46 protein-coding genes and 2 tRNA genes (1 of these 48 running past the window's edge) are annotated in these 57,671 nt (G+C 57.1%); 23 read left to right on the forward strand and 25 right to left on the reverse strand.

The genetic code is table 11. From position 1 onward, the window contains the following. The first annotated feature begins 3 nt into the window (after positions 1-3). Both FIV46_RS13510 and FIV46_RS13515 read left to right on the forward strand, forming a co-directional pair. The gene (locus FIV46_RS13510; protein ID WP_139941541.1) at positions 4-1,287 is read left to right on the forward strand and encodes an adenosylmethionine--8-amino-7-oxononanoate transaminase; all 1,284 of its coding nucleotides are present in this window, start codon (positions 4-6) and stop codon (positions 1,285-1,287) included. A gap of 24 nt (positions 1,288-1,311) precedes the next feature. Then, positions 1,312-3,093, forward strand: coding sequence for an aminopeptidase P family protein (locus tag FIV46_RS13515; protein WP_139941474.1), 1,782 nt, complete (start codon positions 1,312-1,314; stop codon positions 3,091-3,093). 9 nt (positions 3,094-3,102) lie between these two features. On the opposite strand, the gene FIV46_RS13520 is transcribed toward FIV46_RS13515, so the two are convergent. Next, a complete protein-coding gene (locus tag FIV46_RS13520; protein ID WP_139941475.1) occupies positions 3,103-4,002 on the reverse strand; it encodes a LysR family transcriptional regulator in 900 nt (299 codons plus the stop codon). A 142-nt stretch (positions 4,003-4,144) separates the two neighbouring features. Here FIV46_RS13520 and FIV46_RS13525 point away from each other — a divergent pair, with 142 nt between their 5' ends. From FIV46_RS13525 to mmsB, 4 genes are read left to right on the forward strand one after another with little or no spacing between them, the layout of a single operon-like run. Then, the gene (locus FIV46_RS13525) at positions 4,145-5,641 is read left to right on the forward strand and encodes a CoA-acylating methylmalonate-semialdehyde dehydrogenase (protein ID WP_139941476.1); all 1,497 of its coding nucleotides are present in this window, start codon (positions 4,145-4,147) and stop codon (positions 5,639-5,641) included. A 33-nt stretch (positions 5,642-5,674) separates the two neighbouring features. After that, positions 5,675-6,817 carry an isobutyryl-CoA dehydrogenase gene (locus tag FIV46_RS13530; RefSeq protein ID WP_139941477.1) on the forward strand — a complete coding sequence of 381 codons (1,143 nt, stop codon included), beginning with the start codon at positions 5,675-5,677 and terminating at the stop codon, positions 6,815-6,817. A gap of 10 nt (positions 6,818-6,827) precedes the next feature. Further along, complete coding sequence (locus tag FIV46_RS13535) at positions 6,828-7,886, forward strand: enoyl-CoA hydratase/isomerase family protein (protein WP_139941478.1); 1,059 nt, start codon at positions 6,828-6,830, stop codon at positions 7,884-7,886. Between the two features lie 27 nt (positions 7,887-7,913). Beyond that, positions 7,914-8,807 carry a 3-hydroxyisobutyrate dehydrogenase gene (gene mmsB / locus FIV46_RS13540; RefSeq protein WP_139941479.1) on the forward strand — a complete coding sequence of 298 codons (894 nt, stop codon included), beginning with the start codon at positions 7,914-7,916 and terminating at the stop codon, positions 8,805-8,807. 4 nt (positions 8,808-8,811) lie between these two features. Here mmsB and FIV46_RS13545 read toward each other — a convergent pair whose 3' ends face one another. Then, positions 8,812-9,126 (reverse strand): 2Fe-2S iron-sulfur cluster-binding protein, encoded by a 315-nt coding sequence (locus tag FIV46_RS13545; protein WP_139941480.1) that lies wholly within the window; start codon positions 9,124-9,126, stop codon positions 8,812-8,814. 63 nt (positions 9,127-9,189) lie between these two features. Then, complete coding sequence (locus FIV46_RS13550) at positions 9,190-9,675, reverse strand: Lrp/AsnC ligand binding domain-containing protein (protein WP_139941481.1); 486 nt, start codon at positions 9,673-9,675, stop codon at positions 9,190-9,192. An 823-nt stretch (positions 9,676-10,498) separates the two neighbouring features. On the opposite strand from FIV46_RS13550, the gene FIV46_RS13555 reads away from it, so the two are divergent. Then, positions 10,499-11,878, forward strand: a complete 1,380-nt coding sequence (locus FIV46_RS13555) for an L-serine ammonia-lyase (RefSeq protein WP_139941482.1) — start codon at positions 10,499-10,501, stop codon at positions 11,876-11,878. 131 nt (positions 11,879-12,009) lie between these two features. Next, positions 12,010-15,189: a bifunctional proline dehydrogenase/L-glutamate gamma-semialdehyde dehydrogenase PutA gene (putA, locus tag FIV46_RS13560; protein ID WP_139941483.1), complete on the forward strand. Its 3,180-nt coding sequence runs from the start codon at positions 12,010-12,012 to the stop codon at positions 15,187-15,189. A 73-nt stretch (positions 15,190-15,262) separates the two neighbouring features. Here putA and FIV46_RS13565 read toward each other — a convergent pair whose 3' ends face one another. Beyond that, the gene (locus FIV46_RS13565) at positions 15,263-18,229 is read right to left on the reverse strand and encodes a TonB-dependent receptor plug domain-containing protein (RefSeq protein ID WP_139941484.1); all 2,967 of its coding nucleotides are present in this window, start codon (positions 18,227-18,229) and stop codon (positions 15,263-15,265) included. A 114-nt stretch (positions 18,230-18,343) separates the two neighbouring features. On the opposite strand from FIV46_RS13565, the gene FIV46_RS13570 reads away from it, so the two are divergent. Next, entirely contained in the window at positions 18,344-19,960 is a 1,617-nt protein-coding gene (locus tag FIV46_RS13570; protein ID WP_139941485.1) for a tetratricopeptide repeat-containing sulfotransferase family protein, read from the forward strand. A 52-nt stretch (positions 19,961-20,012) separates the two neighbouring features. On the opposite strand, the gene FIV46_RS13575 is transcribed toward FIV46_RS13570, so the two are convergent. Continuing rightward, a complete protein-coding gene (locus FIV46_RS13575; RefSeq protein ID WP_139941486.1) occupies positions 20,013-22,916 on the reverse strand; it encodes a TonB-dependent receptor plug domain-containing protein in 2,904 nt (967 codons plus the stop codon). Between the two features lie 920 nt (positions 22,917-23,836). Between FIV46_RS13575 and FIV46_RS13580 the strand changes: the two genes are divergently transcribed. From FIV46_RS13580 to FIV46_RS13600, 5 genes are all read left to right on the forward strand, one after another. Beyond that, positions 23,837-24,331, forward strand: coding sequence for an EF-hand domain-containing protein (locus FIV46_RS13580; RefSeq protein WP_181163243.1), 495 nt, complete (start codon positions 23,837-23,839; stop codon positions 24,329-24,331). 137 nt (positions 24,332-24,468) lie between these two features. Then, positions 24,469-26,505 carry an ATP-binding protein gene (locus FIV46_RS13585; RefSeq protein ID WP_139941488.1) on the forward strand — a complete coding sequence of 679 codons (2,037 nt, stop codon included), beginning with the start codon at positions 24,469-24,471 and terminating at the stop codon, positions 26,503-26,505. Positions 26,506-26,618: 113 nt separating this feature from the next. Then, on the forward strand, positions 26,619-27,188 hold the full coding sequence (locus FIV46_RS13590; RefSeq protein ID WP_219846127.1) for a lipocalin family protein: 570 nt from the start codon (positions 26,619-26,621) through the stop codon (positions 27,186-27,188). Between the two features lie 263 nt (positions 27,189-27,451). After that, positions 27,452-28,798 (forward strand): DEAD/DEAH box helicase, encoded by a 1,347-nt coding sequence (locus FIV46_RS13595; protein ID WP_139941489.1) that lies wholly within the window; start codon positions 27,452-27,454, stop codon positions 28,796-28,798. Between the two features lie 78 nt (positions 28,799-28,876). Beyond that, on the forward strand, positions 28,877-29,086 hold the full coding sequence (locus FIV46_RS13600; protein ID WP_139941490.1) for a cold-shock protein: 210 nt from the start codon (positions 28,877-28,879) through the stop codon (positions 29,084-29,086). A gap of 82 nt (positions 29,087-29,168) precedes the next feature. Here the strand turns inward: FIV46_RS13600 and FIV46_RS13605 are convergent, their stop codons facing one another. The 4 genes from FIV46_RS13605 to FIV46_RS13620 all read right to left on the reverse strand — a co-directional run bounded on the left by FIV46_RS13605 (position 29,169) and on the right by FIV46_RS13620 (position 33,535). Next, positions 29,169-30,275, reverse strand: coding sequence for an amidohydrolase family protein (locus tag FIV46_RS13605; protein ID WP_139941491.1), 1,107 nt, complete (start codon positions 30,273-30,275; stop codon positions 29,169-29,171). 96 nt (positions 30,276-30,371) lie between these two features. Beyond that, positions 30,372-30,947 carry a hypothetical protein gene (locus tag FIV46_RS13610; RefSeq protein ID WP_139941492.1) on the reverse strand — a complete coding sequence of 192 codons (576 nt, stop codon included), beginning with the start codon at positions 30,945-30,947 and terminating at the stop codon, positions 30,372-30,374. A 238-nt stretch (positions 30,948-31,185) separates the two neighbouring features. Beyond that, positions 31,186-32,208, reverse strand: coding sequence for a TerB family tellurite resistance protein (locus tag FIV46_RS13615; RefSeq protein ID WP_139941493.1), 1,023 nt, complete (start codon positions 32,206-32,208; stop codon positions 31,186-31,188). A 208-nt stretch (positions 32,209-32,416) separates the two neighbouring features. Next, complete coding sequence (locus tag FIV46_RS13620) at positions 32,417-33,535, reverse strand: c-type cytochrome (protein WP_139941494.1); 1,119 nt, start codon at positions 33,533-33,535, stop codon at positions 32,417-32,419. Between the two features lie 135 nt (positions 33,536-33,670). On the opposite strand from FIV46_RS13620, the gene FIV46_RS13625 reads away from it, so the two are divergent. Then, a complete protein-coding gene (locus FIV46_RS13625) occupies positions 33,671-34,153 on the forward strand; it encodes a cupin domain-containing protein (protein WP_139941495.1) in 483 nt (160 codons plus the stop codon). Between the two features lie 53 nt (positions 34,154-34,206). Then, a complete protein-coding gene (locus tag FIV46_RS13630; protein ID WP_139941496.1) occupies positions 34,207-34,563 on the forward strand; it encodes a YigZ family protein in 357 nt (118 codons plus the stop codon). Positions 34,564-34,751: 188 nt separating this feature from the next. On the opposite strand, the gene FIV46_RS13635 is transcribed toward FIV46_RS13630, so the two are convergent. From FIV46_RS13635 to FIV46_RS18120, 13 genes are all read right to left on the reverse strand, one after another. Beyond that, positions 34,752-34,826, reverse strand: a tRNA-Phe gene (locus FIV46_RS13635). 142 nt (positions 34,827-34,968) lie between these two features. Next, complete coding sequence (gene yacG / locus FIV46_RS13640) at positions 34,969-35,160, reverse strand: DNA gyrase inhibitor YacG (RefSeq protein WP_139941497.1); 192 nt, start codon at positions 35,158-35,160, stop codon at positions 34,969-34,971. Further along, positions 35,157-36,572: a ribonuclease E/G gene (locus FIV46_RS13645; protein ID WP_139941498.1), complete on the reverse strand. Its 1,416-nt coding sequence runs from the start codon at positions 36,570-36,572 to the stop codon at positions 35,157-35,159. The genes yacG and FIV46_RS13645 overlap by 4 nt, the downstream gene beginning before the upstream one ends. Further along, positions 36,569-37,171: a Maf family protein gene (locus FIV46_RS13650; RefSeq protein ID WP_139941499.1), complete on the reverse strand. Its 603-nt coding sequence runs from the start codon at positions 37,169-37,171 to the stop codon at positions 36,569-36,571. The genes FIV46_RS13645 and FIV46_RS13650 overlap by 4 nt, the downstream gene beginning before the upstream one ends. 82 nt (positions 37,172-37,253) lie before the next feature. Further along, positions 37,254-37,472 (reverse strand): translation initiation factor IF-1, encoded by a 219-nt coding sequence (gene infA, locus FIV46_RS13655; RefSeq protein ID WP_139941500.1) that lies wholly within the window; start codon positions 37,470-37,472, stop codon positions 37,254-37,256. Between the two features lie 150 nt (positions 37,473-37,622). Then, positions 37,623-38,120, reverse strand: coding sequence for an arsenate reductase ArsC (locus tag FIV46_RS13660; RefSeq protein ID WP_139941501.1), 498 nt, complete (start codon positions 38,118-38,120; stop codon positions 37,623-37,625). 5 nt (positions 38,121-38,125) lie between these two features. Continuing rightward, entirely contained in the window at positions 38,126-38,617 is a 492-nt protein-coding gene (locus tag FIV46_RS13665; protein ID WP_139941502.1) for a UPF0262 family protein, read from the reverse strand. A 16-nt stretch (positions 38,618-38,633) separates the two neighbouring features. Beyond that, on the reverse strand, positions 38,634-39,932 hold the full coding sequence (hisD, locus tag FIV46_RS13670; protein ID WP_139941503.1) for a histidinol dehydrogenase: 1,299 nt from the start codon (positions 39,930-39,932) through the stop codon (positions 38,634-38,636). Next, entirely contained in the window at positions 39,922-40,599 is a 678-nt protein-coding gene (hisG, locus tag FIV46_RS13675) for an ATP phosphoribosyltransferase (protein ID WP_139941504.1), read from the reverse strand. The genes hisD and hisG overlap by 11 nt, the downstream gene beginning before the upstream one ends. 136 nt (positions 40,600-40,735) lie before the next feature. Continuing rightward, positions 40,736-41,233, reverse strand: coding sequence for a DUF2948 family protein (locus FIV46_RS13680; RefSeq protein ID WP_139941505.1), 498 nt, complete (start codon positions 41,231-41,233; stop codon positions 40,736-40,738). Positions 41,234-41,257: 24 nt separating this feature from the next. Continuing rightward, positions 41,258-42,556 (reverse strand): UDP-N-acetylglucosamine 1-carboxyvinyltransferase, encoded by a 1,299-nt coding sequence (murA, locus tag FIV46_RS13685; RefSeq protein ID WP_139941506.1) that lies wholly within the window; start codon positions 42,554-42,556, stop codon positions 41,258-41,260. Between the two features lie 8 nt (positions 42,557-42,564). Next, positions 42,565-43,119 carry a dCTP deaminase gene (dcd, locus tag FIV46_RS13690; protein WP_139941507.1) on the reverse strand — a complete coding sequence of 185 codons (555 nt, stop codon included), beginning with the start codon at positions 43,117-43,119 and terminating at the stop codon, positions 42,565-42,567. Between the two features lie 67 nt (positions 43,120-43,186). Continuing rightward, entirely contained in the window at positions 43,187-43,324 is a 138-nt protein-coding gene (locus FIV46_RS18120) for a hypothetical protein (RefSeq protein ID WP_181163244.1), read from the reverse strand. Between the two features lie 210 nt (positions 43,325-43,534). Here FIV46_RS18120 and FIV46_RS13695 point away from each other — a divergent pair. Beyond that, positions 43,535-43,609: transfer RNA gene (locus tag FIV46_RS13695), tRNA-Thr, on the forward strand. A 178-nt stretch (positions 43,610-43,787) separates the two neighbouring features. Here the strand turns inward: FIV46_RS13695 and FIV46_RS13700 are convergent. Both FIV46_RS13700 and FIV46_RS13705 read right to left on the reverse strand, forming a co-directional pair. Further along, complete coding sequence (locus tag FIV46_RS13700; protein ID WP_139941508.1) at positions 43,788-46,097, reverse strand: TonB-dependent receptor; 2,310 nt, start codon at positions 46,095-46,097, stop codon at positions 43,788-43,790. Positions 46,098-46,309: 212 nt separating this feature from the next. Next, complete coding sequence (locus FIV46_RS13705) at positions 46,310-47,329, reverse strand: AraC family transcriptional regulator (RefSeq protein WP_139941509.1); 1,020 nt, start codon at positions 47,327-47,329, stop codon at positions 46,310-46,312. Positions 47,330-47,512: 183 nt separating this feature from the next. On the opposite strand from FIV46_RS13705, the gene FIV46_RS13710 reads away from it, so the two are divergent. Further along, on the forward strand, positions 47,513-48,265 hold the full coding sequence (locus tag FIV46_RS13710) for an SDR family NAD(P)-dependent oxidoreductase (RefSeq protein ID WP_139941510.1): 753 nt from the start codon (positions 47,513-47,515) through the stop codon (positions 48,263-48,265). A gap of 41 nt (positions 48,266-48,306) precedes the next feature. On the opposite strand, the gene FIV46_RS13715 is transcribed toward FIV46_RS13710, so the two are convergent. Then, the gene (locus FIV46_RS13715) at positions 48,307-49,821 is read right to left on the reverse strand and encodes a methyl-accepting chemotaxis protein (RefSeq protein WP_219846129.1); all 1,515 of its coding nucleotides are present in this window, start codon (positions 49,819-49,821) and stop codon (positions 48,307-48,309) included. A 380-nt stretch (positions 49,822-50,201) separates the two neighbouring features. Here FIV46_RS13715 and FIV46_RS13720 point away from each other — a divergent pair, with 380 nt between their 5' ends. The 5 genes from FIV46_RS13720 to FIV46_RS13740 all read left to right on the forward strand — a co-directional run. Next, complete coding sequence (locus FIV46_RS13720; RefSeq protein ID WP_139941512.1) at positions 50,202-52,088, forward strand: putative nucleotidyltransferase substrate binding domain-containing protein; 1,887 nt, start codon at positions 50,202-50,204, stop codon at positions 52,086-52,088. Next, positions 52,088-52,774: an exonuclease domain-containing protein gene (locus FIV46_RS13725; protein WP_139941513.1), complete on the forward strand. Its 687-nt coding sequence runs from the start codon at positions 52,088-52,090 to the stop codon at positions 52,772-52,774. Before FIV46_RS13720 ends, FIV46_RS13725 begins: the two co-directional genes overlap by 1 nt. A gap of 106 nt (positions 52,775-52,880) precedes the next feature. Further along, positions 52,881-53,171: a DUF4212 domain-containing protein gene (locus FIV46_RS13730; RefSeq protein ID WP_139941514.1), complete on the forward strand. Its 291-nt coding sequence runs from the start codon at positions 52,881-52,883 to the stop codon at positions 53,169-53,171. A 12-nt stretch (positions 53,172-53,183) separates the two neighbouring features. Then, complete coding sequence (locus FIV46_RS13735) at positions 53,184-54,959, forward strand: sodium:solute symporter family protein (protein WP_139941515.1); 1,776 nt, start codon at positions 53,184-53,186, stop codon at positions 54,957-54,959. 143 nt (positions 54,960-55,102) lie between these two features. Next, positions 55,103-57,671, forward strand: partial view of a hybrid sensor histidine kinase/response regulator gene (locus FIV46_RS13740; protein WP_139941516.1) — the 5' portion only. Its footprint extends 1,250 nt past the window's final position; only the first 2,569 of its 3,819 coding nucleotides appear in the window; its start codon is at positions 55,103-55,105; its stop codon lies beyond the right edge, outside the window.

The raw sequence follows: 57,671 nt of genomic DNA on the forward strand, positions 1-57,671 counted from the left end.
GAGCTGAGCGCGGATCTTCCGGAATGGTACCGGGAAGGCTATGACAATATCTGGCTGCCCTATACCCAGATGAAAACGGCGCCGGATGCCTTGCCGGTGGTCGGCACCGACGGGGTTTACCTGGAGCTGGCCGACGGCCGCAGGCTTCTTGACGGCATCGCCAGCTGGTGGACCGCCTGCCACGGCTATAACCATCCCGGCATGAAAGAGAAAATGAAGGCGCAGATCGACCGGATGTCCCATGTGATGCTGGGCGGCCTGGTCCATGAGGGGGCGCTTGACCTGTCGCGGCGGCTGGCAGGGCTTCTGCCCGGCGACCTTAATCACGTCTTTTTTTCCGAATCCGGATCGGTCTCCGTGGAAATCGCCCTGAAGATGGCGGTGCAGTTCTGGCTCAACCAGGGTATCGAAGGCCGGGCCCGCTTTGTCGGGTTCAAGGCCGGCTATCACGGGGATACCTCTGCCGCCATGTCGGTGGGCGACAGCGACGACGGCATGCACAAGGCGTTCGGCGGCTACCTGCAGCAGCAGTATATCCGCGCCCTGCCGGAAACAGCGGAGGACCTGGCCGAGCTGGAGCAGTTCCTTTGTGAAAACCGGAACAGCATCGCCGGGGTGATTATGGAGCCGCTGATCCAGGGCGCGGGAGGCATGAAGTTTCACGAGGCGGAAATTCTCAAAGGCATTGCCGAGGCCTGTCATAAAGCCGATGTGCTGTTCATCCTCGACGAGATTTTTACCGGCTTCGGCCGCACCGGCACCATGTTTGCCTGTGAGCAGGCGGAGGTGGTGCCTGACATTATCTGTCTCGGCAAGGCGCTGACCGCCGGCACCGTGGCCATGGCGGCGACGGTGGCGACCGACCGGGTGTATGAGGCCTTTCTGTCCGATGACCCGGATAAGGCCTTCATGCATGGCCCCACCTATATGGCCAACCCGCTGGCCTGTGCCGCCGCCAATGCCTCGCTGGACATTTTCGAGGAAGAACCGGTGCTGGACCGGGTGAAAAAGATCGAGGGCCATCTGACCCAGAGCTTTGCCCAGTTCCGGGACAAGCCCGGGGTGGTGGATGTGCGGGTCAAGGGGGCGGTGGCGGTGATCCAGCTGGAAAAGATCGAGGATACCGCCAAAATGCGTGAGGAATTCGTCCGGGAAGGCGTCTGGGTCCGGCCTCTGGGCGATGTCATTTACGTCACGCCGGCCCTCAGTATCGAGCCGGCACAGATCTCGGCATTGACAGAAGCCATCGACAATGTTCTTAATAGAAATTCTTGGAATAGCTTCTGACCTTCGAATTGGGGACAGTGTTGTATGACAAAAGGGCGTTTACTGGCTCTCAGACAGCAGTTGCGTGATCTGGGGCTCCAGGGGTTTGTCGTCCCTCACGCGGACGAACACCAGAATGAATATACACCGGCCAATGCGGAACGGCTGGCCTGGCTGACCGGTTTTACCGGTTCGGCGGGACAAGCGGCGCTTACCATGTCTGAAGGGGCCATCTTTGTCGATGGCCGCTACACGCTGCAGGTGCGCCAGCAAACCGACAAACGCCAGTTTGCGCCTCTGGACCTTTTTGAGGACAAGATCGAAGACTGGCTGGCGGAACGGGTGAAAAAGGGGGATCGAATCGGCTATGATCCCTGGCTCCATACCCGGGAGTGGATCGGCAAGGTTTCTGATAAGCTGTCGGAAAAAGGGGCAGAACTCCTGCCCGTGGACGAAAATCCCATCGACCAGGTCTGGCAGGGCCGACCGGCGGATTCCGATGCGCCTGCGGTTTCCCATCCCACCGAATATTCCGGCGAAGAGTCCCGGCACAAGCGGGAAAGGATCGCGGCGGACACAAAGACCAAAGGTGCCGATGCCGTGGTCCTGACAATGCTCGACTCTATTGCCTGGCTGTTTAATATCCGCGGTAGCGATGTGGCGCATACCCCGCTGGTCTCCAGCTATGCCATTCTGTTTGCGGACGGGTCGGCCACGCTTTTCATTGATCCCGGCAAAGTGGACGAAGATCTGAAAGGCTTTCTCGGCAAGCAGGTGAAACTGGCGGACAAGTCAGATTTTATCGACCACCTGAAAAAACTGAAACAGAAAAAGGTTTGTGTCGATCCCAAGCGCACACACGCTGCTGTCTTTGAAATTCTGGAAAAAGCGGGTGCCAAACTTATTCCCGCCGATGATCCCTGCGTTCTGCCCAAGGCGATGAAAAATGAGGCGGAGATCACGGGGACCCGCAATGCCCACAACCGGGATGCCATCGCCGTCTGCAAGTTCCTGGCCTGGCTCGACGAAATGGGACCAAAGGGCGAGATCGACGAAATAGATGCCGAGGAAAAGCTTCTGTCTTTCCGCCAGGAGCAGCCTTTGTTTAAAGATACCAGTTTCGGCACCATCTCCGGGGCCGGGCCCAACGGGGCGATCGTCCACTACCGGGCGACGGAACAGAGCCGGCGCAAGCTTGAGCCTGACATGCTGTATCTGGTGGATAGCGGCGGCCAGTATCTGGACGGCACCACGGATATTACCCGGACAGTGATTATCGGCACGCCGACGGAGGAGCAGAAAGACCGCTTCACCCGGGTCCTGAAGGGGCATATCGCTCTGGCCCAGGCCAGGTTCCCCCATGGCCGCTCCGGCGCTCACCTGGACAGCCTGGCCCGCAAGCCGTTGTGGGATGTGGGGCTGGATTACAATCATGGCACCGGCCACGGCGTCGGCAGCTACCTGGGCGTCCATGAAGGCCCGCAGAGCATTTCCCGGCTTGGCTTCAATGTGCCCCTGGAGCCGGGTATGATCCTGTCCAACGAGCCCGGCTATTACAAGGAAGGCGAATATGGCATCCGGATCGAAAATCTCGTGCTGGTGCGGGAACGAAAATTCGAAGAAGAAGAGCAGCCCATGCTCAGTTTCGAAACCCTGACCCATGTGCCGATCGACAAGCGGCTGGTCAACGCCTATATGATGACAACGCCCGAAATCACCTGGTTCAATATCTATCACGCCCAGGTCCGGGAAATTGTCGGTCCCCATCTGTCCGGCAAGGAAAAGGACTGGCTGATGAAAGCGACCGAATCCCTGGTGGTCCTGTAGAGTGATCCTCTAGCTTTCCCTGCCGAGCATCAGCGATTGTTTGTCCCGGAACAGGTCGGTGAGGAAGCCGCAGACCGCATCGATCCGGGCGACCTTGCGCAGGTCTTCATGCACCATCAGCCAGTATTGCCGCTCGACAAAGATCTGTTCCGGCAGAACAGGCGTCAGCCCGGCCTTGTCCCCGACCATGAAGCAATGGACCATGGCAAGACCGACGCCACTGAGCGCGGCCCGGTATTGCGCCATCACATTGGTGCTGCGGAATATGATATGAGGGCTGCGGAAAAGTTCTTCCATGAAACGGAGCTCCGGCATCTGGATCAGGTCATCGATATAACCGATGAAGTCATGACCGGCGAGGTCGTCAGCCGTCTCTATCGGCGGATGGTTCGCCAGGTAGGATGGCGCGCCATAAAGCCTGAGCCGGTAATCGCCAAGCTTCCACGCCACCAGCCGGCCTGATGAGGGGCGCGCCAGGGTGATGGCAATGTCGGCTTCCCGTTTCGAAAGGCTGGTCTGCCGGGTTTCGGCCACCAGCTCCAGTTCAATATCCGGATATTTCTGCCGGAACTGGTCCATGTTGGGGGCGATCACGTTGATGCCGACCGCTTCCGGTGCGGCAAGGCGCACGGTGCCCGAAAAACTGGCGTCTTTGCCGGAAATGCTCTGATACAGGCTGGTGGACTGGGCCTCCATCTGTTCGGCCAAAGGCAGCAGCCGCAGACCCGCGTCGGTCAGCTGGTAGCCCCGCGGGGATTTATCGAACAGCCGGGCGTTGAGCGCCTCTTCCAGTGCCGTGATCCGGCGGCTGACGGTGGTATGATCCACATGCAGGCGGCGGGCCGCTTCCACCAGCTTGCCGCGCCGGGAAAGTTCGAGAAAAAACTTGAGATCGTTCCAGTTATACATGCCTGATCCATTGTGCAAAAATGCAGAACAAGTGTGAATAATATAATATGGATATGCAAAATTGTCGCTATTAAAATCCCCTGGTCAATGAATAAAGGAAACTGCCGCCAAGGCAGGGTGGCTTTCAATCTGGAGAGACAGAATGGTCAAGGAATATACGCATTATATCAATGGTGAACATGTAGCCGGCAAAAGCGGCCGGTTCCAGGATGTTTTCAACCCCAGCACGGGCGAAGTTTCCGCCAAAACACCGCTGGCGACAACGGCCGAAGTGGAAGAGGCCATCGCCGCTGCTCAGGCGGCGTTTCCGGAATGGTCCGCCACCTCCATCGTCCAGCGTTCCCGCATCATGACCCGCTTTACCCAGCTGTTGTATGAAAAACAGCCGGAGCTGGCCGAACTGGTGTCCCGGGAACACGGTAAGGTGATCGAGGACGCCATGGGGTCCGTGCTGCGCGGTATTGAAGTGGCCGAGTTCGCCTGCGGCATCCCGCACCTGCAAAAGGGCGAGTTCTCGGACAATGCGTCCCGCGAGATCGACATTTTCAGCATGCGCAAGCCGCTGGGCGTTGTCGCCGGGATCACCCCGTTCAACTTCCCGGCCATGATCCCGCTGTGGATGGCCTGCATGGCCATGGTCACCGGCAACACGGTGGTCCTCAAGCCGTCCGAAAAAGACCCGGGCTGCCCGATGCGCCTGGCCGAGCTTTGGGTCGAGGCCGGCGGCCCCAAAGGCGTGCTCAATGTGGTCAACGGCGACAAGGAAGCGGTCGATTGCCTGCTCACCGACGAGCGGATCAAGGCGGTGAGCTTTGTCGGTTCAACCGCCATCGCCAAATATGTCTACGCAACGGCGACCGCCCACGGCAAACGCTGCCAGGCCATGGGCGGGGCCAAGAACCATATGCTGATCATGCCCGATGCGGACCTGGAAAATGTGGCCAACGCCCTGATGGGGGCTGCCTATGGCTCTGCCGGGGAGCGCTGTATGGCCATCTCCGTCGGCGTCTGTGTCGGCGATGAAGTGGCCGACCGGCTGGTGGAAATGCTGAAACCGCGGGTGGAGGCGCTGAAAATCGGCCCGAGCCTGGAGCGTGATCTGGAAATGGGGCCGCTGGTGACCGCTGAACATCGCCAGAAAGTAATGAACTATATCCAGATGGGCGTCGAAGAAGGCGCCGAGCTGGTGGTGGACGGCCGCGGGTTCTCGGTCCCCGGACATGACAACGGTTTCTTCCTTGGCGGCAGCCTGTTTGACCGGGTCAAGCCGGACATGAAATCCTACAAGGATGAGATTTTCGGCCCCGTGCTGCAGCTGGTGCGTGTGCAAAGCTTCGAGGAAGGCATGGCGCTGGCAAGCGACCATGAATATGGCAACGGCACCTCAATCTTTACCCACAATGGTGCGGCCGCCCGCACCTATGCCGACAAAGTTGAAGTGGGTATGGTCGGCATCAACGTGCCGATCCCGGTGCCGCTGGCCTTCCACAGCTTCGGCGGCTGGAAACAGTCTGCGTTTGGCGACCATAACCAGTTCGGCATGGAAGCGGTACGCTTCTATACCAAGGTGAAAACCATCACCTCGCGCTGGCCGAGCAGCATCATCGAGACAGATTTTTCTATTCCAACCCTGAAATAATCGTCTAGACTCAGCAAAAAGAGGGATTGCAAAATGGACTTTTATTTTACAGAAGAACAGCGGGCCATGCAGGATATGGCCCGTGACTTTGCGGAAAATGAACTGGCGCCCTTTGCGGCGGAGTGGGACCGGGATCACCATTTCCCGGTCGACAAGCTGCGCAAGGCGGCGGAACTCGGCCTGGCGGGGATTTACACCCGCGAAGATGTGGGCGGATCCGAACTCACCCGGCTCGATGCCGCCATCATTTTCGAGGAACTGTCCAAGGGCTGCACCTCCACGGCGGCCTACCTCACCATTCACAATATGGTGACCTGGATGATCGACAGCTTCGGCTCCGAGGAAACCCGGCAGAAATACTGCCCGCGCCTCACCACCATGGAACTGGTCGGCAGCTACTGCCTGACCGAGCCGGGCGCTGGCTCAGACGCGGCCTCGCTCAAGACCAAGGCGGTGCGCGATGGTGACCATTACGTGCTCAACGGCTCCAAGGCGTTCATTTCCGGCGGCGGTTTTTCCGATGTTTACGTGGTCATGGTGCGCACTGGCGAGGAAGGCCCCAAAGGCATCAGCGCCATTGTCGTCGAAAAAGGCACCGAAGGCCTGAGCTTTGGCGCCCGGGAACGCAAAATGGGCTGGAACAGCCAGCCGACGGCCATGGTCATGTTCGACAACTGCCGGGTGCCGGCGGAAAACCTGCTTGGCCGGGAAGGCGAAGGCTTCAAATTCGCCATGAAGGGCCTGGACGGCGGTCGTCTCAATATCGGCGCCTGTTCGCTCGGCGCGGCGCAGGCCTGCCTCGACCTGAGCCTCACCTACATGGGTGACCGCAAACAGTTTGGCCGTTCTCTGGACAGCTTCCAGGCGTTGCAGTTCCGCATTGCCGACATGGCGACCGAGCTGGAAGCGGCCCGCTTGCTTTTGCACAAGGCGGCGCAGAAGGTGACGGAAGGGGCGCATGATGCGACCAAGTTTGCCGCCATGGCCAAGCGCCTGGCAACTGACACCGGCTTCAAGGTGGTCAACGAGGCCCTGCAGCTGCATGGCGGCTATGGCTACCTCAACGATTATCCGCTGGAACGCTTCCTGCGGGACGTGCGGGTGCACCAGATCCTGGAAGGCACCAATGAGGTGATGCGCCTGATCATTTCCCGCCAGCTGATGGCGGAACGATAGGAGAGTGGGGATGACGACGGACGCGGAAATCCTGTTTGAGGTCAAGGGCCGCATCGGCTGTGTTCTCCTCAATCGGCCCAGGGCGCTCAATGCGCTCAGCACCGACATGTGCGCCAAAATGGAGGCGCAGCTGGCCGAATGGGCGGAAGACGACGCCATTGCCGCCGTGCTGGTGGAAGGCGCCGGGGACAAGGCCTTCTGCGCCGGCGGGGACGTGCGCACCCTGGCGGAAAACGGGCCCGATCACAGCGGCCCGGCGGAAGCCTTTTTCGCCACCGAATACCGGATGAACGCCCGCATCTTCCATTTCCCCAAGCCCTATATCTCTTTCCTCGACGGCATTACCATGGGCGGCGGGGTCGGCATTTCCGTGCATGGTTCGCACCGTATTGTCGGCGACAAGACATTGTTTGCCATGCCCGAAACCGGAATCGGCCTGATTCCTGATGTGGGCGGCAGCTACTTCCTGCCCCGCCTGCCGGGCAGGCTGGGGGTTTACCTCGGTCTGACCGGGGCGCGGCTCAAGGCGGCCGATTGTCTTTATACCGGCATCGGGACGGCCTATGTGCCGTCCGACCGGCTCGAAGCCCTCAAGGCGGCACTGGTGGAGGCTGATCTGGAAACTCCGGAAGAAGTGGACCAGATTATCGGCGCCTTCGCCGAGCAGGCCGGTGACGCGCCGCTCGATGAATTCCGCGACCTGATCGACGCCGCCTTTGCGGAAACCACAGTGGAAGACATTTGTGATCACCTCGGCGCCATCGATCATTCCTGGGCCGGAACGACACTTGAGACGATTGGCAAAATGTCGCCGACCAGCCTCAAGCTGACGCTGGAACAGCTGCTGCGCGGCGCGGGGATGGAATTTGATGACTGCATGCGTATGGAATACCGGCTGGTCAATCATATCGTGACCTATCAGAGCGACTTCTTCGAGGGCATCCGAGCGGTTCTGATCGACCGGGACAATTCCCCCGTATGGTCCCCGGCTTCCCTGCAGGACGTCAGCGAAGACCATGTCCTGAAACATTTTGAGTCCCTGGGCGACCGGGAACTCAACCTTCAATAAACAGTTTATAGATCTGGGAGACATAACATGGCGACGGTGGCATTCATTGGTTTGGGCAATATGGGCGGCGGCATGGCCGCCAATCTGATCAAGGCCGGTCACACCCTCAAGGTGTTCGACCTGAACGAGGCGGCCATGGCGGCGCTGCAAGAGCAGGGCGCGGCGCCGGCAGGATCGGTTGCAGAAGCGGTCACCGATGTGGACGCGGTGGTGACCATGTTGCCGGCCGGGCAGCATGTTAAATCCGTTTATCTGGGGGATGACGGCATCCTGAAGAATATTCCTGCCGACACGATCCTGATGGATTGTTCCACCATTGATGTGGCCAGCGCCCGCGAGGTGATCGCCGCAGCGGCCGAGGCAGGTTTTGCCATGGTGGATGCGCCGGTGTCGGGCGGTGTGGCGGCGGCCGCCGCCGGCACGCTGACGTTCATGGTCGGCGGCACTGACGATGCGTTTGAGGCGGCGAAAACCTATCTCGACGCCATGGGCGCCAACATCATCCATGCCGGGGACGCCGGGGCCGGTCAGGCGGCCAAGATCTGTAACAATATGATGCTGGGCATCCAGATGATTTCGGTGTCCGAGGCCTTTGTGCTGGCGGAGAAACTGGGCCTGGAGGCGCAGAAGCTGTTTGATATTTCGTCCAGGGCGTCCGGTCAGTGCTGGTCCCTGACCTCCTATTGCCCGGTGCCGGGCCCGGTGCCGACATCACCGGCCAACAATGACTATAATCCGGGGTTTGCCGCCGCAATGATGCTCAAGGACCTGCGGCTTGCCAATGACGCGGCGGAAGGGTGTGGGGCCTCGACGCCGCTCGGCCATCTGGCGGAACAGCTTTATACGGCTTTTTCAGACGAAGGAAATGCCGGAAAGGATTTTTCCGGCATCATCAATATGCTTCGGGAAGAAAAGCTTTAGCCGCTTACATTTCCGGAACTGTTACTTCCATGCCTTCCAGGGCAGGAGTCACCTCGATCTGACAGCTGAGGCGGCTGTTTTCTTCGTGGTTATCCAGAAAATCAAGCAGGGCTTCTTCGTCTTCGCTTGGCTTGCCGGTGGCTTCCTTGAAGGCGTCCGGTACAATCACATGGCAGGTGGCGCAGGCACAGGCGCCGCCGCAATCGGCATCAATGCCGGGAACGCTGTTGTTGACGGCGGCTTCCATCAAAGTTGTGCCGTCTTCTGCGTCTACTTCAATGCGCTCATCATCGGCCGTGATGAATGTTACTTTTGTCATAAACCCAAACTCCAATCCTTGTGGCTTTTATGATGACTGATATAGGGGCTTTCTGCGCCGGGATCAAGCTTTTGGAACCGTAATCGCGCTGGTAGCCTTGACTTCCTCCATCGCCACATAGGTATGGGTGGTGCTGACGTCTTTGATGGCGGATAATTTTTCCCCGAGAAAACGGCGATAGTGTTCCATGTCCCGGGTCCGGACCTTGATCAGGTAATCAAAGCCGCCGGCCACCATATGGCATTCCTGGACTTCTTCCATGCGCATGACTTCCTCGCGGAAATTATCCAGCGCCCGGGTGGTGGTGCGGTCCAGGGACACTTCGATGAAGGATACCAGGGCCGCATCCAGCAGCTTGGGGTCCAGCAGGGCAACATAGCCCCGGATATAGCCTTCCCGCTCCAGGCGCTTGACCCGTTCCAGGCAGGGCGTGGGGCTGAGATTGACTTTCTGGGCAAGCTTGACGTTGGGAATACGGCCTTCTTCCTGAAGGACCGAAAGAATTTTGCGGTCGATACGGTCCAGTCGCTTCGAGTGATCTGTTGTCATAGTTCTTTATACTGATTTCTAAGTGGTTATGTAGATATTATTCTGAATTTTTTTGCATTATAGCAACATATCCTGTGGGTTTAAAGATAATCTGTAGGCGAATCATAATTTTGTATACAATTTATAAATTATGATTGGATGTTCCCGAAAGGGAACTGCATGGTGACAGGACAGTGGCATTACATCTGTCCAACACGAGGAACCCTGCACGTCCGCGAAATAGATATGGTGGGTGGCTTTGTCACTGTATCTTAGAAGGTTATTGTGGAATGGACCCTCCCTCCATTCCTTCAGGTGGCACTCAAAACCTTTGTTGTGGCTTGCGGACGTGCAGGTTCTACTCTTTCTCCTAAATACTGACTCTCAGGCCTTTTCTGCGGAAAAGGCCTTTTTTCTGCGTGTGTTGTCCGCTACTGCCCAACCTTGTCCGGCTGCGATCGGAATAATTTCCCGTTTTGATGTTCAAGAACGATATTTTTCGCCGGAAGTCACAGGGTAACTGTTACAAAACATCTTATTTTCGGGAATACACACTATTTTTGTTGAAAATTACACTCAGGGGAGTAGTCTGAACTTATTAGATTCCGCAGTGCAGCAAAACGTGAGTGTAAAACGATGGGTGAGGAAACTATTGAAGTGCTGGCACGGCAGTTGGTCCGTCGGATGGGACGGTCCCAGGCCATACAGATCTGCCAGGCGAATAAATGGTTTCGGGTTCTGGATTATATCCGGGCCATTGATAAAGGGCTCGTTGCCAAATAAGTAACGGAAGCTCGGGGTTTAAACCGGCCGCTATTTGGCACGTCTGAATATAGGGTGGTTTATGTTTCTGAGCACATTTGACCTCTTCAAGGTCGGTATAGGTCCGTCCAGTTCCCATACGGTCGGCCCCATGATTGCCGCCAAAAGATTTCTCGACAATTTGAATAGCGCCGGCAAGCTGCAGGAGATTGTCTCCCTGCAGGTCAGCCTTTATGGCTCGCTCGCCCTGACAGGCAAGGGGCATGCCACGGACCGCGCGCTTCTGCTTGGCCTGTCCGGCCATGACCCTGCCACCATTGACCCGGAGATCATCGACGGCTGTCTCGACGCCATTCGTGGTGAAAAGCAGGTCAAGCTGCTGGGGCGGTGCCGGGTTGCCTTTGATGAAACACGGGATATTCACTTCAGGATGGACGAACTGTTGCCGCACCACAGCAACGGTATGGAATTCACCGCCTTTGACAAGGCTGGCGAGCAGCTGGCCCGGGAGGCGTTTTATTCGGTCGGCGGCGGCTTTGTCGTCTCGGAACAGGAACTGGGCAGCAATTATCCGGCGCCGGTGCAGGGCCCGGTGCCTTATCCGTTCGATCATGCGTCGGACCTGCTGGCCACCTGCAGGGATAACAAGCTGCGTATTTCCGACCTGATGCTGGCCAATGAAATGACCCTGCAGCCGAAAAAGAAAGTGCTGGCGGGACTGGATCACCTCTATGGGGTCATGGAGGCCTGCATTGACCGCGGCTGCGCACAGGAGGGCATACTGCCCGGCGGCCTGAAAGTGGAACGCCGGGCCAAACGGCTCTATGGCGACCTGCAGAAGGGTATGGAAAAACAGCTGCGCGATCCGGCCATCATCATGGACTGGATCAACCTCTGGGCTCTGGCGGTAAATGAGGAAAATGCGGCCGGCGGGCGGGTGGTGACGGCGCCGACCAATGGCGCGGCCGGGATCCTTCCGGCGGTGCTGCGCTATTTTGACCGCTTTTATAACCAGAAGGGCCGGGAAGGCATTCATTGTTTTCTGCTGACGGCAGCGGCGATCGGCTCGCTGTACAAGAAAAACGCCTCCATCTCCGGCGCCGAAGTGGGCTGCCAGGGAGAAGTCGGGGTGGCCTGCTCCATGGCGGCCGGCGGGTTGGCGGCGGCGCTTGGCGGCAGCAACGAGCAGGTGGAGAATGCCGCCGAGATCGGCATGGAGCATAACCTCGGCCTGACCTGTGATCCCGTGGGCGGCCTGGTGCAGGTGCCCTGTATCGAACGCAACGCCATGGGCGCGATCAAGGCGGTGGATGCGGCGCGCCTCGCGCTGCGCGGGGATGGCCGCCATATGGTTTCCCTGGACCGGGTCATTGAAACCATGCGCCAGACCGGCCGGGACATGCAGGAAAAATACAAGGAAACCTCGAAAGGCGGCCTGGCGGTCAATATGGTTGAATGCTGATAGTCATTTATTCTGGTAATTATCGTTTTTTATAGAAAAAAAACCGACTAATTTGAAAAAATGGCGACATATATCGCTAAATAGATAGTAAAATCCGTGAAAACAGTCTTCATGTATTCAAGGAGTGGACTATGTATGACCTGACCCCGTCGGAGGATATTCCGGTTCGGTCGCTGGACGAGATCAGAACGGCACTGCGCCAGGCCCAGCACAGGGACGAGGAGCAAGCGATCGCCAACCTGTTTCGGGCGTCCGGCCTGACCAATGCCGCCCGCGAGCGTATCGTCGAGACCGCCCGGGCGCTGGTCAGTGAATCCCGGGAAAAAAGTGACGACCAGGGCACCATGGATTACTTCCTGCAGGAATTCGGCCTGTCCAACCGGGAAGGTGTGGCGCTGATGTGCCTGGCCGAGGCCCTGCTCAGGGTGCCCGATGGGGATACCGCCGACCGGCTGATTTCCGAGAAAATGCGCTCCGGCGAATGGTCCAGTCATCTGGGGCATTCGGATTCCCTGCTGGTCAATGCTTCGACCTGGGGACTGATGCTGACCGGTCGCGTGGTGGAACTGGGCGAAGAGGCCCATAAAAATCCCTCCAAATGGATGGGGAAGATCATCTCCCGCAGCGGGGAGCCGGTGATCCGTTCCGCTGTTACCCAGGCCATGAAAATTATGGGCAACCAGTATGTGCTGGGCCGCTCCATCAAGGAGGCCACTGACCGGGGGCATAAGCTCAACCAGCCTGGGACCCGCTTCTCCTTTGATATGCTGGGCGAAGGCGCCCGCACCATGGCCGATGCGGACCGTTATTTCCGGGCCTATATGGAGGCCATCGAGAAAATCAGCGCCGCCAACGGCCAGCCCAGCGTGATTGAAGCGGACGGTATTTCCGTCAAATTTTCCGCCCTCCATCCCCGCTATGAATTTGCCCGGCGGGAAACGGTGATGAGCGAAATGCTGCCGCGGATCGTGTCCCTGGCCGCCGCGGCCCGGGCTGGCGGCATCGGCTTTACCATTGATGCGGAGGAAGCAGAACGACTGGATATCTCGCTGGATATTTTCGAGCATCTGGCCCGCAATCCGGACCTTGCGGACTGGGACGGCCTCGGCCTGGTGATCCAGGCCTATCAAAAGCGCGCGCCCTATGTCATCGACTGGCTCACCGCCCTGGCGCGGGAGAGCAGCCGGCGTTTCATGGTCCGGCTGGTCAAGGGCGCTTATTGGGACAGTGAAATCAAGCATGCCCAGGAACTGGGGCTTGAGGACTATCCGGTCTATACCCGCAAACAGACCACGGACCTCAGTTACCAGATCTGTGCCGAACGGCTGATGGCAGCCCGGGACGTGATCTTCCCGCAATTTGCGACCCACAACGCCTATACCGTGGCCCTGGTGCTGGAACTGGCCAAAAAGGACCGCAACTTTGAATTCCAGCGCCTGCACGGCATGGGGCACCTGATGTATGACCAGCTGCGCAAGATGCTGGACGTGCCGGCGCCGCTCAGGGTCTATGCCCCGGTCGGAGCGCACAAGGACCTGTTGCCGTATCTGGTGCGGCGCCTGCTGGAAAACGGCGCCAACAGTTCCTTCGTCAACCGCTTCATGAACAAGACCATTTCGGTTGAGGAACTGATGCAGGATGTGCTGGCCCAGGTGGAAAAGGCCTCACCGCGCCGCCATCCCAATATTCCGAAGCCGGCGGATATCCTGTCCGCCTCCGGACGCGAGCCGGGCGCGCGCCGCAACAGCGCCGGCCTGGATCTGGCCGATCCGCTGGCAACGGAACAACTGCTGCAGGAAATGAATGAAGCCCGGACCGGGGAATGGCTGTCAGGACCCATCGTCGGCGGCGAGCTGTTGAAGCGGGATACCGTCGAGGTTATCAATCCGGCCAACCGTACAGAGATTGTCGGTCATGTCGGCGTGCCCACCGAAGTGGACATGGACAAGGCCTACAGCCTCGCCTGTTCGGCCCAGAAAGGCTGGGATGCAGTGGGCGGAGCCGCCCGGGCGGATATCCTGGACAAGGCGGCCGATCTGCTGGAAGAAAATATGAGCCGGCTGATGGGGCTGATTGCCCTCGAGGCTGGCCGCACGGTGGCGGATGGCCTGTCCGAGGTGCGCGAAGCGGTCGATTTCTGCCGCTACTACGCCCTGCAGGCACGGACGAATTTTGCCGACCCGAAGACCCTGCCGGGTCCGACCGGGGAGCTGAACCAGCTCAGCCTGCATGGCCGCGGCGTCTTTGTCTGTATCAGTCCGTGGAACTTCCCGCTGGCCATTTTCAGCGGCCAGGTGGCGGCGGCGCTGGCGGCTGGCAATGCGGTCATCGCCAAACCGGCGGAACAGACCCCGCTGATTGCCGCCGAGGCGGTGAAGCTGCTGCACCAGGCCGGGGTGCCGGGCGAGGTGCTGCACCTGATGCCCGGGGACGGCGCTACCGTTGGCGCGGGGTTGGTGGAAGACGCACGGCTTGGCGGAGTGGCCTTTACCGGTTCCACGGAGACGGCCAAAGCCATCAATATGGCCCTGGCCCGGCGTGACGGCCCGATTGTGCCGCTGGTTGCCGAGACCGGCGGCCAGAATGTGATGATTGTCGACAGCACGGCGCTGCCGGAACAGGTGGTGGATGATGTGCTGAGCTCCGCCTTCCAGTCGGCTGGCCAGCGCTGTTCCGCCCTGCGGGTGCTTTACCTGCAGAGCGAGATCGCCGACCAGGTGATCGAAATGCTCAAAGGTGCCGCCGCCTGCCTCACGCTCGGCGATCCCCTGCAGCTGTGCACTGATGTGGGGCCGGTGATTGACGAAGAGGCCAAAGCGATGCTGGAGCGGCATGTAGAACGCATGGACCGGGAAGCCTTCCCGGTATGTGCCCTGCCATTGCCGGAAGCTTATCCGGACGGCAGCTTCTTCGCGCCGCGCATTTATGAGATCGACCGCATCGGCCAGCTGGAGCGGGAGGTGTTCGGGCCGGTCCTGCATATTATCCGCTACAGGGCCGGTGACCTTGACAAGGTTCTGGACGAGGTGCGGGCCACCGGTTACGGCCTGACCCTCGGCGTGCACAGCCGGATCGAAGGCCGGGCGCAGGAGATCTTTGACAAACTTAATGTGGGCAACACCTATGTGAACCGCAATATTGTCGGTGCGGTGGTTGGCGTGCAGCCGTTCGGCGGCCAAGGGCTCAGTGGCACCGGCCCCAAGGCGGGCGGCCCCCACTACCTATATCGTTTCGCCTGCGAAAAGACCCTGACGATCAATACGGTGGCGACCGGCGGCAACATGGAATTGTTCAGCCTCAACGAAGACTAAAATTAAAAGATATTGGGTATAAAAAAACGGCGGGAAAATTCCCGCCGTTTCTCTTTTCGGTCTGTGTGGGTTCTTAGAACCTGGTGGTGACACCGAAGTAGAACCGTGTGCCCAGGGTGTCGTAAGTGGACGGATCCGTGTTGTTCTGGATGCCGTACAGTTCACCGATGAGCGGCGGTTTCTTGTCGAAGATATTTTCAACACCACCATAGATGTTCACGTTATCGGTTGCCTGGTAGCTCATGGACAGGTCAAAGTAGTTCCAGGCGCCGATTTCCTGGTTTTCAGGCACCTGACCTGTATCGTCACCAACCTGCAGGGTCGGATCGTCAGAGAAGTCGGAGCTCTTCATGCTGCCGATGTAGCGCCAGTCGATGTTGAACTGGAACGGACCGCTGGCATAGGAGAAGCGGGTTGTCGCTTTCCATTCCGGGGAAGTCCCGGACAGGGCGAACGGGTTGTTCCAGCAGGCATAAATGCCGGCACACTCAAGGAAGTCCTGGCCTTCTTCGGACTGGAACTTCATGGTCATCAGGTAGTTCCCGCGAACCATGATGCCGAGGGTTGCCGGCTCTTCGCCGATACCCATGCCATCCACCTCAAAGCTGTAATCGATCTGGAAATCGATGCCTTCGGTTTTGGCGGTTGCCAGGTTGGCAGAACCGATACGGTTGGCTTCCAGGTCTCCCAGCGGGTTACGCAGAATGGAGTTCTGACAATATTGACTGTTCAGGTCCATGGACGCGAAACACCCGTTGATATTACCCTGGGCGCTGCCGCCGAACAGGCCGATGGCATCGCTCAGCTTGATGTTGTAATAGTCAATGGTGACGTTCAGGCCTTCAACGGCTGACGGCTGGATAACTGCCCCCAGGGTGAAGGTGTCGGTGACTTCTTCCTGCAGGTCCGGACTGGAGGTGAAGAAGACTTCAGTCTGGCTGTCACCCTGGCTGAAGGTGTCGATCAGGCCGGCGGGTACACCCCAGGCCACGCAGAAGGCTTCCTGTTCCGGTGTCAGGCCGTTGGCAGAGTTACAGGGGTCCCGATAGGACGGGAAGCCCTGTGATTCACCGCCGAACAGTTCGTTGATGTTCGGGGCGCGCACCGCACGCTGATACTGACCGCGGATGCGGATATCAGAGATCGGCTGCCAGGTCAGGCCACCGGCATAGGTCCAGACACTGCCGACAGAGGAGTAGTCTGAGTAACGCAGGGCGCCGCTGGCTTCCAGAAGTTCAGCACCCGCTGTGTCGGACAGAATCGGAATGACCACTTCGCCGAAGACCTCGGAAACATGATAGCCGGCATCGGTGCCGACCTGGGCGTTAAAGCCGAGCAGGTCACCGGAAGCTGACGGCCAGTCCTGGGCGCCGGTGGCATTTTCTTCGCGGTAAGACGCACCGAAGGCGACGCCAAGGTCACCGGCCGGCAGTTCGGCGATGGTGCCGTTGATGATACCTTCAACGATGAACTGTTCGTAGGTGATGCGGGCCAGGGAATCCTGGGCGGTATAGGCCACCATGTCTTCGGTCATGGAGTCGTCACCCCAGATGTTGACCGGCACACAGCTCGGGTCCAGGGAGGTGTCATAATTACCGTCCGGGTCAAGCTGGGACAGACAGCGGACGGAGCCGTCGTTGGCAACACCGGCATTCAGGCCGTTGATGAAGCGGCTGGAAGAGGCGTCATTGAACAGCGCGTTGCTGTTGACTACCCGGCCATAGTTAACCGACACGTCATAGTTCCAGTTGTCGTCCACGTCGCCTTTCAGGCCGGTAACGATACGCAGGGAAGAAAATTCGGAATCTGCCAGACGCGGGCCGTTTTCCAGCAGGCGACGACGGACTTTGGACAGGAAGACGGTGCCGTCCCCTGCGGTAATGTCTTTGCCGCTGCCGTCATCCAGTGTGGCAAACAATGCTTTTGACCCATCCGTCAGATAGGGGTTGTCGGCATAGTTAAAGTGGAAATTCTTGATTTCCGCCGGGGTCGGCGCCAGCTGCTGCGGTGTATTATGCTGAACGAAAGAGATTTCCGCGTAGGCTGTGACATGTTCGTTTATGTCATAGTGACCGAGGGCCGCGGCAGAGAAACGTTCCTGCGGCAGCTGCAGGTAGTTCACCGGCATATAGTTATAGCCGAACGGATAGGGGTCGGCCGGAGCATCCGGGTCGGTCCAGGCCGGGACATTGCCGGTGAAAATATTCGGGGTGGCTTCCCCGTTCACAAAGCTAACGCCCAGGTTATCCGCGAAAGTGCTGGGAACGCGGGAAGAACCGCAGGGCTCAAGCACGGACGGCGTGGTGCCGGTGTAACAGTAGGCAGAATCACCGAGAGCCTGCTCACCGAAATCGCGTTCACCGGCAAACAGGCCGTTACGTTTGTTGTAACCAACATAGAGGACGGCGTTACCGCGGTCATCGGCAAAGTTGCTGCCGAGGGTGACGCTGGTGTTAAAGATTTCGGCATCGCCCTTGGCGGTCATGTCGTAGGAGGCGTCGAGCTCGACCCCTTCGAAGTCATCCTTGTAGATGAAGTTGACCACGCCGGAGATGGCGTCTGACCCGTATACGGCGGAAGCGCCGCCGGTCACTACTTCAACGCGTTCGACGAGGGACGTCGGAATCTGGTTGATGTCGACAATGCCGTCCAGGGTGGTCGGCACGTGACGACGGCCGTTGACCAGGACCAGGGTCCGGTTGGAACCGAGGCCGCGCAGGTCGATGGTGGCGGTGCCGTTCCCGGGGTTGTTGGAGGAACTTGTCAGGGCCGGCATCACCTGCGGCAGTTCGTTGAGAACCCGCTCGATATTGACGTTACCGGAAAGCTTGATTTCCTCGGATCCCATGACAGAAACCGGAGAGACGGAGGTCAGTTCCTTGCGGGCGATGCGTGAACCGGTCACGACCACCTCTTCAAAGACCATACCCTCTTCGGCTTCCTGGGCCTGTGCTGTCTGGTGTAGGGGGATGGTATGAAGGCCTGCTAAAACGAGTGCAGACACGCCATACCGAAGGCGTGTTGAAAATACGCTTTTCATTTCCTTTGCTCCTTAGGGTTTATAAATTTTCTTCTAGTAGTTCCCTTGACCCCCGGGAGCGCGGAATCCGCCAGTGGAGATGACAGAATTTATACAATTTTGTGATAAGCACGCATGACAAACGGGTTTACTTCACGGTATGTTGCCAGTTGGAAAACTTGGAAGGAGCCTTCTATTATCGACAGTCAAGCTCAAATTGCCCGTGAGATTCAGCTCGCCCGGCAACTGGCCGGGAGCGGCCGGGTCGAGGCTGCCATTACAAAACTGGAAGCATTGCTGGGGGCAGGTGAGCAGGCTGAACATCTACTCTGGCCCCTGGCAGAACTCTATATTTCCCAAGGTCGCTATGATGAGGCAATTGGACGATATGAAGAATATCTGCAGCTTTTTCCCAAAAAACCGGCGGTGGAATATAACCTTGCCTATCTCCTGAGGAAGCACCAGCGTTTTGAACCGGCGGTCCTGCATTACCAGCGGGCACTGGAACTCGGTATCGACCGGCCCGAGGAAGTTTATCTGAATATCGGGGTTATTTTCTCTGACTACCTCAGGAAGGAAGGGGAGGCCAGGCAGGCCCTGCTGAAGGCGTTGCAGATTAGCCCGGAGTATATCCCGGCGCTCTACAATCTGGCCAACCTTGATGAGCAGGAGGGCCGGTTGCCCGAGGCGGCAAAATTGTTCGAAAAAATCCTCCGTCTCGATCCGACATATTTCGAGGCATTGGCCAGACTTGCGGACCTGCACAGATTTGAAAATGCGAATGACGCCCTGATCGGGAAATTGCGCGACGCTGCGAAAAGCGGCCGGATGGACCCGTCCACCCGGATCAACCTGCTGTTCTCCCTTGGCAAAGCGCTAAACGACTGTGGCGTCTATGACGAAGCTTTTGCCAGCTACAGAATGGCCAATGATCTGGACCGGAGAAACCTTCCGGTCTATGACCGGGACGCGACGGAGAAATATGTGGATGACATCATCGACGTATTTTCCAGCGACTGGTTTGCCAGCCTGCCGGAAATCTCTGACGCCGAACCGGTCTTTATATGCGGCATGTTCCGGTCCGGCTCCACGCTGACCGAGCAGATTCTGGCCAGCCACCCGCGGGTCACCGCCGGTGGAGAGATTGAATATTTCCTCAAGGCGGTGCATGGCGACCTGAAACCTTTTCCGCAGAGCGTCCGTGCATTGCCCATGGCGCAACTATCGCAAATGGCGGGGGGCTATCTGCAGGTGCTGGAAAACAATTTTCCGGGCCATGATATGGTTACGGACAAACGTCCGGACAATATTCTTTGTATCGGCCTGATCAAGAGCCTTTTCCCCAAGGCGCGTATCCTGTTTACCCGGCGCAATCCACTGGATAATTGCCTGTCGGTTTATTTTATGCGACTGGGCCCACTGATGAACTATGCAACGGACCTTGGAAATATCGCCCATTACTACAAACAATGTGATCGCTTGTGGCGGCATTGGCAGGGTCTGTTTCCGGCCACCACGCATGAAGTTAACTACGATGAACTGGTAGAGACGCCAGAAGCGGTGACCAGGAAGCTTGTTGATGTCTGCGGGCTTGAATGGGACGAAAAATGCCTCGAGTTTCACAAATTGGAAAATGTGGTCAAGACCGGAAGCGTGCTGCAGGTGAGGCAGCCGCTTTACAAAAGCTCATCGGGCCGCTGGCGGCATTATGATCCCTGGCTGGGAAGCCTCAAGAAAATATTCCACAAATAAAAACGGCGGGAAATTTCCCGCCGTTTCTTTTGATATCTGAAGTTCAGCCAGATTAGAACTTGGCTGTAACCTTCGCATGCAGGTAACGACCCAGAGTGTCGTAGTAACCGGCGATGGTGTTGGCGTTGGTTGAGTAACGACCACCAACCAGCGGCGGCTCTTTGTCAAAGATGTTGTTGACACCCATGACAAGACCAACCTGCTCGGTCACATCGAAGGAAGCAGTCAGGTCAAAGTAGCTCTGTGCACCGATGCCATCTTCATCGATAGATCCGACATCTGCATCTTCGCCATCAATGCTGGCGTAGTAGCGCCATTTGGCGGACACTGTCCAGAAATCACCTGAGTTATAGGTCACACGCAGGGTATGACGCCATTTCGGTGAGGCGAAGCAGTTGTCGCTGTAGACACCTTTACAGTTGTACTCGGTGCTCGCATCTTCGGCGATGTCACGGTAGATCTTGTCGAGCAACAGGGTGCCGAGCATGTTAACCGTCAGGGAACCGCCGTTGTCGAAGTCCATCAGATAGTCGGCTGAGAAGTCGATACCTTTCCAGTGACGCAGGCCGAGGTTGGCGTTGGTTGCAACCACGTAACCTTCGGTGCCGAGCCACAGGCTGCCGGAGCCGCTACGATTGATCAGGTCACAATATGTGTCCAGACCTGTTGTCGCACAGCCTTGCAGGGCAGTCGCAGCACCAACATATCCGACAACGTCAGTGATTTTGATGTCCCAGTAGTCAACACTGATGTTCATGTTGTCCATCGGGTGAGCCACAAAACCGACTGTCCAGGTGTCAGCTTTTTCCGGCTGCAGGTCCGGGTTACCACCGTAGAGGGCGTTATACTGGCTGGCCGGGCTGGGAACCACGTGTGTATACTGAGCATCAGTTACGCCGGTGTTGGCACACTGGGCGGCAGTATATACAGGCACATCGCCGGCACAGGGGTCATCACCGTTCCACAGGCCGAGGTTCTGCGGTTCGAACAGTTCGTACACGTTCGGCGCACGAACGGCCCGGTTGTAGCTACCGCGCAGTTTGATTTCGTCAATCGGCTGCCAGTTCAGGCCAATACGGTAAGTAGTGGCGTCATAGCTGGAGTCGGATGACGTTTTATAGTCGGAGTAACGGAAACCCAGTTCCATGGACAGTTCCTGAGCGAATTCGGAATTCTGCACGATCGGCACATAGGCCTCGGCAAAGAATTCTTTCACGTCATAATGACCGGCGACAGACGGGGTCGGACCGCCCTGACCGTTCAGAAGGCCCTGTTCATATACATAGGAACTGATGTTTTCATATTTTTCTTTGCGGTATTCAACACCGAACACAGTTGAGATCGGGTCTTCGGCAATGGTCACCGGCAGTTCACCTGTAACATAACCGTTGATCACCAGTTCTGAACTGAAGCCGGTCTGCTGTGCCGTAGCCAGAAGGGCGTTGGCAGCTTCCGCTGTCACACCCTGGTAAGTGAATACGTTGTAGGGTACACAGCCGCTACGACCGGAAGTACAAACCAGATTGCCGTCGCCATCGGTTGTTACATCGATAGCTTCGGATACCAGGTTGGCATGGAAGTCGTTCAGGTAGGTTGAGCTACTGGCGGTAGCAGCATACAGGACGCTGACGTCATAGCTCCAGTTGTCATCAATCTGACCCTCGGTACCAGCCACGATGCGGTAGGAGGTGTGTTCCAGAACGTCACGACGAGGGTCACCCTCAACGTTACGTTTACCGATGTATGTGGCGAAGGAATCATCTGCGCCAAGGCCGTTGTCAGTACAGATGGCCTGTACCTGTGCGGCACTCAGCATCGGGTTGGAACAGCTGATAGACAGTGTTTCCGCAAAGAAGGTGCCTGATTCAGCGATCTGGGCAGACGTACGGTCATTCATGAAGCCCAGTTCAATATAGGGTTTGAAATTGTCGTTAATTTCATAGTTGATGAACGCACCACCAGAGAATTTTTCATCCGGACGCTGGAAATGGTTCGGCGGCGCATAGTTGTATTGGTTCCCGACTGACGGGACAAAATTGCTGTTCGCATCAAGGGTGTAGTAACCGTAGTATTCATCCCAGTTAAAGCTTCCATCGGGATTGAGGCCGCCGAGGTAGAAGTTCGGCACAATCGCGTTACCGGAACCGCCACAGCTGGTGCCGCCACCGCTCAGCGCACATGAGGAGTAGTCACGTGATTCCTGGCGAAGTTCATCAACCTTACGGTAGTTGACGTATGCTACGGCATGACCTTTGTCTTCGGCAAATGAACCACCAACGGTCATGTCGAGGGTGTACTGCCATCCTTCCAGACCACTGCTGCCGGTCGGGTATTCAAACCCTTTCTCGTCCATCAGGCCCTGGATATAGTCATTGCCGTTGTTGTGCTGATAGGCTGCGATACCTGCAGACATCTGAACGCCTTCAAATTCTTTATCCATGATAAAGTTGACAACGCCAGCCACAGCATCGGCACCGTAAGTGGAAGCACCACCACCGGTCATCACCTCAACGTTTTTGATGAGAGCGGTCGGAATCTGGTTGATGTCAGCGGCGCGGGAGTTGATACCACCAGGCTGCAGACGACGACCATTAACCAGTACCAGGGTACGGATTGGGCTCAGGCCGCGAAGGTCAAGGTTGGCCGTACCGGAAGCGCCGTTGGAGATGAAAGCTGTCTGGCCGGCTTCAAGCTGGGGCAGGCTGTTCAGCAGATCTTCCACACGGTTGTAACCGCTGAATTTCACTTCTTCAGCACCGGTAACCACCAGTGGTGCGACACTTTCGATGTCCTTACGTTTAATACGGGAACCTGTCACGACCACTTCTTCAAACATCATACCTTCTTCGGCATCAGCTTCCTGAGCCTGGGTAACCTGGGCAGTCATGGACAGAGTAGAGGCGACCGCAAGCGCGGATACACCATACTTGAGACGCGATGAGAAATCGCTCTTCATGATATTTTCCTCCGTAGAAGTTAAATAAAAGCCTGGTGGCTATTTTTCTTTTATTCATGCACACCAAAAGCAGGCCCGATCCACACATTTGGGCCTTTAGTCATCAAGAAAAATAGTAGAGAGTCCTCCTTTTGTATTCGGTCAATCGTTCCACCATATGTTTTGTTTATCGGTGTGCGTTACCCTCATGTTTCGTCCCTCAGAATCCCCTTTGGGCCACACAGTGAAACAAGTCGGTAACAGCAAGACGCTAACATCACTCAGAATCCCGGTCAAACATTTTGGGGCATGTTCAACGGCTTATTTTATACAATATGGCGCCCAGCAGGTGACGGAGAGGTAAATATTCGGCACATAATATCATTATATTGCAAAAACATGGCATATTGTGCTGTTTGAAAAATTAATTTCAAACAAATGTTCGATGAAGGATTGGCCTGTAACCAAAATGCAACAGTGGTGCTTTTTTGTACCTATATTCTGATAAGCTGCTGTTTGCGCAATATTATTGCTATGATTTTATACAATCTGTTATTTTGTAATTCTCTTACGAATCAAAAGGCTGTAAATGGCAGAATTTCCTTTGGCAGCAGATTGCCGTGAGAAAGCAGGTTATGGTTAACAAGCGGCCGGGTCAGAATAATCTCTTTTAACGCAGCCTCTTGGCTATCGTCGGCTTTCCCGTCAGCGGCGAAAGAATATTTTGTTTTTGGGGGATTGTAACAGGATAATCTGTCGGGACTTCCGGACAATATATCGATCACGGCGAATGTATTTCACTTTTCTGCATTTGCATCCACGCAAAAGCGAAGGGCTGGCTCGTTTTCGCCGTACTATAGTGGTGGGCGGGGATCGGGAAACGGGTCTAGGACAGAGTGATGACAAAATTTCCATTCAAAAGGGCGGCAGGGGTTTTGACCTTGGCGTCTCTCGTTGCAGCGGCGGTGGTACTGGTCGCGTGCGCCCCCAGGAGAGGCCCCGGGCCGGGGCCGGGACCCGGACGCGGACCGGGTAATCCCGAGGAGATGATGGAACGCCTGAAATACCAGCTGGATCTGGACGGGGACGGTACAATCAGCTGCGCGGACGAAAATCTCCGGCGAAACAGATTGTTTGATGAAACCGACCTGGATCACAATGACAGTCTTGATCTTGAGGAGTTCCGCGAGGCGCCTTTCAGTCACCCGGCCTACGCCCGGGATCATCTGGCGGTTTATGACCGTGATCAGGACGGGCTGGTGTCCCGGGAGGAGTTTACCGCACACCGGGATGACCGCTTTGTCCGCCTTGACCTCGATGGCGACTGTATCGTGACGGACAAGGAGCTGGAAGAATCCCTGAAAAACAGGCGCCAGCCGGGGCGTCCCGGTGGCGGAATGCCGCCCGGCGGCGGCCGCCCACCCGGCGGGATGTAGCTTTTCCGGCAATTGGTGGCCGGCCCCGTATTGCAACCGGGCCTTACTTGTCTGCTTTATTTAAGGTTATTTTAAGGATAGAATGTTAGGCATATCGAATAAGTATCTGGTGTAAAAGAATAAAATCCGGGCAATTCATGCGCTTAATCTATCTGGCAGGTCTTTTTGTTTTCCTTACGGCATTTAATGGGAGTGTTTCCGCTGCCCTGTGTGCTGATGATTCCGCCGCCCGGCCCGGACAGGAGCAGCTGACTACGGAAGTTCTTGCGTCTCTCAAGGAACAGGTTGATTCAGATCCGAAACTGGCGCTGGAAAGGACACAGAGGTTTCTGGAGGGCGGGGGCGAGCCGCTTGACCCCCAGGTCCGACTGGAGCTGCTGGGGTTCCAGGCCGGTGCTCACGCGCGATTGGGGACTTTCAGAAAAGGCGTGGAGATTGGCCGCCGGGCCCTGGCGCTGGCTGAAACAGGTGAGTTTGATCCGGCGACGATTGCCTATATTTATAATAATGTCGGGCGAAGCCTGGAAGGCCTGGGTCAGGTGCCGGAGGCCATGAAGGCCTATCAGCGGGCCTATGAATATTACAGCAAAGCCGGTGACCAGAGCGGCATGGCGGGTTCAAACCTGAATTTTGCCGGCCTGTTTGTCGGCGCCAGGCTTTATGACAAGGCTATCAAGGAATATGAAAAGGCTCTTGCGCTGCTGGACCCCGAAAAGGATATTTTCCTGTACACCAGGACCCTGAACAATCTCGGTTTTACCCATGGAGAGAATGGGACGGCAGAACAGGCTTTGGTTTATCTGGATGAGGCCCGGTCGCTGGCCCGCAAGATGGGCAATGAACTTGTCATTGCCTATACCTATGAAAATTCCGGTGAAGTTCTCTATTATCTCAAGAATTATGGCAAGGCGGAGGAGTTTCTGCTTCTCGCCCGGGAGATGGCGGAGCGGAGCGGCATCGAGCCACTGGAGTCTGTCGCCTATCATTTTCTGGGACTGATAGAGTTTGATCTGGGTAATATCGAGCAAGCGGAATTTTACGCAAACAAAGCGCTGGCGATTGCGGAAAAGAATGATGATGCGGCCAACTTGGCCAAAATTTACAAGCTGATGACGAATCTGGCCCGGGAACGCCAGGATTATCGCAATGCACTTCGCTATCAGGACCTGTATCTGCAATATGATGAAAACCTGGCCAGTGAAAATATCGTCAAGGCGCTGTCCCTGCTGGAAACCGAATTCCAGCTCAAGGAACGCCAGCAGCAGATCAAACTGCTGCAGCGCGACAATGAAATCCAGCGGCTCTCGCTCAAGGAACAGGAAACTTTCCGCTATATGATCCTGGGTGTTGTGGTTGTCCTCTGTTTCGGCGTTGGCATACTGCTTTATATCCTGAAGATGAAATCCCAGGCGACTGTGCTTGGGATAGAGCGGGAAAAGGACCTGCTGGAGTCCAAACTGTCGGCAGAAGCCGCCAACCAGGCGAAATCGGAGTTTTTGTCCTATATGAGTCATGAACTGCGGACGCCACTGAATGCGGTGATCGGCTTTGCGGAGACCCTGCGGCTCCAGGTCTTTGGTAATCTGAATGACAAGCAGCAGGAGTATGTGAACCATATTCACGAAGGCGCCGCCCTGCTGTTGAAACTGATCAACGACCTGCTGCATCTGTCGCGGATCGAGACCGGGGCGGTGGACCTGGATCTGCGGTCCTGCGATATCAAAGAAGTTGTCTCCGACGTGGTGCCCATGGTCCAGCACCTGCTTCAGAAGAGAGAAGTTGAGCTTCATGAAGGCGAGTTTCCGGAAGGGCTGGGAACCGTATTGATCGATAAAATCCGCCTGGAGCAGGTGCTCGTCAACCTGATCTCCAACGCGGTAAAATATGGTCACGAAAAAGGCAACATCTGGCTGTCAGTGGCGCGCAAGGAGAATGACAAGGTACGCATCAGTGTCCGTGACGACGGCATCGGCATTGCCCCGGACCAGTTTGCCAATGTCTTCATGCCTTTTAACCGGGCCGGTATGGAACAGTCCGGTATCGAGGGAACCGGCGCCGGCCTGTCCATTGCCAAGTCTCTTGTGGAGGCCATGGGCGGGGAAATCGGTTTCGAAAGCACCATGGGGGAAGGGTCCGATTTCTGGATCGACCTGCCGTTGGAGAATCCGGCGTAACCTTTTCGATCCTGTCTCCGCAGCTACTGGGTTGTCTGTAATCTGAGCGCATTTCTCCTGCGTAGAAAACATCAGAGAACTGTTATCTCCCTGATGAATTCGGATATTGTGCCATGACAAAGATTTTCCCTCTGCTGGTTATGTTTGGTTTTATACTGTCGTCCCCACTGGCCCGGGCGGAACAGGATCTGCCCGTGGTCCCGCATGTGGATCTGGAACGCTATCTCGGGACATGGTACGAAATTGCCCGCATCGAGCATTCCTTTCAGAAGGGTTGTCTCAACAGTACCGCTGAATACAGCCTTCGGGACGATGGCGATATCCGGGTGGTCAACAGCTGTGACAAAGCCGGACAGGAGGAGCGGGACGTTGCCACGGCGCGGGCCTGGGTGACCGACAGGGAAAGCAATGCCAAACTGCGGGTCCAGTTCGTGCTGACCGGCCTCAAACTCAATTTCCTGTCAGGCCGCTACTGGATCATCGCCCTGGGCGAAGACTATGACTATGCCATGATCGGCGAACCCGGCCGCAACTATCTCTGGATCCTGTCCCGGACGCCGATGATGGATCCGGACCTGCGGGACAGGCTGGTAAACAGGGCGTCGGAACTGGGGTTTGACGTTGACCGGCTGGTTTACAATGAACAGATTGTTGGCAGCCAGACGTCTGAAGATATTTCCTGAGTTGCGGCTAAAGGCGAATTACCTTGCTTTTTCTCTAATATAACGCTATAAGCTGCTCAGGCTTTGCGCGTAAAGGATGAAAAAGTTCATCGGCAGGAGCCGTATTTTGCAGCTTTCCTGAACCAGAACGTTGCCATTTTCAAAGCCATTAGGGCTTAAAACGACCGGCAGCTGTTTTGCGCGAGCTTCCCAAAAAATTGTCGAGAGAGACTGAGAAGGCTAACGCCTGAAATGGGTCCCGTGCGGCAAGAAGAAAGACTTTTTTGACAACATTTAAAGAGCTTGGACTATCCAGGCACCTCCTTTCTGCCCTGACAGCAGAAGGATTATCGACCCCGACGCCGATCCAGGCGCAGGCTATTCCCCCGCAACTTGAAAACCGCGATGTCATTGCTATCGCTCAGACCGGTACCGGAAAGACGGCGGCATTTTTGCTGCCCATGCTTGACATGCTATGTCAGCGCCGTGAAAGAAACCGGCCGAAATCCTGCCGCTTTCTGGTGCTGTCTCCGACACGGGAGTTGGCGCTACAGATTGAGCGTAACGCCCGTGAACTGTCGGGCAGCCTCAATCCCCGGACAGTGATTCTGGTGGGCGGTGTGAAACCCGGTCCACAAATTCAAAAACTGAAAGGCGGGACTGAACTTCTCATTGCAACGCCGGGAAGGCTGGAAGACCTGCTGTCCCAGAATGCGCTTCAATTGGGAGACGTGGAAACGGTGGTCCTGGATGAAGCGGACCAGATGCTGGACCTTGGCTTCTATCCTGCCATCCGGCGTATTATGGGCAAACTGCCTGCAAAGCGTCAGACGGTGATGGTATCGGCCACCATGCCGGCAAAAATAAAATCGCTTGCGGCAGAGTTCCAGAATGATCCGCTGACGGTTGCCGTGGCGCCTGCGGCAAAGCCCATAGATCGCATTGAACAGTCCGTCCAGTTCCTGCCGAAGGAGCAGAAGCGGGAACGGTTGACGCAATTGTTGCAGACCGAAGATGTGACAAGTGCCATCGTGTTCACCCGGACGAAAAGAGGGGCCGACCGTCTCTGCAAGCAGCTTGTGAACGCGGGGATCGGCGCCTGTGCCATTCATGGCAACAAGAGCCAGAACCAGCGGGAGCGGGCCTTGTCCCAGTTTAGAAATGGGGAAACGCCTGTATTGGTTGCCACCGATGTTGCTGCACGGGGAATCGATATTGATGATGTTTCCCATGTCTTCAACTTTGAACTCCCCAATGTGGCCGAAGCTTACGTACACCGGATCGGCAGAACCGCGCGGGCTGGAAAATCGGGTCAGGCAATTTCCCTTTGCGATGCTTCGGAGAAGGAATTGCTGGCGGACATTGAAAAGCTGATTGGCCGCAAGATTCGCAGCAGCGGCAACAAAGATATTGCGCCGGCTCCTGAGACACAGGGCCGGCCGAAACAGAAACCTGAAGGGATGAAAGCTAAAGCGAAGCCGGCATCCCGCAGGAAGCGGTCCCGCAAGACGACCTCGGGAACGGGATCGGTCCCGCAGGAAAGATCTCACAGGGGCGGACACCCGCTCAGCGACGTCGGTTTCCTCAGGAATTCGGGATGCCGGACTTCTTCATCAACACGTGTTGCCTGATCCCGGAAGGATCATGTGACCAACTAACACTGGGCGGCGCGGTTGTCGCCCTGGATCATCAACGAAAAGGAATTTATTATGAATGATGGTACTGTAAAATGGTTTAACCCGACAAAAGGCTATGGCTTTATTGCACCCGATAACGGCGGCAACGATGTGTTTGTTCACATTACGGCGCTGGAACGCTCAGGCCTGTCTACACTGGACGAAGGTCAGCAGGTTTCCTACGAGACCGAAGTCAACAGCAAGACTGGCAAGACTTCTGCGGTTAACCTGAAAACTGCCTAACCGGCAGGATATTTAACCAAAAAATCAGGGCGCTGACCGATCCGGCCAGCGCCCTTTTTGTATCTTTCCAGCTTCTGAATCTTTACCGGGGTTTGATCCGCCAACTGACGTCAATTTCCATGCCCCGAGGCAGGGGGATCACGGTCTGGTCGCCGATTTCAAGGGGGTGAACCTGTTCGGGGAGTTTCTCAAGCGTGAAGGTCTCTTTCGGGTCGGGCAAGCCATAATAGTCCCGGCCGATGGTGCAGAGAAACGTCTCAAAGACAGCCTGTCCCTCGGGTGTTGCAAGGTCAACGCCCGCGGCCTCAAAGGCCATGGCGTATAACTGTGGGGCAATGCCGCCGGTATAGCAGCCCGCCGCACAGCCGCAGGGCGTGGTTTTCCGGGTATGGGGGGCGCTGTCGGTACCGGCAAAAAACTTGTCATTGTCTGTGGCGGTGGCGGCGTCGCGCAGGGCGGCCCGGTCTTCCTCGAATTTCACCAGCGGCAGGCAGTAAAGATGATATTTCAGGCCGTTGAGCAGGCTGCCGATGGTATAGAGCAGGTGCTGCGGCGTGACATTGGCTTTGACATGCGCCGGGGCTTCTCTGATGAAGTCGACGCCGACTTTGGTGGTCAGATGTTCGCCGACAATCCGCAGGTCCGGAAACCGGTCAATCAGGCGCGGCATCTGCTGCCGGTAGAAGATTTCCTCGGCATTTTCGCCGCGGTCAAAATATTGTTCCGGGGCCAGGCCGTGTTCCTCGCCATGGATGCAGAGGGTGACACCGGCGTCCTGCATGGCCTGGAACACGCCGTTTTCAATGAAGCGGGTGAGCGGGGCGCCGAATTCCGCGCCGGTGGTGCCGTGCGGCGGATAATATTTGCAGGCTTTGAGAAGGCCGGCCGACGCCCCCTGTTCAATCATCTTGGGCGTTGTGTCCCGGGTCAGGTAGAGCGGCACGATCACCTCGAGAAAGGTTTCCCCGGCGGCTTCCATGATTTCAGAGCGATATTGTTCGATGCTCTTGTAATTGGACACCTCGTCAGCAGCAAAGACCTTGCCGACCGGCGGCGCGGTATTGGGCATGGCCAGAGCGCCGGCACACTGCATGGCCACATGGTCCCGGACAGTGGCCGGCAGGGTCTCGTCCTGGCGGAAATGGGTGTGCAGGTCATACCATTGCGGGAGGGTAAAGCTGGTGGTCATAAAGGTCTTTCCGGGGCTGCTGTTTAATCAGGGGACATTGCCCCGCTTTCTAGAGGAATTCGGGACATTATTCAACCGTCACACACTGGCTAAGCCCTATTTGACGAGCCTCAGTTTGGCGGCCTGGTGGTAATAGACCCGGGACAGGTCCACCTCGCCGCTGTCCGGGTCGACCTTGACCTTATCCCACATCACCTGGCGGACCACCAGGATGATATCGCCTTCTATGTCGGGCAGTTTGACCCGGGCCTTGAAATGCTGGTCGCTGAAGGCCGGGGTACAGCCGGTGACCGGCTCGCAGGGGGACGCTGCCTGATAGAGCAGGTTGGTATGGGGAATCGGGGTGCGGAGCGACGGAAGCTTGAAGACCGGGGCCACATCCTTGCCGTCCGGATCCTGGGTGTAGAGAACGACGATCGAGCCCGGATGAATGATATAAACCGATACATCGATATCGATTTCCGAGCCGGATTTGACGACCGTCGCCGCCGCTGCCGCCACATCCACGCCCGGCGCGCCGAATGGCGGGAATTTCAGCGACTTGTTCTCCATGCCGTGGCCGTCCATCAACGGCGGCGGGGAGACCAGGCTGATGTGGGCCTGTGCCGGTGCCGCGAGCCCCGACAGCAGGATCATCAGGCAAAATGAAAAGCGGGAAATCAACTGTGTCATGGATTAGCTCCTCCCTTCGGGATTAAGGATTTCCGGCATTGTCGCCGATGTCACCCTTCGTTACAGGATAACCCAAATTCATCGCGCCGAAAATCCCTTCCCGCAACAGGAGCTTTGTCTCTGTACTTATGAAAAGGAATTTTCACTCCCGAAACAGCAAGGAGGGGGCAAAGTTGCCCCCCCTTCATTTGGTCCACGAACTCAAAGTGTGTAAATCACCCTCTGTAAGAAGACCTCATTACCAGTCTTCAACACCATGTCTTTCACACAATTCCCGCACAATTTCATCAGGAATATGCAGGGCGCTTTCAATGGATTTTAACATTTCCCTTTCACCGGGATGCAACAGGCTGTCTGCCGCCGCGATCAGAAACGCCGCTTCAAAAGTTACTCTCTTGCCATCGTCGGAAAGGCTTTCATTCATTTCCTTCAGCAGGCTTTTCAGAGTGATGCCCTCTTCCTGAATCTGCTTGATGTCCAGGTTCAACTGAGCGGTTTCATAATCCATTTCGGTCAGTTGTTTGTAGATATTCTGTATGGCACTCACCTCTTCAAGGTCAGCTTCGCCATCCGCCAACATCATCAGAATCATCACTTGTTTGATGCAGTCATTGGCTCGCGTTTCACCCGGGGCTTCAACCTCGGCGACATCCGCTGTTTCTGTTATTTCCTCTGTTTCATCCTCTTTTCGAAAGAAGCTGTAAATAACAAACAGCAAAAACAGGGCGGAAGGAATGAAGATCAGCAGGTTTTTTGTCATGGACTCCGGCTTTTTGCCTTCCTCCAGAAAAACAACATCATCACTGATTTTCATATCCATGGATTCAATCAGGTTTCTGGAGCTGTCATCAATTGAATCAAAGCCGACCAGGGTTACCCCCTGAACTTCGACCTTTTCTTCATCGGCGCCATTTTCGATCATCCACTGTTCCAGCCTGGAGACATTTGTATGGGCGTCTTTTTTCACCAGGACATGAACTTCTGCCGGCCGTCCTTCAGCAATGGCCTGATAGGTCTCGGGACTTTCAAGGGCGAAAATTACATAATCAACGGCGCCGGTATCCTGGTCATACTGATAGACAATGCCTGACCCCCAGGTGCCGTCGGTGATCTTGATATAGCGATTATTGCCAATGCCGTGTTCTTCAACAGTTTCGACATTGAATGTGGTCAGCTTGTTTGAGGTCAGGCTGACCCAGAGCCCGTCGCCGCCGTACCATACCCCCATGCAAGCGAGAACGATCAATATTAAATATGGCATAAAATTCCCCTTTTAAGTCTGCTTCAACACTGGCAACTCCGTGAAAAGGCATAAGTACCTTTTGTTTTCTTGTTTTGACGTGTGAGCTGCAGCTTTAAGGAATAAAGCCTATTTTGATAACAAAGTGTTAACCGGAGGGTTCTGCCGGAAGTGATGTGGCTGTTCAGGGCCCCGAAGAGAAACCGTCCCCGTAAAGAGGGAAAGGAGGTTACTCCTCTTCCTCGCGAATGTCGCCGCGCATCACAGGATAGCCTAAATTCATCCAGCCGAAAATCCCTTCGTACAGGACGGCGGTCCGGATAAAGCCGCGCTCCCGCATATTCTTGACCACATATTCCGCTGCCGCCCGCGGACAGGAGCAGTAGGCGACGATCTGTACGTCCCGCGGCATATCCTTGGTCAGTTCGTCGAAATCGGTGTAATAGGGCACCGGAATCGCGCCTTCGATATGAGCCCGTTGCCAGACCGAGGCCACCCTTGTGTCCAGCAGCACCATGCGTTTTTTCGCCTGGAGGGCGGCGAGCAGGTCCTTGGAGGAGACAAAGATACCGTCGGTCAGGGTAAAGTCCGGGTCCTCATTGTCCGGATTGATGACATAGTCTTCCGGTCCGGGGATTTTTTTCAGCACCGGCTGCGGCTGTTCCCAGCCGCCGGCGCGGCTCCTGAGGAAGGCGGTGACATTGTCGATATCCTCGTCCGACAGCACCCCCTTCCAGGCCTGCATCGGCGTATCCTGGCGGCCTTCGCGAATGGCGTGGCGGATCATTTCATCGGTCATATGGGCCAGCAGCGAGACATTGCCCAGCGCCGGGGCCGTCACGCCTTCGCCCTGCGCGCCGTGACAGCTGGTGCAGTTTTCGCCGTAGACCTGCCGGCCGCGTTCGATATCGCCGTGCACGGCTTCGGTGCTCATCTTGAGCCGGTCATAACCGGCCTGCCAGTAGAGCCAGTAGGTCAGGTCCCAGGTCTCGTCCAAAGTCATCGGCCCGCCCATTTCGTCAAGATAGGCGCCCATGGCGGTGCCTTCGCGGCCGTAGGACATGGGACGCAGCACCGCATGGGGAATGCCGCTTTCCATCAGGCTTTTGCTTTTCAGCGACGGGGCATGGTCATTGGCATAGCCTTCCCGGTCCGCCCCGTGGCACAGGGCGCAATATTTCTGGTAGTTGGCGGCGGCGCGCTCCGTCTGCTCCGGCGTCAGTTCCCGCGGCGGCGGCAAAGTTTCATGGGTTTGGGTCTCATGAACCTGGGCGCTGGCTGCGGCAGGCAGCGCGGAAATGGCGAAGAGGAGACCGGCAACAGCGGCCAGAAATTTTGCATGCGTCATTTTTATATTTCCCGTTTCAACGGTTGTCGCCCCGGTGGCGGTTTGACATGATTATTCTGTATATCCCGTCCCCCTTATAAAGTGATACAGTAGGGCTTTCAAATTAAATCCTTCGCGATAAAGAGGGGAGACAGAATGAAGGGTGGACAGCAGGCCGTGGCAGTTATGATTGCCCTTGCCGTGGCGGCACAGGGAGCGGCAGTTTGTGCGGCACAGGGACAAGAAGACGGATCGGCCGCCAACGGCATGACGGTCGTGGATAGTTCGCAGGTGCCCTGGAAGAAAGTCGCCCGGCCCGGCTTTCCCGACGGCCAGGAAATAAAACCGCTTCACGCCAATGAGCGGATCAGCGGCAGGACCTCGATCCTGAAATTCCCCACCGGTTATATCGAACCGCGCCACTACCACACCACCGGCGGTCATTCGGCCTACATCCTGAAAGGCAAGATGAAGATGGGGGACAAGGTCTATGGCGCCGGGGAATTTTTCTATTTCCCGGCCAATGTGGCCCACGGCCCCAACGAGGCGCTGGAGGAAGTGGAAGCGCTGGTCTGGACCGACGGCCCGCTGGACACGCATCTGGGTGAGCCGCCGGCAGGAGAGGGGAAGGGGGAATGAAAGACTAACCGGTTTCGGTTGTTTTTCAGACCGCATGCATTTATGAAGGCCTGATGCAGATATTTAACGGCATAATTTCCGACCGCGGGTCGAAATATGCGGTGTCAGGCGGGCCCTGCACCTCGCCCGAGGAGGCGAAGGCCTTCATCAAGGAACTATGCCGCAACAAGAAGTTCGCCAAGGCCACCCATAACAGCTGGGCGTTCCTGCAGGACGGGCAGGCGGTCAAGAATGACGACGGCGAGGCCGGGGCCGGGCTTGTGATCGTGCGCATGCTGGAGCGCGCGAAGCTTGAAAACCACATTGTGGTGGTCACCCGCTGGTATGGCGGCAAGCATTTGGGCGGGGATCGTTTCCGCCATGTCCAGGACGCGGTGCGATATTACCTGGATCATGCTGTTGTGAAGTGAGCAGCCAATAAAAAACCCCGCACGCTGGCGGGGTGTTTTTAATGGTGCCCGGGGGCGGATTTACCGCTAAGAGCTGACGCTCTACGCGTTGCCTGCGCTTACGCTCCGGCCGAACAGTGGTTCGTCCCGCTCCCCCCGAACCATAAAAAAACCGCTCCAGTCCGGATCGGACGAGCGGTTGTTTTTAATGGTGCCCGGGGGCGGATTTGAACCACCGACACGCGGATTTTCAATCCGCTGCTCTACCCCTGAGCTACCCGGGCACATGGGGCCATAGCCTCTCAGCGAGGCAAGCCGGTGCGTTATAGGAAAAAAGCCCCTGCCTGTCCAGCCCCGAAATTCAAAAAATGCATTTTTATGACAACGACTTGAGTTGCAAAGACTTCCCGGCCCCGGCCGCCGGGATCAATAGTCCTCGTCCTCGTTGCTGATCACGGTCGGCGCCTCTTCGGTGGGAATCGCATAAGAGCCCTTGAGCCAGCGGCCGAGGTCCACATCGGCGCAGCGCTGGGAGCAGAAGGGATGATATTTCTTCGCCGCCGGCTGGTTGCAGATCGGGCATTTGGCCACGGTGTTGGCCGGTTCCTTTTTGGTCATGATGTGTGGTCCTCAAGCATGAGTGCGCTGCCGGTGCGCCGGGTGAACTCCGCACTATAATCGGGATGGTCCCGGATCCAGTCAAGCACCGTGGCCGGACCCTTGATGGTATAGGGCTTGCCCGGTTCGCGGTCGGCTTCGCGCATGGCCTCGCGCAGCAGCTCCAGCGCCCTGCTCGCCACATTGGGATCCGGGTCCCGCGCCGCCAGCAGGCGTTCGCCCAGCGATTTGACATCCGCCTTGCGGGTCATCTCCAGCAGCCCGAAGGCGGACAGGTTGGTGCGCTGCACCTGTTGCGGGTCGGCATGGATCAGGTTGTCGATCACGTCCATCAGGGCGGTGACGTCGCCCTTGCCGGTCATGTTGACGAAGTCAATGACGATCTGGCCGCCGATGGCCCGGAGCCGGAGCTGGCGGAAAATCTCCCGCGCCGCTTCGCGGTTGAGCCGCAGCATCTGCTGCTCGCGGTCGGTGGAAAACTTGGCTTCACCGGTATTGACGTCGATGGCGGTGAGCGCCTCGGTTTCCTCGATGGTGATCCATGCGCCACTGTCGAGCCGGATGCGTTTTTCATAGAGCGCCTGCAGCTCTTCCTCGACGCCATGGGTCAGGAAAATATCCTCGCCGGCGGCGGCGGGCTCGAGCCTCCCCGTCAGTTCGGGGGCGAACTGTTCGGCCCACTGATGGGCCTGCTTCAGGTCCGAGGCCTGGTCGAAGAGTATCTTTTCCAGCCGGTTGCTGCCATAGGTGCGCAGGATCTGGGCAATGGGGTCCGGGCCCTGGGCCAGCAGTTTGGGCGGCAGGGTGACGGCGAGGTTTTTCTCGATGTCTTTCCACTGTTTCAGCAGCCTGTGCGCGGTGTCGGCCAGTTGCCGGTCCGGCAGCTCGGCGGCTTCGGTGCGGAAGGTGATGCCGTAGCCCTCGAGCTCGAGGCTTTCGCCGAATTTTTTCAGTTCTTCCCTGCGGCCCGGATCCTTGATGCGGCTGGAGACGAAGGCGCCGGCACGGAACGGATGCAGCACCAGGCCCGAGGACTGCAGTTCGATGCGGCCGGTGACCTGGGCTTCCTTACCATGGACCGGATCGCGGGTGACCTGGACAATGATTTTCTGGCCCTCGCTGACCAGCCGGGTCAGGTCTTTGGGCTTTTTCTGCTTCTTGTCGCCGGTGGCCGGTTTGGGCAGAAGTTTCAGCTGCAGGAAACCCTCGAGGCCTTTTTCCAGTTCCACGAATACGGCCTGCAGTTCGCGGCTGACATGGGTGATATGGCCCATATAGATGGCGCCGACCCGGGTCGGTTCATGATCGCGGTACAGGCGGATTTCCACCGGCCGGTCGTCTTCGAGCAGGGCGGCGCGCACTTCGCCCGGGGCGCTGGTGACCAGAAGGGTGCGACTCATTTTACGACTCATGATGTCTTGCTCCGGTAGCCGCTGCCGTCGAGCAGGTTGGCGGTCTCGAACAGGGGCAGGCCGACCACATTGCTGTAGGAGCCGTTGATTGATTTGACATAACGCCCGGCCAGGCCCTGGATGGCATAGGCGCCGGCCTTGCCGTCCCATTCGCCGGAGGCGATGTAAGTGTCGATGTCCTGCTCGGTCAGGCGCTTGAAGCTGACCTGGGTCATGACCACCCGGCTGTGCGTCTTGCCGTCCGGCGTGATCAGGCACAGCCCGGTATAGACGCGGTGGCGGCGGCCGCTCAGCATGGTGAGGAACCGGCGGGCTTCCTGCTCACTGTCCGGCTTGCCGAGGATCCGCTGTCCCAGCGCCACCACGGTATCGGAGGCGAGAATGAAGGCGTCAGGTTTTTGTTCAACTACGGCTTTGGCCTTTTCCACGGCCAGCCGTTCGGCCAACTGGCGCGGGGTTTCATCCCTGAGTGGCGTTTCATCGATTTCCGCCGGGCAGATGTCGTCGGGGACAAGGCCGATCTGGGCCAGCAGCTCACGCCGCCGCGGCGAGGCGGAGGCCAGGATCAGGGGGCTATGCTGGGGGGCGGACTCGGTCATGGGGTCAGGATAACCGACGATTGGATATTCTGTGAAGAAGGGAACGTCCGCTTTTCACCTTCCGGGTCTCGCAAGGACGGACTTATTTGAAGCGATAGGTGATCCGGCCTTTGGTCAGATCGTAGGGAGTCATCTCCACGGTGACCTGGTCGCCGGCCAGAACGCGGATGCGGTTCTTGCGCATTTTGCCTGCCGTATGGGCGAGGATTTCGTGGTCATTCTCCAGTTTGACGCGGAACATGGCATTGGGCAGAAGTTCCACCACGGTTCCGTTCATCTCAAGAAGGTCTTCTTTAGCCATCTGGGCTCCTAAAATCTAAGTTACGTTTCCACTCCATAGGGAAACAGCATTTTCCATGGCAGAAAATATGCAACATACTGAAAAATGCAACCTTTTTTCTGGGTTTTACGGTTAAATTGGCGATTATTTCTCCAAATGCAGGGCGCTTTTCTAAAGTCCCGGCGACGGTGTGACGTCAAAGCGTTCAAGAATCCTGTCCTTCAGCATTTCCCGCACCTTGCGATATTCTTCCAGAATCAGCTCGCGGTTGCCGCTGACCAGAGTCGGGTCCAGGGTCGGCCAGTATTCCACTTCACAGGCCATGGTCCGGGTCCACTCCAGCGCCGTATGATGGGCTTCTGGGCTGAGGCTGATGATCAGGTCGAAGGATGAGTCTTCCAGCTGATCGAGTCCCTTGGGGATATGATCGGAGATATCGAGGCCGACCTCTTCCATCACGGCGGCGGCGAAAGGGTTGATTTCATCGGTTTCCGGCCGGATCCCGGCGCTGGCCACAAAAATCCGGTGACCGACATAATGGCGGGTCAGCGCCTCGGCCATGGGCGAGCGGATGGAATTGAAATTGCACATGAACAGCACGCTGTGAATTTCATCAGCCGGCAGGCGCGCCGGCAACTCCGGCAGGGGGGGACGCTTGAACACCGCCATTCCGGTTACCTTATCTGCAACACACAGATCAGGGTGAACAGCCGGCGGGCGGTATCCATGTCCAGCTCCACCTTGTCGGCCAGCCGTTCCATCAGCAGTTCCGAGCCCTCGTTATGGAGGCCGCGCCGGCCCATGTCGATGGCCTCGATCTGGCGCGGGCTGGCGCTTTTGATCGCGGTGTAATAGCTGTCGCAGATCAGGAAATATTCCTTGATGATTTTCTTGAACGGCGTGAGCGGCAGGGTAATGGAGGTCAGCGGCGTGCCGTCGTCGGTACCGATATCAAACACCAGCCGGTTGTCCTGCATATGCAGAACCAGGTTATAGGGACCGGCATAGCCGCCTTCCAGGTCGCCCAGCGGGGCGAAGAGATTGTCCTCCAGAAGGTCAAAGATGGCGACCCGCCGCTCATGCTCGATATCGGCGTTGCGGCGAATGATGCTCGATTCATCCAGCTCAATATGACTAATGCGCTGTGTCGATGTCTCGGCGCTCATCTTTCTCCCCTATCAGTCAGTCACCCCGGTTCAGCCTGATGGAAATGGAGCGTCCATGCGCCTGCAGTCCTTCCTCATCGGCGAGGGTGACGGCGGCGGGGCCGATCCGGGCCAGGCTTTCTGCGCTGCATTCTATCAGGGTATTCCTTTTCATGAAGTTAAGCGCACTGAGGCCGGAGGTAAAGCGGGCATTTCGCGCCGTGGGCAGAACATGGTTCGGCCCGGCCACATAATCGCCGATCGCTTCCGGGGTATAGCGGCCGAGGAAGATGGAACCCGCATGTTTCATATCCTTCGCCAGCTCGCGCGGATTATCCACGGCAAGCTCCAGGTGTTCCGGCGCCAGCCGGTTGACCAGGGGGGCTGCCTCGGCAAGGTCGCTGACGATAATGATGGCGCCGTGTTCGTCCCAACTTGTGCGGGCGATCACCGCCCGGGGCAGGGTGGCAAGGTGATCCTCGACGGCATCCTCCACCATTTTGGCGAATAGTTCGTCGTCGGTGATCAGGATGCTTTGCGCCACCTCGTCATGCTCGGCCTGGCTCAGCAGGTCCATGGCGATCCAGCGCGGGTCGTTCTTGTTGTCGGCCACCACCAGGATCTCCGACGGCCCGGCGATCATGTCGATGCCGACAGTGCCGAACACTTCCCGCTTGGCCGCGGCGACATAGGCGTTGCCGGGGCCGGTGATGACATCAACCGGGGCGATGGTGTCGGTGCCGTAGGCCAGGGCGCCGACGGCCTGGGCGCCGCCGATCTTGTATATTTCCGTGACACCGGCCAGTTCGGCCGCCACCAGCACCAGCGGGTTGAGGTAGCCGTCCGGCGCCGGCACCACCATGACGATGCGTTCCACACCGGCGGCCTTGGCCGGGATCGCGTTCATCAGCACGGAAGAGGGATAGACCGCCTTGCCACCCGGCACATAAATACCGGCGGCATCGACCGCGTTCCAGCGGGCGCCGACGGTGACGCCCTGGGCGTCGGTGAAACTGTCGTCTTCCGGCAGGTGGCGCTTGTGGAAGGTTTCAATGCGCTCGGCCGCTTCCTGCAGCGCCGCCCTGACGTCATCCTTGACTTCGGCCCGGGCGGCGGCGATTTCCGCCGCACTGACCCGCATGGTTTCCGGGGTGAGATCCAGCCGGTCAAACCTGGAAGTATAGTCGATCACGGCGGCGTCACCGCGCGCACGCACGTCGGCCAGAATTGCTTTGACGGCATCGGAGACATCCTGGTCGGATTCCCGCTTGCTGTTCAGCAGCGCGGTAAACGCCGCCTCGAAATCCGCTTTGCGGTTGTCCAGCTTACTGACCATTGAGGGCCTCGCTGATGTTGGCGAGAATCTCGCTGATTTCCTCGTTGCGGGTCTTGAATGCCGTGCGGTTGACGATGAAGCGGCTGGTAATGTCGACAATCTTCTCGATTTCCACCAGGCCGTTGGCCTTCAGGGTGGAGCCGGTGCTGACCAGGTCGACGATGCGGCGGCACAGGCCGAGGCTCGGGGCCAGCTCCATGGCGCCGTTGAGCTTGATGCATTCCGCCTGCACCCCGCGGCCGGCAAAATGCTTGCGGGTCAGGTTGGGATATTTGGTGGCAACGCGGATGTGACTCCAGCGGCTGGGATCGTCGGTTTTGCTCAGGTCGGCCAGTTCGGCGACCGACAGGCGGCAGTGGCCGATGTCCAGGTCCAGCGGCGCATAGATTTCCGGATAGTCGAATTCCATCAGCACGTCATTGCCGGCGACCCCCATCTGGGCGGCGCCGAAGGCGACAAAGGTGGCGACATCGAAGCTCCTGACCCGGATGATACGCAGATGCGGATGGTTGGTGTCGAACGCCAGCTTGCGGGATTTCGGGTTGTCGAAATCCGCTTCGGGAATAATGCCTGCCCCGCGAATGATGGGCATGACTTCCTCAAGGATCCGGCCCTTGGGCAGGGCGAGGATCATCTGTTCCGGTGTATTGTCTGGCTTTGACACCATATTTCTCCTGGCACTCAACTTCCAAATTCAAAAGTCGCCCACTTTTACGCAATTGAGTCAAAAGAAGCCAGCATTGAATCCATGCTTTTTGAAAGAAAATCGGTAATTGCGGGCGAAAAAGCGGCGAAAATCCGCCTCAATCCCGGAGGGTTTCCAGAATCTTGTGTTTGGGATGGCATTTCGCCGGCCAGGGATGGCCGATGTCCTGCATCTGGGCGTCGATGATTTCCGCCTCGAGCCGGACAATTTCGTCGCCGGCAAAAATCAGGTCGATGAGCCAGTTGCCGTCCTCGACAGGCCGGGCCGCTTCGATGGCCAGAAGCTCCAGCACATGGGACTTCAACCCGATGGGGAAATTCTGGCGGCTGACCTTGAGCACGTCGTTGAAGTGCAGCCCGGTGCGCACCCGGTGGCAGGCCTTGCCGCCTTCGGTCAGCGGTTTCCCGGTCTCTGCACAGGTCTGCTCCCAGGTATAGCGGTTGAGCATCAGTACAAAGCGGCGCTCGGACGGCAGCCAGCGGATGTCTTCCATCACCGTGACCGCATCCTGCAGATAAGTGGACATGACGACCAGGTCTTCCTGGTCCTCCGCCTTGAGCCGCAACGGGCTAAATGTCTGTTTTTGCTCGTCCATAATGAATCCAGTATAGCGTCAGTTTCAGACGCCGTCAGCTTTTTCCCGGATAATTTTTGCCCCGCACGCTGTCAGTTTTTCCACCAGCGCTTCATAGCCACGGTCGAGATGATAGATGCGGTTGACATAGGTTTCGCCCTCGGCCGCGAGGCCGGCCAGCACCAGCGACATGGAGGCCCGCAGGTCGGTGGCCATGACCGGCGCGCCCAAGAGTTTCTTGACCCCGCGCACCGTGGCGGTGTTACCGTGTACGGTGATGTCAGCGCCCATGCGGGCCAGTTCCGGCACATGCATGAAACGGTTCTCGAAAATGGTTTCGGTGATGACCGAGGCGCCGTCGCACAGCGTCATCAGCGCCATGACCTGGGCCTGCATGTCGGTCGGGAACCCGGGATAGGGCTGGGTCACCACATTGATTCCCTGAATATGATCGCTTTTCAGCCAGCACATCAGGCCGCGGTCGGTTTGCTCGAAACCGAGCCCGGCTTCCTTGAGCACGTCATAGCTGCCGGTCAGCACCTGTTTCAGGTTATCCCCGGTCAGTTCGATCTGTCCATTGGTGATGGCGGCGGCGGCGGCATAGCTTCCGGCTTCGATCCGGTCCGGCATCACGTCATGCTCCCCCCCGTGCAGGCGATCCACCCCTTCCACGGTCAGGGTCTCGGAGCCGATGCCGGTGACCCGTGCCCCCATTTTGTTGAGGCAGTTTGCGAGGTCGGAAATTTCCGGCTCCCGGGCCGCATTTTCGATTACCGTGGTGCCGCGGGCCAGGGTTGCCGCCATCAGGATATTTTCCGTGGCGCCGACCGAGACCATCGGGAAATGCACGGTGCCGCCCTCCAGCCGGCCGCCCGGGGCATGGGCCCGCACATAGCCTTCCTTGAGCTCAATCTCCGCGCCCATCTCCTGGAAGCCCTTGAGGTGCAGGTCGATGGGCCGGTTGCCGATCGCGCAGCCGCCGGGCAGGCTCACCGTGGCTTCGCCCTCCCGCGCCAGCAGGGGACCCAGCACCAGGATGCTGGCCCGCATCTTGCGCACGATGTCATAGGGGGCGACAGTACTGGTGATGTCTTTGGTGGTGATGCTGAGGGTCCGGCCGCCGTTCAGCGGGCCGCCGTCCCGTTCCACCTTCAGTTCGGCGCCATGACCTCCAAGCAGGTCGCTGAGGGTGCGGATATCGGCCAGCTGCGGCAGGTTACTGAGCACCAGGCTGTCGCTGCTCAGCAGTCCGGCGCACATCAGCGGCAGAGCCGCATTCTTGGCCCCGCTGATAGGGATTTGTCCTTCCAGGCGATTGCCGCCGGTGATGACCAGTCGGTCCATAATATTCCTTACAACTTGGGAAGCGTAACGCCGGTCTGGCCCATATATTTGCCGGAGCGCATTTTATAGGACACCTCGCAGGGTTCATTACCCTGCAGGAACAGGAACTGGCAGGCGCCTTCGTTGGCATAGATTTTCGCCGGCAGCGGCGTGGTGTTGGAAAATTCCAGGGTCACATGGCCTTCCCAGCCGGGCTCCAGCGGGGTCACATTGACGATGATGCCGCATCTGGCATAGGTGGATTTGCCGAGGCAGATCACCAGCACGTCTTCCGGGATGCGGAAATATTCCACGGTGCGGGCCAGTGCGAAACTGTTGGGCGGAATGATGCAGACGTCAGACGGCCGGTCGACAAAGCTCTTCTGGGAAAAATCCTTGGGGTCGACCACCGCGCTGTCCACATTGGTGAAGATCTTGAATTCCTCGGACACCCGGGCGTCATAGCCATAGGAGGACAGGCCGTAGGAGATCACGCCTTCCCGGTTCTGCCGGTCGACAAAGGGTTCGATCATGCCTTCGCTCTGTGCTTTTTCCCGGATCCATTTATCGGACATGATGGCCATGGAGTGTAATCCCTTTACATAATTATTTCCGAAATCTGTCTTAGCTCAGATATCGGGGGCTGACAAGTCAGGAGTCTTTGACCCCGGGCTTTGCCGGTGTCGTTTGTTTGCGGCTTTGTGACTTGCGCCGTTTCAGGTTTTCCCGCAGCGCTTCGGCCAGCCGGTCCTGCTTTTCCTGCTGCGCTTTTTTCTTACTATCGCTCATTAATTTCTGTCATTCTTTTTATGGGGATAAAAGGCGGCCGGATTATGGCTGCAGGCCCCGGTTCCGCGGATCAGTTTTCCCTTTGTACGCGGCTCGCACTCTTTTCGCAAATATTTCCAATATAGGTCTTGCACGGGAGGGAAAGCTATGGCATGTTCCGCGCCATTCCGGCAGGAGTCGTATGGCCCCGTCGCCGGCCCCGTCTTTCGGGCCGCTGTAGCTCAGTGGTAGAGCGCACCCTTGGTAAGGGTGAGGCCGAGAGTTCAATTCTCTCCAGCGGCACCATTCTCTGACAAAATTCTATGATGACTGGTTCCTGCGTCACGCCGGCCTATTTTTGTCTTGGCTGGCCGGTCACTGGCTCGGGGGATTCTTTTATCGGCCCAATGGACGGTTTCTACAAAAACTCCGGGAAGCCTGATATTGGCTTCCCGGACTCACAGCTCTCGAAAATTAAGTCGGACTAGAATTCATATCCCAGTGTTGCACCGAAGGTCCGCGGCGGCGCCAGGAAGCCGGCGTTGGTCCGGGAACTGTTCAGGATGAAGGTGCCGACATAAATGGTCTCATCGGTCAGGTTGCGGCCCCACAGATTGACCGACCAGCCATTATCTGAACTGAAGCGGACGTTGGCATCAATGGTGGTCACGTCATCCTGGGCCAGGGCGTCGTGGTTGAACTGGGTGAAATAGACCTGGTCCTTATAGGACACGGCGACAGTTCCTTCCGCCAGCCAGCCGGTGTCCGAAATTTCATGGTCCACGGTCACCGCCAGACGGCCTGACCATTTGGGGGACTGCACCAGGCGGTTGCCTGCAAGCTGCTGTGACAGGTCCACACCCGCATCAATCAGCCCCAGCTGCTGGAATACTGTATCAAACGGATCAGTGGTGACATAATCATCAAAGGTGGCGTCCAGATAGGTGGCGGAGCCGTCGATGCGGATATGTTCGCTGGCCAGCCAGGTGAACTCCATTTCCATACCCTTGATTTCAGCCGATGCCGCATTTTCATAGACCAGCGTGAAGCCGCTGGTGCCGGCGGGGACGCTGCGTCCCTGCTGCAGGTCGGTGAAGTCATAGTAGAAGGCGGCAGCGTTAAACCGCAGCCGGCGATCCATGAACATCCCTTTCAGGCCGATTTCGTAGGCATCCACGATTTCCGGATCCAGCACGGGCGTGGTCTGGCCGGTCAGGAAAATACCGCTTTTGAACCCTTTGGAATATCCGGCATAGACGAGGACCTCGTCATTTGCCCGCCATTCGAGACGGACGTTCGGCGTGAATTTCTCAAAGCTCTTTTCGTCCTGGAAGGTGAGCACCGGCGCGCCGGGCGCGGTCCAGCGGTCGGTATCGCCTTCTTTCTTTTCATAGCTGTAACGGGCGCCCACATTCACGCTGAGAGTGTCCGTCAGGTCATAGATGGCGTTCCCGAACAGGGCATAGGCGTTGGTTTTGCTGGTGCCCCGGAAATTGAAGCAGAGCAGCTCAGGGTCTGCACCGACAATCTGGTCGGACACATTGTCGTCAAAGCCACAACCGCTCAGTACCGGCGTACTATCGGCCACGAACTGCGGCACCAGCGGAATGTCAAGCCGGTTGTCTGAATCAAGTTTTTCGTAATAGTAATAGGCGCCGATCAGGCCACGCAGGCGGTCTGATTCAAAATTAAGGCGCAGTTCCTCGCTGAACTGGTCGCTTTCATAGCTTTCCGACCAGATGTAGAAATCGACTTCGGTCATATCGAAGTCAGCCTGCGGAATTTTCTCAAAGGTCTGGTAGTTCGACAGCGAGGTGAGCGAGAAAGTCTCATCAATGTCCCAATTGAGTTCCGCACTGAAGGAATCCTGGCTCCGCTTGTTCTGCAGGTTCACGTTGGAGTAAATATCACGCGGATCGGTTGCCCTGGTCCCGGCGGTTGGCTGGGGTTCCAGCGCCGGCAGCGGCGCAGGATCATAGGAGGGGCCGCGGAATTTGGGAATATAGTTCCGGTCGTCCTCTTCATGATGCTCGGCGGCGAGCCGCAGGCTGACATCTTCGGTCGGTTCCCACAGCAATTGGCCGCGCAGGGACAGCTGGTCGGCATCATCGATATCGCTGCCGTCGACCAGGTTGGTGCCGTATCCGCCGCGATTGGTGTATCGCACAGCGGCGCGGGCCATCAGGGTGTCGGACAGGGCGCCGCCAACGGCGCCTTCGAATTTGATCAGGTCGTAATTGCCGCCGGTCAGACGGGCGTAACCGGTCGTTTCCGGGGTCGGTTTATAGGAAATGACGTTGACGGACCCGCCGGTGGCGTTTCGGCCGTACAGGGTGCCCTGCGGGCCGCGCAGGACCTCGATACGTTCAATATCGAACAGCGAACCGAACTGGGCTGACGGCTGACCGATGACGACACCGTCAAGATGGACGGCGACGGACGGGTCACCGCCGACGAAGGGGTTGTCGGTACCAACGCCGCGCACCATGATCTGGGCAAAGCCAAAGCTTTCACCGATTTGCACGCTGGGGGCGATATTCTGCAGGTCTGCAACATTGTTGAAATTGGTTTTGCTCAGCTCATCGCCGCCGATAGCCGTAATCGCCGCGGCCACACTCTGGCTGCTTTCGGTCCGTTTCTGGGCCGTAATGACAATCTCCTCGATTGCCAGTCCCGATTCTTCGGCAAACGCCGGAGCAGCGATGCCAAGGCATGTGGTGAATAGCAGGGAGCGTTTTGCGGCAGAATAAAAAGTCCCGCGCGCCCGGATGGGACGGTGGTGTAATTGTCTCATGATTCCTCCTAGACTGGTAGATTGTTTATGAAGCTTCCCGTTTAATTGTTATGTGATATAGCATATTATTGCTATATTATATAGCGTTATTTTTACGCTTGGTTTCCAAAAATACTGCATGACAAAAAAGGGGGGAATGGCGGTTGGTGCCAAAAAACTTTGCAAAAAAAAACTATTTGAAATTTATGCAAATCAAGGCTGGGGAGAGGCGCTCAGCCATGATTCACAGCTGGGACATCTTCCAGGTTTTGCCTGTATTCCCGCGGGCAAACCCCTGTCCATCCCTTGAAGGCGCGTGAAAAAACCGCTGGATCTGAAAAGCCCACGGCCTCGGCAACCGAGCTGAGGGAGGTTGCCCGGCTGGTCATCATTTTGACGGCCTTGTCTCTGCGAACCAGGTCTTTGAGCTGCTGATAGGATGTTCCCTCATCCCGGAGCTTTCTGATCAAGGTCCGTTTTGTCATATGCAGGGTATCGGCAGCTTCTTCGATAACAGGAATACCGTCAGGCAGCTTTTTCTTGAGGAGTTTTTTCAGTTCATAGGAGATGCTGAAGTCGGTCTGGGGCTGGATGAACAAAACTTCCGGGCAACGCTTGATGAATCGCTTCAGCGAGCCGGAAGTTTGGGAAATTTCACGGTCCAGGAAGTTGCGGTGGAAGCAAAACCCATGATAGTCCGCACAGAATTTGTGCTGGCCGGGAAATAGATAGGCATATTCACCGACATGCCTTGGGGAGGGATAGTCGAAATATATCTCATGGAGCTGCAGGTTTTCTGATATCAGCCATGCGGAGAGCCGGTGCCAGGCCATCAGGTTGATTTCGGCCAGGAGATGATTTTTGTCCAGATCGGGAGTGTTCAAACGGAAGATTAGCCGGGCATAATTTCCCTGTTCCTGCAATTCCATGCGGAATGCGTTTGTCATCATCGAATACAAACGAATTCCCGTCAGAAGCGCCTTGCCCAGGGTTGGTTCGCTGATAGCCATTTTTCCCATCATGAAAAAAGCCCCTATGGGGATCCGGTGCTCGGCCAGCCCCATGGCTTCGTCCTCGAGGCAATGCATGAGGTTCTGCACAAAAAAAGCCAGTTTATCCGTCTCGACACGCTTTCCCGGCGTATCAACCATATGGCGGTCAATGCCGGCTTTCCTCAGCATGTCCAGGGCATCGAGACCCTTGTCTTCTGCCAGGTGATAGAACTCGCTCAGGTAGATATTGGAAGCCGTCATGATTTTTCACCCCTCGCTCCTGAAAGGCTTGGCCCGGACTGCAACACTATGCCGCTTTCTGTATAAAAATGTTCCCAATCACAGCATACAATATCCAAAACTTCCAATCAAAACTCAGGCTGAATATGTGTACTGTTTCTTTTGTGGCTGTTTCTGTATGATCCACACAGAAAGGAATTATACATGACCATAGCTTTGATTACCGGCGGCAGCCGCGGACTTGGGAAAAGCATGGCCCTGCACCTGGCGGACAAGGGCCATGACATTATTCTGACCTATTACAGCAAAAAGGACGAGGCGGAAGCTGTTGCCACGGAGATTGAAGGCAAAGGCCGCAAGGCTGCGGCTCTGCAGCTGGATGTTGCCGACAGCGGAACATTTCCTGCTTTTGCAGAAACCGTGAGCACTCTGCTCCAGGAAAACTGGAACCGATCTGATTTTGATTTTCTGGTCAATAATGCCGGCATCGGCATCAACGCCCCGATTATGGAGATGACCGAAGAACAGTTCGACCAGCTGACGAACATCCATCTCAAGGCGGCGTTTTTCCTGTCCCAGAAGCTGCTTCCCCTGATGATAGACGGGGGCCGGATCATCAATATCTCGTCCGGACTGGTTCGTTTCTCGCTGCCGGGCTATGCCGCCTACGGGGCATTGAAGGGAGCTATCGACGTGCTCAGCCGCTATATGGCCAAGGAACTGGGGCCGCGTGGAATCACCGTTAATGCGCTGGCGCCCGGCGCCATCGAGACCGACTTCGGCGGCGGGGTGGTACGCGATAATCCGGAGATCAACCAGTTTGTCGCCGACAACACCGCCCTGGGACGGGCGGGGCTGCCGGACGATATCGGCGGGGCGGTGGCGCTTCTGCTGTCGCCGGAAGCGGGCTGGATCACCGGCCAGCGGATTGAATTTTCCGGCGGGCAGTTCCTGTAGCGACCAGGTGCGGGATCTGATCCTGATAGGCTAAGGCGTGGTCACATCGCCCGCACGCTTTCCAGAAATTCTGTCACTCTCTTCTGCAGATCATCGGAATTATGTGACAGGTCCTGTGCGACTTCCAGCATCCGGCTGGAGGACTGGCCCGTTTCATTCGCGGCTTTTTGGACATCGGCAATATTCCGGGCGACTCCACTTGTTGCCGCAGTTTGTTCTTCAACCGCGCCGGAAATCGCGGTACTGATTTCGCTGATGGTGGCGATCGTGCCTGCAATCTGCTTGATGGCTTCCGCCGTTGTCTGGCTGATGTCCTGAATGCCGCTGATCTGCTGCTCGATCTCGCTGGTTGCTTTTGCCGTCTCGGTCGCCAGGGTTTTCACTTCCGCTGCAACCACGGCAAATCCCTTGCCGGCTTCCCCGGCGCGGGCCGCTTCGATGGTCGCATTGAGGGAGAGCAGTTTGGTCTGATCGGCAATGCTGGAAATCAGGGAGGTTACCTGTCCGATTTTCGAGGCCGCATCAACCAGGCTGTTGACAAGCTGTTCCGACTTCTGGGCTTCCTGCACGGCGTCATCGACAATCCTGGTGGAATGGGCGACCTGGCCGGAAATCTCGTTGACCGAAGCTGACAGTTCCTCTGTCGTTGTCGCGACTGACGTGGACTGGGTATCGGTTTGTTTTGCCGCGGCGGCAAGATTTTGCGCCGTTGTTTCCATTTCTGATGCCGAAGAGGCCACAGTCTGCACCAGGGACTGGACATTGGTCTCGAAATCATCCGCCAGCTTTACGTTTTTGGTTACAACACTCCAGGCCACCATGGCTGCCACATAGTTGCCTTCGCCATCGATGATTGCCGAGGCGTTGAGGTCGAGGGTTTCATCACCCAGTCTGATTTTTGTCCGATAGGGGAGATTGTTCGGATCGGCCAGCAACTTGCGCTGATGCCCGGGGTTTTTATGGAATATGTCAATACAGGTGCCAAGCATATCATCTGCCTTGACCGGCAGCAGATGTTCCAGGGAGCGAAGGGTCTTGATGCTGGTTTCATTCAGGTAGGTCAGGACCAGGGTCTCGGGGTCGCACATCATGACATTGACCGGCATAAAGTCGGCCATTCGCCTGATGCGCTCACTTTCCTTGTGCATCAGGACTTCCTCTGTTCTGTTGGTAGCAAATTTGACGACCTTGTAAGGAGAGCCGTTCTGGTCCAGAATCGGATTGTAGCAGGCCTGAATCCAGACTTCCTTGTTGTTGCCAATTCTCATGACTTCGGCAGAATGGCTTTCGCCCCGTCTCAGCCGGTTCCAAAGTTCCTTGTACTCGGCGCTGTCCCTGATTGCCGGAGGTACGAACAGGCTATGTTGCCGGCCCTTTATTTCCTCCAGCCGATAACCCATTGTTTTCAGGAAGTTATCGTTTGCTGTGATAATTGTGCCGTCGAGATCGAATTCGATGATCGACTGTGAACGGTCGAGCGCGGCCAGTTTTGCGGCCATTTCATCATAGTCATCATTCGCGGAGGAGGGAAGGTAAGGGTCAGATAAAGTCGGCATTGACATAGGTAAAAATTCTCTCGGTCTTCTGTGGTCTCTGTTCAGATACGGGAAAACAGGAAGCCAGCCCGCAGTCCTATTTTCCAATTTATATATGTAGAATAAAGTCTGGAATTACTAAAAAAGTATAAACAAGCGACTGGAAAAAACGGATTTGCAGAGGGCAAGGGGAGCCCCGGGTCGTTTCGGTTCCCGGAATTTCCCTGCTTTTTGAGCTGCGCAATGAATCTCCCCTGCTACGCGGTGCCTTGCCAGCTTCTTGACTTGATTTACGAAATTCCCCTGTGCACGGAATGATGTATACTCCTACGGCGAAAGTCTAATTGTCCCGTGATTGTCCCGGGATAGACTTGGAACCAGAGGATAACGGGGAGCCTTTCATGACGGCGGAGCTGGCGGATATCATCAATTTCCTGGCGGAGCATCATCCCTTTCGGGAAATGCCCGAGGACCTGCTGCCGGCCGTTGCCCGCAAAATCAGCATTTCTTATGCCCGCCGGGGCAGCACCATTCTCACGCCCGGCCAGAAAAACACCAGCCTCTATATGATTCGCAAGGGGGCGGTGGAGCTTCATGAAGGGGGAATCAATTTCACCGCCCGGCTGGGGGAGGGCAGTTTCTTCGGCTATCCCTCCCTGTTTCGCGACGGCATCATCCGCAACGGCGTGACCGCCATTGAAGACAGCCTGATCTATGCTCTGCCTGAAGAGGAATTCAAGAGCCTGCTGGCGAAGTACAAGGCTTTCATGACATTTTTCGCCACCAACGAAACGGACCGGCTGCGTCACGCCCTGGAGGATGCCAAACGCCGGGGGCTGCAGGGCCAGTTGACCGACGGGGAAATCCAGTTCCTCGGTCTCAAGCTGAAGGACCTGATCCGGAAGGAACCCGTCACCGTGTCGCCCGACACATCAATCCAGCAGGCGACCCAGGTGATGACCGCTCGCAAGGTCTCCACCGTTCTGGTGATTGAAGAGGGTAAATTGTCAGGAATTTTCACCGACAAGGATTTGCGCCGCCGGGTCGTGGCCACAGGCCACGATATTTCGGACCGGGTGCAGAATGTCATGACGTCGGCGCCGCAAACCCTGTCGCCTGATACCCCGGCCATCCAGGCCCTGCTGGCGATGATGCAGCATCATTTTCATCATGTGCCGGTGGTCGAGGAAAGCGGCAAAGTGCGTGGCCTGGTCAGTGCCAGCGACATCCTCAACCGACTGTCGTCCAACGCGGTCTATAACGCGGCCCGGATCGAGAAAGCGGAAGACGTGGCAGCGGTGATCGAGACGGTCAAGTCGGTGCCGGACATCGTGCTGAGCCTGATGAAGACCGGGGTCAGCGCCGATATGACCGGCCATGTGGTTTCCTCCATCGGCGAGGCCGCGCACCGGAAACTGCTGGAACTGGCGGAAAAAGAACTTGGCCCGCCGCCGGTGCCCTATGCCCTGCTGGCGTTCGGGTCGCTGGCCCGCTGCGACCAGACCGCCCTGTCGGATCAGGACAACGGTTTCGTGTTGTCCGACGACTATGTGGAAGAGGAGCATGGCGACTATTTCAAAAAACTGGCCGAGAGAATGTGCGCCGACCTTGACGCGGCCGGTTATGTCTTTTGCGGCGGCAATATTATGGCCAGCAATGACGACTTGCGGATTCCCCTGTCGGACTGGAAAAAAACTTTCGACAGATGGTTCAGCGAACCGGAGCCCAAGGCGGTGATGCATGCCACTATTTTTTTCGACCTGCGCGGTATTTACGGCGACATGTCGCTGGTGGAACAGCTCCGCGCCCATATCACCGAGCAGGCGCCGAAAAGCCGGATTTTCCTCGCCCATCTGACCGAGAACGCCCGCCAGTCCCATGTGCCGCTGGGCTTTTTCCGGCGCTTCACCCTGATGCGCAACAAGGAACATGCCGATCAGTTTGACATCAAGAAACAGGGGGTGGTGCCGATCCAGGATGTTACCCGCACCCATGCCCTGGCCCACGGTATCGAGGAGGTGAATGTCCTGGAACGGCTGGCCCGGCTGAAGGAGAAAAAAGTACTGATGCCCGAGGATGCCGACAACCTGCGCGACGCCTATGAATTTATCGCCGAGGTGCGCTTCCGCCACCAGGCGCGGCAGATCAAGCGGGGCGACAAGGCCGACAATTACGTCAATCCGGAGGAGCTGTCGGCGCTGGAGCGGGAACATTTGCGGGATGCTTTCGAGATCGTACGCCGGGCACAGGACCGGCTGTCCCGGGATTATGGCGGCGGTGTCTACTGATGATCCGGCAATGGATTTACCGGTTTCGGCGCGGCCGCGCCCTGAAAAAGGTCCAGGATCCGGACCTGCGAGACTATCTGGAGGCGCCGGTCATGCCGGAAAATACACCGGCAGAGGACGTGGAATTCCTGGCCCTTGATTTCGAGACCACCGGCCTGGAAAAAGGCCGCGACCAGTTGCTGAGCGTTGGTTATGTGGTTGTCCGCGGCCTGCAGGCTGACCTGTCCACCATGGTACATTTCCTGATCCGGCCGGAGATGGCCGTGCCCGGCGAAAGCGCTGTGATTCACCAGATCACCGATGATGAGGTGATGGCGGCGGGATTGTCCCGGGAACAGGCGCTCCGCAAGATCGTCAAGGCCCTGAAGGGAAGGGTCCTGGTGGCCCATAAAAGCGATATTGAACGCCACTTCCTGGCGGAAACCTGCCGGGATATCTTTGCGGCTGAATTTTTCTGCCAGTCCGTCGACACTCTGCAAATTGAATATCGCAAACGCAAAAGGTCTGACAAACCCATCAAAAGCGGCGACCTCCGCCTGTGGAAAATCCGAGAAGACTATGGCCTTCCGGCCTACAAGGCCCATCATGCGGCGATTGATGCCCTGGCCTGTGCCGAACTTCTTCTGGCGCAGATTTCCCATATGGGAGAAGGCGTTACCCTCGGGGACCTGGCCCCCCTCTACTAGTGGCGGCCCGCTCGCCGGCGTCTACGACTAAAGTCGTCTATCAGGCCACAGACCTTCCTTGATATCCTCCTATTGTCCTGAAATCTAACAATAGGGAGGATATAGCATGACCCCACCTGACAATGCAGGCTCAGGTTCTGCAGAAAAACAACGCGATACGGCAGGCTATTGGAAAGCCAACATCAGTCTGCTTCTTAAATTACTTGTAATCTGGTTTATCGTCTCCTTCGGAGCGGGCATCCTGTTTGTGGATGCACTGAACAGCATAGAATTCTTCGGCTTCAAGCTGGGATTCTGGTTCGCCCAGCAGGGTTCGATTTACGTCTTTGTCATCCTGATCTTTGTCTACACAAAACTGATGAAAGATCTCGATGCCAAATACGGTGTGGATAAGTAGGGGAGACGAAAAATGGACTTGCAAACTTTAACCTATATTTTTGTGGGGCTCTCGTTTGCCCTCTATATCGGTATCGCCATCTGGTCCCGCGTGGGCTCCACCAAGGAATTCTATGTGGCCGGCGGCGGCGTACACCCGGTGGTGAACGGTATGGCAACCGCGGCCGACTGGATGAGCGCGGCGTCGTTTATTTCCATGGCCGGCCTGATCGCCTTCCTCGGCTATGACGGTTCGGTTTACCTGATGGGATGGACCGGCGGTTACGTGCTGCTGGCCCTGCTGCTGGCGCCCTATCTGCGTAAATTCGGCAAATTCACGGTGCCGGACTTTATCGGCGACCGTTATTATTCCGATGCGGCCCGCCTGGTGGCGGTGATCTGCCTGATTTTTATCAGCTTCACCTATGTGGCCGGCCAGATGCGCGGTGTGGGGATTGTGTTCTCCCGCTTCCTCGAAGTGGACATCAACCTCGGCGTGATCATCGGTATGGCCATCGTGTTCATGTATGCGGTGCTTGGCGGCATGAAAGGCATCACCTATACCCAAGTGGCGCAATATTGCGTGCTGATTTTCGCCTACACCGTCCCGGCGATCTTCATTTCCATGCTGATTACCGGTACGCCGATCCCGCAGATCGGTCTTGGCTCCCAGCTTATGGACGGGTCGGGAATGTCGGTACTGGGCAAGCTGGACCATGTGCTGACGGACCTTGGCTTCACCGCCTATACCAGCGGCACCAAATCGACCATTGATGTGTTTGCCATCACGGCGGCGCTGATGGTGGGTACAGCCGGGCTTCCCCATGTGATTGTCCGCTTCTTCACCGTGCCGAAAGTATCCGATGCCCGCAAGTCGGCCGGCTGGGCGCTGGTGTTCATTGCGATCCTTTATACCACGGCTCCGGCGATCGGCGCTTTTGCCCGGATCAACTTCATCAATGAAGTCAATGACACCCAGTATACGGAAACCCCGGCCTGGTTCAAAAACTGGGAAGACATCGGCCTGATCGGCTGGATGGATAAAAACGGCGACGGCGCTATCCAGTATCGCGCCGGGGCACCATTTGCCGGCAAACCGTCCTTTGAAGGGGAGGCCCGTGGCGCCCATGGCGAACGTGTATTGACCAATGCCGCCACAGATTCCGGCAACGAAGTCTATGTGGACCGGGATATCATGGTGCTGGCCAACCCGGAGATTGCCAAGCTGCCCAACTGGGTGATCGCCCTGGTGGCGGCCGGTAGTCTGGCGGCAGCGCTGTCGACGGCGGCCGGTCTGTTGCTGGTGATTTCCTCGGCGGTCAGTCATGACCTGATGAAGAATACCTTCATGCCCGATATTACCGACAAGCAGGAATTGATGTATGCCCGCATCGCCGCCGCCTGCGCCATCGGTGTGGCCGGCTACCTTGGCATCAATCCGCCGGGCTTTGTGGCCCAGGTGGTGGCCTTTGCCTTCGGTCTGGCGGCAGCCAGCCTGTTCCCGGCGATCCTGATGGGGATTTTCTCCACGCGCATGAACAAGGAAGGCGCCATCGCCGGCATGCTGTCCGGCCTGGCCTTTACCTTCCTCTATATTGTCTACTTCAAGTTCGTCTCTCCGGAGCTGAACAACAAAGACAATTGGCTGTTCGGCGTGTCCCCGGAAGGGATCGGCACCATCGGCATGGTGATCAACTTTGTGGTTGCGACCGTCGTGGCCAAGATGACCTCCGCGCCGCCGCAGGAAGTGCAGGACCTGGTGGAACATATCCGGGTGCCCGGCGGCGCCGGCGAAGCACACACCCACTGATCAAAGTGGACACAGTCTTCAGCTACCAGGCCCCGGCGGGCCTGGTAGCATTTTATTAGCGAATTGAATTAAATGAACGTATTATGGAAATATAAGCTTTAAAGGGATGGCATTCGGCGGGGGACAGTGTGACGGCATCTGTCATGATTATTAGTGCGCTGGTTTATGTAATTGTCCTGTTCCTGATTGCCTGGTTCGGCGATCAGAAACGGGCCGACAAATTCACCCATGACAATCGTCATATCCTTTACGGCCTGTCTCTCGGTATTTATTTCACAAGCTGGTCCTACTATGGGGCGGTAGGGAACACCATCCGCTCCGGCTGGGAATATCTGCCCATTTATCTGGGGCCTGCCATTGTGCTGCTGTTCGGCTTCAAGATCATCCGCAAGATGATCGACCGGGGCAAGGCCAATCATTCCACTTCCATCGCCGATTTCCTTTCCGCCCGTTACGGCAAAAGCACCAGCCTCGCCGCCCTGGTCACATTTTTTGCCCTGCTGGGGACGCTGCCCTATATCGCCCTGCAGCTTAAATCGGTGACCATGTCCATGAGTATTGTGCTCGGCAATGCAGGACTTGAAAATCTGTCGGAGAACCAGACTACCCTGGTCATTGCCATGATCCTTGGCGCTTTTGCCATTCTGTTCGGGACCCGGCATGTGGCGGTCACCGAACATAACCGCGGCATGGTGCTGGCCATCGCCTTTGAAAGCGCTTTTAAGATCTCGGCCCTGATTCTGGTGGCGATTTTCGCTTACAGCCTGTTTGGACGCGGCGAATTTGTAGCTGCCTTTAAAGCTGAGAATTCCCCTTTTATGCAACCGGTTAACTGGGAGAGGTTTCTGACCCTGACCCTGATTTCCATGGGCGCCATCCTGTGTCTGCCGCGGCAGTTCCATATCATGGTCGTCGAGCACCAGCGGGAGCAGAATCTGCAGATCGGTCGCTATGTTCTGTTTGCCACGATGATCATAGTTTCGGGGATGGCCATTCCCATTGCCCTGGCCGGTCTCAACAGTCCGGCAGCCGGGGACAACCCGGACCTGTTCGTCCTGACCCTGCCGCTGGGCAACGACCAGAATCTGCTCGGGCTAATCGTATTCCTCGGCGGCTTTTCCGCGGCCATGGGCATGGTGATCGTCTCGGCGGTGGCGCTCAGCACCATGATCACCAATGACCTGATCATCTCGCTGTTGCTGACCAACAAATATCTGCGCCCCCTGTCCAACAAGATTATCGGGCGGCGGCATCTTCTGGTGCGCCGGCTGGTGATTCTGTTGCTCATGCTGCTGGCCAGCGCCTATGCCAGCGGCGGCCGGGATGGGGAGACGCTGGCGAGTTTCGGGATCTTGTCCTTTGCCGCCGCCATGCAGTTTATCCCGGCCCTGATTGGCGGCCTCTATTGGCAGCGCGGGCACCGCAACGGTGTAATGCTCGGCTTGGCCTACGGCCTGGTGATGTGGCTTTACACCCTGATCCTGCCCGCCTATTTCGGTGACAGCGTGGTCGAGGCTATTCGTCAGTCCGTTCCCCTGCTGGATCCGCAGGCTTTTCTCGGGCTTGACGGTTTTGACCATCTCACCCACGGCATGATCTGGACCCTGAGCGGCAATATTGTGTTGTACATCCTGGGTTCGTTCAATGCCGAGCAGAGGATTGTGGACCGGGTGCAGTCGAGCAGTTTCGTCGGCGGCAGTAGCGGTTACAGCCAGACCGGCCCCATGAAGAGCCAGGCGACCATTGCCGATCTCAGGGTTTTGATCGAGCGCTCGCTGGGGCGGGAGAAAACCGAAGAAGCCTTTGCCGCCTATGAAACCATCAACGGGCAACTGCTTTATGACAATAATCCGGTGGATGCGGACCTGGCGCGGTTTGCCGAAAAGCAGGTGGCCCGTGTGATGGGCGCGGCGTCGGCCCGGATTATCGTCGGGTCGGCCCTGACCAAGGGCAACCTGGAGATTGAGGATATTGCCACCGTTCTGGACGAAACCCACCAGAAGCTGCAGTTCACCCAGGAACTGCTGCAATCGACGCTGGACAACCTGATCCAGGGGGTTTCGGTGGTAAACAAGGAACTGGAACTGGTGGCCTGGAATAAACGCTATCTGGAAATGTTTGAGTTTCCGGAGGGTTTCATCCGGCCGGGCATGCCCATCGAGGAAGTGCTGCGGTTCAATGCCGAAAACGGGGTAACCCACGGCGAAGAGGTGGAAATTTTTATCCGCAAGCGCATCGAGCATCTGAAGATGCGCAAACATCACAATTACCAGCGCATCCGCAAGGATGGCCGGGTCATCAATATTGAAGGCCGGCCCATGCCGTTCGGCAACTATGTCACCAGCTTCACCGACGTCACCGAAAGCAAGCGCATCGAACAGGCGCTGATGGAAAGTGAACGCAGTATCCGCTTTTACACAGATAACGTCCCGGCGTTGATCGCCTTCATCGACCGGGAACTTGTCCTCAAATTTGCCAACAAGGCCTATCTGGAATGGTATGGCGACGGGCACCAGGAGACCCTGCTCGGTCACCATATCAGCGAGTTTCTGGCGCAACAGGATTTTGAGTTCCGGCTGCCCTATATCATGCAGGCCATGACCGGGGAAAGTGTGAACTTTGACCTGGAACTCCTGAACCATGAGGGCAGAGCCGTCCAGTTCCAGGTCAACTATGTGCCCCAGTTCCAGGAGGGTGAGGTCACCGGCTATT

The organism is Emcibacter nanhaiensis (assembly GCF_006385175.1).
Lineage (GTDB): Bacteria > Pseudomonadota > Alphaproteobacteria > Sphingomonadales > Emcibacteraceae > Emcibacter > Emcibacter nanhaiensis.

Bases quoted from the DNA above. Each gene is read 5' to 3' on its own strand.
- FIV46_RS13515 (WP_139941474.1), top strand. From the start codon at position 1,312: ATGACAAAAGGGCGTTTACTGGCTCTCAGACAGCAGTTGCGTGATCTG.
- FIV46_RS13520 (WP_139941475.1), bottom strand. From the start codon at position 4,002: ATGTATAACTGGAACGATCTCAAGTTTTTTCTCGAACTTTCCCGGCGC.
- FIV46_RS13525 (WP_139941476.1), top strand. From the start codon at position 4,145: ATGGTCAAGGAATATACGCATTATATCAATGGTGAACATGTAGCCGGC.
- FIV46_RS13530 (WP_139941477.1), top strand. From the start codon at position 5,675: ATGGACTTTTATTTTACAGAAGAACAGCGGGCCATGCAGGATATGGCC.
- FIV46_RS13535 (WP_139941478.1), top strand. From the start codon at position 6,828: ATGACGACGGACGCGGAAATCCTGTTTGAGGTCAAGGGCCGCATCGGC.
- mmsB (WP_139941479.1), top strand. From the start codon at position 7,914: ATGGCGACGGTGGCATTCATTGGTTTGGGCAATATGGGCGGCGGCATG.
- FIV46_RS13545 (WP_139941480.1), bottom strand. From the start codon at position 9,126: ATGACAAAAGTAACATTCATCACGGCCGATGATGAGCGCATTGAAGTA.
- FIV46_RS13550 (WP_139941481.1), bottom strand. From the start codon at position 9,675: ATGACAACAGATCACTCGAAGCGACTGGACCGTATCGACCGCAAAATT.
- FIV46_RS13555 (WP_139941482.1), top strand. From the start codon at position 10,499: ATGTTTCTGAGCACATTTGACCTCTTCAAGGTCGGTATAGGTCCGTCC.
- putA (WP_139941483.1), top strand. From the start codon at position 12,010: ATGTATGACCTGACCCCGTCGGAGGATATTCCGGTTCGGTCGCTGGAC.
- FIV46_RS13565 (WP_139941484.1), bottom strand. From the start codon at position 18,229: ATGAAAAGCGTATTTTCAACACGCCTTCGGTATGGCGTGTCTGCACTC.
- FIV46_RS13570 (WP_139941485.1), top strand. From the start codon at position 18,344: ATGACAAACGGGTTTACTTCACGGTATGTTGCCAGTTGGAAAACTTGG.
- FIV46_RS13575 (WP_139941486.1), bottom strand. From the start codon at position 22,916: ATGAAGAGCGATTTCTCATCGCGTCTCAAGTATGGTGTATCCGCGCTT.
- FIV46_RS13585 (WP_139941488.1), top strand. From the start codon at position 24,469: ATGCGCTTAATCTATCTGGCAGGTCTTTTTGTTTTCCTTACGGCATTT.
- FIV46_RS13590 (WP_219846127.1), top strand. From the start codon at position 26,619: ATGACAAAGATTTTCCCTCTGCTGGTTATGTTTGGTTTTATACTGTCG.
- FIV46_RS13600 (WP_139941490.1), top strand. From the start codon at position 28,877: ATGAATGATGGTACTGTAAAATGGTTTAACCCGACAAAAGGCTATGGC.
- FIV46_RS13605 (WP_139941491.1), bottom strand. From the start codon at position 30,275: ATGACCACCAGCTTTACCCTCCCGCAATGGTATGACCTGCACACCCAT.
- FIV46_RS13610 (WP_139941492.1), bottom strand. From the start codon at position 30,947: ATGACACAGTTGATTTCCCGCTTTTCATTTTGCCTGATGATCCTGCTG.
- FIV46_RS13615 (WP_139941493.1), bottom strand. From the start codon at position 32,208: ATGCCATATTTAATATTGATCGTTCTCGCTTGCATGGGGGTATGGTAC.
- FIV46_RS13620 (WP_139941494.1), bottom strand. From the start codon at position 33,535: ATGACGCATGCAAAATTTCTGGCCGCTGTTGCCGGTCTCCTCTTCGCC.
- FIV46_RS13625 (WP_139941495.1), top strand. From the start codon at position 33,671: ATGAAGGGTGGACAGCAGGCCGTGGCAGTTATGATTGCCCTTGCCGTG.
- FIV46_RS13630 (WP_139941496.1), top strand. From the start codon at position 34,207: ATGCAGATATTTAACGGCATAATTTCCGACCGCGGGTCGAAATATGCG.
- yacG (WP_139941497.1), bottom strand. From the start codon at position 35,160: ATGACCAAAAAGGAACCGGCCAACACCGTGGCCAAATGCCCGATCTGC.
- FIV46_RS13645 (WP_139941498.1), bottom strand. From the start codon at position 36,572: ATGAGTCGTAAAATGAGTCGCACCCTTCTGGTCACCAGCGCCCCGGGC.
- FIV46_RS13650 (WP_139941499.1), bottom strand. From the start codon at position 37,171: ATGACCGAGTCCGCCCCCCAGCATAGCCCCCTGATCCTGGCCTCCGCC.
- infA (WP_139941500.1), bottom strand. From the start codon at position 37,472: ATGGCTAAAGAAGACCTTCTTGAGATGAACGGAACCGTGGTGGAACTT.
- FIV46_RS13660 (WP_139941501.1), bottom strand. From the start codon at position 38,120: ATGGCGGTGTTCAAGCGTCCCCCCCTGCCGGAGTTGCCGGCGCGCCTG.
- FIV46_RS13665 (WP_139941502.1), bottom strand. From the start codon at position 38,617: ATGAGCGCCGAGACATCGACACAGCGCATTAGTCATATTGAGCTGGAT.
- hisD (WP_139941503.1), bottom strand. From the start codon at position 39,932: ATGGTCAGTAAGCTGGACAACCGCAAAGCGGATTTCGAGGCGGCGTTT.
- hisG (WP_139941504.1), bottom strand. From the start codon at position 40,599: ATGGTGTCAAAGCCAGACAATACACCGGAACAGATGATCCTCGCCCTG.
- FIV46_RS13680 (WP_139941505.1), bottom strand. From the start codon at position 41,233: ATGGACGAGCAAAAACAGACATTTAGCCCGTTGCGGCTCAAGGCGGAG.
- murA (WP_139941506.1), bottom strand. From the start codon at position 42,556: ATGGACCGACTGGTCATCACCGGCGGCAATCGCCTGGAAGGACAAATC.
- dcd (WP_139941507.1), bottom strand. From the start codon at position 43,119: ATGGCCATCATGTCCGATAAATGGATCCGGGAAAAAGCACAGAGCGAA.
- FIV46_RS18120 (WP_181163244.1), bottom strand. From the start codon at position 43,324: ATGAGCGATAGTAAGAAAAAAGCGCAGCAGGAAAAGCAGGACCGGCTG.
- FIV46_RS13700 (WP_139941508.1), bottom strand. From the start codon at position 46,097: ATGAGACAATTACACCACCGTCCCATCCGGGCGCGCGGGACTTTTTAT.
- FIV46_RS13705 (WP_139941509.1), bottom strand. From the start codon at position 47,329: ATGACGGCTTCCAATATCTACCTGAGCGAGTTCTATCACCTGGCAGAA.
- FIV46_RS13710 (WP_139941510.1), top strand. From the start codon at position 47,513: ATGACCATAGCTTTGATTACCGGCGGCAGCCGCGGACTTGGGAAAAGC.
- FIV46_RS13715 (WP_219846129.1), bottom strand. From the start codon at position 49,821: ATGCCGACTTTATCTGACCCTTACCTTCCCTCCTCCGCGAATGATGAC.
- FIV46_RS13720 (WP_139941512.1), top strand. From the start codon at position 50,202: ATGACGGCGGAGCTGGCGGATATCATCAATTTCCTGGCGGAGCATCAT.
- FIV46_RS13725 (WP_139941513.1), top strand. From the start codon at position 52,088: ATGATCCGGCAATGGATTTACCGGTTTCGGCGCGGCCGCGCCCTGAAA.
- FIV46_RS13730 (WP_139941514.1), top strand. From the start codon at position 52,881: ATGACCCCACCTGACAATGCAGGCTCAGGTTCTGCAGAAAAACAACGC.
- FIV46_RS13735 (WP_139941515.1), top strand. From the start codon at position 53,184: ATGGACTTGCAAACTTTAACCTATATTTTTGTGGGGCTCTCGTTTGCC.